Origin of the sequence: Ensifer sp. 22521, assembly GCF_052044795.1 — a bacterium.
Lineage (GTDB): Bacteria > Pseudomonadota > Alphaproteobacteria > Rhizobiales > Rhizobiaceae > Ensifer.
The window spans coordinates 40,341-98,011 of sequence record NZ_JBQENM010000004.1 but is presented as its reverse complement, the minus strand read 5'-3'; the positions used below and the strand labels follow the sequence as shown (position 1 = coordinate 98,011).

General features: G+C 61.3%; 42 protein-coding genes and 2 pseudogenes (1 of these 44 only partly in view). 26 read left to right on the top strand and 18 right to left on the bottom strand.

The annotated features are described in order from the left end of the window. From ACTJKE_RS06515 to ACTJKE_RS06495, 5 genes are all read left to right on the top strand, one after another. Nucleotides 1-3,165, top strand: partial view of a UvrD-helicase domain-containing protein gene (locus ACTJKE_RS06515; protein ID WP_440691480.1) — the 3' portion only. The gene continues 180 nt to the left of window position 1, outside the view; the window shows 3,165 of its 3,345 coding nt (coding positions 181-3,345); its start codon lies beyond the left edge, outside the window; its stop codon occupies nucleotides 3,163-3,165. Between the two features lie 87 nt (nucleotides 3,166-3,252). Next, nucleotides 3,253-3,945, top strand: coding sequence for a multiubiquitin domain-containing protein (locus tag ACTJKE_RS06510; protein ID WP_060521642.1), 693 nt, complete (start codon nucleotides 3,253-3,255; stop codon nucleotides 3,943-3,945). Nucleotides 3,946-3,947: 2 nt separating this feature from the next. Continuing rightward, entirely contained in the window at nucleotides 3,948-4,364 is a 417-nt protein-coding gene (locus ACTJKE_RS06505) for a hypothetical protein (protein ID WP_440691478.1), read from the top strand. Further along, nucleotides 4,361-5,797 carry a ThiF family adenylyltransferase gene (locus tag ACTJKE_RS06500; protein WP_440691476.1) on the top strand — a complete coding sequence of 479 codons (1,437 nt, stop codon included), beginning with the start codon at nucleotides 4,361-4,363 and terminating at the stop codon, nucleotides 5,795-5,797. Before ACTJKE_RS06505 ends, ACTJKE_RS06500 begins: the two co-directional genes overlap by 4 nt. 147 nt (nucleotides 5,798-5,944) lie before the next feature. Next, nucleotides 5,945-6,442, top strand: coding sequence for a hypothetical protein (locus ACTJKE_RS06495; RefSeq protein ID WP_440691474.1), 498 nt, complete (start codon nucleotides 5,945-5,947; stop codon nucleotides 6,440-6,442). Between the two features lie 414 nt (nucleotides 6,443-6,856). On the opposite strand, the gene istB is transcribed toward ACTJKE_RS06495, so the two are convergent. From istB to ACTJKE_RS06475, 4 genes and pseudogenes are all read right to left on the bottom strand, one after another. After that, entirely contained in the window at nucleotides 6,857-7,591 is a 735-nt protein-coding gene (istB, locus tag ACTJKE_RS06490) for an IS21-like element helper ATPase IstB (RefSeq protein WP_440691472.1), read from the bottom strand. Then, a pseudogene (gene istA, locus ACTJKE_RS06485) lies at nucleotides 7,533-9,090 on the bottom strand (IS21 family transposase). The gene istB and the pseudogene istA overlap by 59 nt, the downstream one beginning before the upstream one ends. Before the next feature lie 54 nt (nucleotides 9,091-9,144). Next, nucleotides 9,145-9,690 (bottom strand): hypothetical protein, encoded by a 546-nt coding sequence (locus ACTJKE_RS06480; protein ID WP_440691470.1) that lies wholly within the window; start codon nucleotides 9,688-9,690, stop codon nucleotides 9,145-9,147. A gap of 2,075 nt (nucleotides 9,691-11,765) precedes the next feature. Continuing rightward, nucleotides 11,766-12,491 carry a hypothetical protein gene (locus ACTJKE_RS06475; protein WP_440691468.1) on the bottom strand — a complete coding sequence of 242 codons (726 nt, stop codon included), beginning with the start codon at nucleotides 12,489-12,491 and terminating at the stop codon, nucleotides 11,766-11,768. A gap of 246 nt (nucleotides 12,492-12,737) precedes the next feature. Between ACTJKE_RS06475 and ACTJKE_RS06470 the strand changes: the two genes are divergently transcribed. The 12 genes from ACTJKE_RS06470 (at nucleotide 12,738) to hpaH (ending at nucleotide 32,187) form a co-directional block, all read left to right on the top strand. Continuing rightward, nucleotides 12,738-13,463: a hypothetical protein gene (locus tag ACTJKE_RS06470; protein WP_440691466.1), complete on the top strand. Its 726-nt coding sequence runs from the start codon at nucleotides 12,738-12,740 to the stop codon at nucleotides 13,461-13,463. A 1,595-nt stretch (nucleotides 13,464-15,058) separates the two neighbouring features. Further along, nucleotides 15,059-15,223, top strand: a complete 165-nt coding sequence (locus tag ACTJKE_RS06465; protein ID WP_440691464.1) for a hypothetical protein — start codon at nucleotides 15,059-15,061, stop codon at nucleotides 15,221-15,223. 857 nt (nucleotides 15,224-16,080) lie between these two features. Beyond that, complete coding sequence (locus ACTJKE_RS06460; protein ID WP_440691462.1) at nucleotides 16,081-16,905, top strand: hypothetical protein; 825 nt, start codon at nucleotides 16,081-16,083, stop codon at nucleotides 16,903-16,905. A 57-nt stretch (nucleotides 16,906-16,962) separates the two neighbouring features. Next, nucleotides 16,963-17,535: a hypothetical protein gene (locus ACTJKE_RS06455; protein ID WP_440691460.1), complete on the top strand. Its 573-nt coding sequence runs from the start codon at nucleotides 16,963-16,965 to the stop codon at nucleotides 17,533-17,535. Between the two features lie 41 nt (nucleotides 17,536-17,576). Next, nucleotides 17,577-19,784: a Mu transposase C-terminal domain-containing protein gene (locus ACTJKE_RS06450; protein WP_440691458.1), complete on the top strand. Its 2,208-nt coding sequence runs from the start codon at nucleotides 17,577-17,579 to the stop codon at nucleotides 19,782-19,784. A gap of 1 nt (nucleotide 19,785) precedes the next feature. Beyond that, nucleotides 19,786-20,883 carry an ATP-binding protein gene (locus tag ACTJKE_RS06445; protein WP_440691456.1) on the top strand — a complete coding sequence of 366 codons (1,098 nt, stop codon included), beginning with the start codon at nucleotides 19,786-19,788 and terminating at the stop codon, nucleotides 20,881-20,883. Continuing rightward, entirely contained in the window at nucleotides 20,880-22,436 is a 1,557-nt protein-coding gene (locus ACTJKE_RS06440; protein WP_440691454.1) for a TniQ family protein, read from the top strand. The genes ACTJKE_RS06445 and ACTJKE_RS06440 overlap by 4 nt, the downstream gene beginning before the upstream one ends. Nucleotides 22,437-22,693: 257 nt before the next feature. Then, nucleotides 22,694-23,359: a GntR family transcriptional regulator gene (locus tag ACTJKE_RS06435; protein ID WP_058325998.1), complete on the top strand. Its 666-nt coding sequence runs from the start codon at nucleotides 22,694-22,696 to the stop codon at nucleotides 23,357-23,359. A 211-nt stretch (nucleotides 23,360-23,570) separates the two neighbouring features. Continuing rightward, nucleotides 23,571-29,027, top strand: a complete 5,457-nt coding sequence (locus tag ACTJKE_RS06430; RefSeq protein WP_440691452.1) for an MG2 domain-containing protein — start codon at nucleotides 23,571-23,573, stop codon at nucleotides 29,025-29,027. Between the two features lie 8 nt (nucleotides 29,028-29,035). Further along, nucleotides 29,036-31,117 carry a penicillin-binding protein 1C gene (pbpC, locus tag ACTJKE_RS06425; protein WP_440691450.1) on the top strand — a complete coding sequence of 694 codons (2,082 nt, stop codon included), beginning with the start codon at nucleotides 29,036-29,038 and terminating at the stop codon, nucleotides 31,115-31,117. Between the two features lie 53 nt (nucleotides 31,118-31,170). Continuing rightward, nucleotides 31,171-31,308: a hypothetical protein gene (locus ACTJKE_RS06420; RefSeq protein ID WP_244495562.1), complete on the top strand. Its 138-nt coding sequence runs from the start codon at nucleotides 31,171-31,173 to the stop codon at nucleotides 31,306-31,308. 75 nt (nucleotides 31,309-31,383) lie between these two features. After that, nucleotides 31,384-32,187: a 2-oxo-hept-4-ene-1,7-dioate hydratase gene (hpaH, locus tag ACTJKE_RS06415; protein ID WP_057249209.1), complete on the top strand. Its 804-nt coding sequence runs from the start codon at nucleotides 31,384-31,386 to the stop codon at nucleotides 32,185-32,187. A gap of 32 nt (nucleotides 32,188-32,219) precedes the next feature. Here hpaH and ACTJKE_RS06410 read toward each other — a convergent pair whose 3' ends face one another. The 4 genes from ACTJKE_RS06410 to gcl all read right to left on the bottom strand — a co-directional run bounded on the left by ACTJKE_RS06410 (nucleotide 32,220) and on the right by gcl (nucleotide 37,276). Continuing rightward, nucleotides 32,220-33,488 (bottom strand): glycerate kinase type-2 family protein, encoded by a 1,269-nt coding sequence (locus ACTJKE_RS06410; RefSeq protein WP_058325995.1) that lies wholly within the window; start codon nucleotides 33,486-33,488, stop codon nucleotides 32,220-32,222. Nucleotides 33,489-33,717: 229 nt separating this feature from the next. Continuing rightward, complete coding sequence (glxR, locus tag ACTJKE_RS06405; protein ID WP_058322531.1) at nucleotides 33,718-34,602, bottom strand: 2-hydroxy-3-oxopropionate reductase; 885 nt, start codon at nucleotides 34,600-34,602, stop codon at nucleotides 33,718-33,720. A 5-nt stretch (nucleotides 34,603-34,607) separates the two neighbouring features. Further along, the gene (gene hyi / locus ACTJKE_RS06400; protein ID WP_440691448.1) at nucleotides 34,608-35,423 is read right to left on the bottom strand and encodes a hydroxypyruvate isomerase; all 816 of its coding nucleotides are present in this window, start codon (nucleotides 35,421-35,423) and stop codon (nucleotides 34,608-34,610) included. Nucleotides 35,424-35,488: 65 nt separating this feature from the next. Continuing rightward, the gene (gene gcl / locus ACTJKE_RS06395; protein ID WP_058325993.1) at nucleotides 35,489-37,276 is read right to left on the bottom strand and encodes a glyoxylate carboligase; all 1,788 of its coding nucleotides are present in this window, start codon (nucleotides 37,274-37,276) and stop codon (nucleotides 35,489-35,491) included. A gap of 170 nt (nucleotides 37,277-37,446) precedes the next feature. Here gcl and ACTJKE_RS06390 point away from each other — a divergent pair, with 170 nt between their 5' ends. After that, the gene (locus ACTJKE_RS06390; RefSeq protein WP_058322583.1) at nucleotides 37,447-38,268 is read left to right on the top strand and encodes an IclR family transcriptional regulator; all 822 of its coding nucleotides are present in this window, start codon (nucleotides 37,447-37,449) and stop codon (nucleotides 38,266-38,268) included. Nucleotides 38,269-38,381: 113 nt separating this feature from the next. On the opposite strand, the gene guaD is transcribed toward ACTJKE_RS06390, so the two are convergent. Both guaD and ACTJKE_RS06380 read right to left on the bottom strand, forming a co-directional pair. Beyond that, entirely contained in the window at nucleotides 38,382-39,734 is a 1,353-nt protein-coding gene (gene guaD, locus ACTJKE_RS06385; protein ID WP_440691446.1) for a guanine deaminase, read from the bottom strand. Further along, nucleotides 39,731-40,969: a urate hydroxylase PuuD gene (locus ACTJKE_RS06380; protein ID WP_440691444.1), complete on the bottom strand. Its 1,239-nt coding sequence runs from the start codon at nucleotides 40,967-40,969 to the stop codon at nucleotides 39,731-39,733. Before ACTJKE_RS06380 ends, guaD begins: the two co-directional genes overlap by 4 nt. A 147-nt stretch (nucleotides 40,970-41,116) precedes the next feature. On the opposite strand from ACTJKE_RS06380, the gene ACTJKE_RS06375 reads away from it, so the two are divergent. Further along, nucleotides 41,117-42,031, top strand: coding sequence for a LysR family transcriptional regulator (locus tag ACTJKE_RS06375; RefSeq protein WP_057249217.1), 915 nt, complete (start codon nucleotides 41,117-41,119; stop codon nucleotides 42,029-42,031). A 3-nt stretch (nucleotides 42,032-42,034) separates the two neighbouring features. Here ACTJKE_RS06375 and ACTJKE_RS06370 read toward each other — a convergent pair whose 3' ends face one another. Beyond that, on the bottom strand, nucleotides 42,035-42,961 hold the full coding sequence (locus ACTJKE_RS06370) for a LysR family transcriptional regulator (protein WP_058325989.1): 927 nt from the start codon (nucleotides 42,959-42,961) through the stop codon (nucleotides 42,035-42,037). Between the two features lie 94 nt (nucleotides 42,962-43,055). Here ACTJKE_RS06370 and ACTJKE_RS06365 point away from each other — a divergent pair, with 94 nt between their 5' ends. Next, on the top strand, nucleotides 43,056-43,862 hold the full coding sequence (locus ACTJKE_RS06365; protein ID WP_058326139.1) for an NAD(P)H-dependent oxidoreductase: 807 nt from the start codon (nucleotides 43,056-43,058) through the stop codon (nucleotides 43,860-43,862). A gap of 4 nt (nucleotides 43,863-43,866) precedes the next feature. Here the strand turns inward: ACTJKE_RS06365 and xdhC are convergent, their stop codons facing one another. Genes xdhC through uraH form a run of 4 tightly spaced genes read right to left on the bottom strand, consistent with a single transcriptional unit; the run spans nucleotide 43,867 to nucleotide 48,956 of the window. Beyond that, a complete protein-coding gene (gene xdhC / locus ACTJKE_RS06360; RefSeq protein ID WP_058326138.1) occupies nucleotides 43,867-44,733 on the bottom strand; it encodes a xanthine dehydrogenase accessory protein XdhC in 867 nt (288 codons plus the stop codon). Nucleotides 44,734-44,751: 18 nt separating this feature from the next. Then, on the bottom strand, nucleotides 44,752-47,091 hold the full coding sequence (gene xdhB, locus ACTJKE_RS06355; RefSeq protein ID WP_058325988.1) for a xanthine dehydrogenase molybdopterin binding subunit: 2,340 nt from the start codon (nucleotides 47,089-47,091) through the stop codon (nucleotides 44,752-44,754). 11 nt (nucleotides 47,092-47,102) lie between these two features. Beyond that, on the bottom strand, nucleotides 47,103-48,581 hold the full coding sequence (gene xdhA, locus ACTJKE_RS06350) for a xanthine dehydrogenase small subunit (protein WP_113511526.1): 1,479 nt from the start codon (nucleotides 48,579-48,581) through the stop codon (nucleotides 47,103-47,105). A gap of 3 nt (nucleotides 48,582-48,584) precedes the next feature. Further along, complete coding sequence (gene uraH / locus ACTJKE_RS06345; protein WP_440691442.1) at nucleotides 48,585-48,956, bottom strand: hydroxyisourate hydrolase; 372 nt, start codon at nucleotides 48,954-48,956, stop codon at nucleotides 48,585-48,587. A 172-nt stretch (nucleotides 48,957-49,128) separates the two neighbouring features. On the opposite strand from uraH, the gene puuE reads away from it, so the two are divergent. From puuE to ACTJKE_RS06330, 3 genes are all read left to right on the top strand, one after another. Beyond that, nucleotides 49,129-50,544 carry an allantoinase PuuE gene (gene puuE / locus ACTJKE_RS06340; protein ID WP_058325985.1) on the top strand — a complete coding sequence of 472 codons (1,416 nt, stop codon included), beginning with the start codon at nucleotides 49,129-49,131 and terminating at the stop codon, nucleotides 50,542-50,544. A 10-nt stretch (nucleotides 50,545-50,554) separates the two neighbouring features. Further along, nucleotides 50,555-51,577, top strand: coding sequence for an allantoicase (gene alc / locus ACTJKE_RS06335; RefSeq protein ID WP_058325984.1), 1,023 nt, complete (start codon nucleotides 50,555-50,557; stop codon nucleotides 51,575-51,577). A gap of 107 nt (nucleotides 51,578-51,684) precedes the next feature. After that, the gene (locus ACTJKE_RS06330; RefSeq protein WP_058325983.1) at nucleotides 51,685-52,170 is read left to right on the top strand and encodes an ureidoglycolate lyase; all 486 of its coding nucleotides are present in this window, start codon (nucleotides 51,685-51,687) and stop codon (nucleotides 52,168-52,170) included. A 98-nt stretch (nucleotides 52,171-52,268) separates the two neighbouring features. Here ACTJKE_RS06330 and ACTJKE_RS06325 read toward each other — a convergent pair whose 3' ends face one another. Beyond that, nucleotides 52,269-53,117 (bottom strand): helix-turn-helix transcriptional regulator, encoded by an 849-nt coding sequence (locus ACTJKE_RS06325; RefSeq protein ID WP_082663409.1) that lies wholly within the window; start codon nucleotides 53,115-53,117, stop codon nucleotides 52,269-52,271. Between the two features lie 112 nt (nucleotides 53,118-53,229). On the opposite strand from ACTJKE_RS06325, the gene ACTJKE_RS06320 reads away from it, so the two are divergent. Together ACTJKE_RS06320 and ACTJKE_RS06315 are read left to right on the top strand one after the other, a co-directional pair. Then, nucleotides 53,230-54,483, top strand: coding sequence for a cytochrome P450 (locus ACTJKE_RS06320; protein WP_058325982.1), 1,254 nt, complete (start codon nucleotides 53,230-53,232; stop codon nucleotides 54,481-54,483). Between the two features lie 39 nt (nucleotides 54,484-54,522). Then, complete coding sequence (locus ACTJKE_RS06315) at nucleotides 54,523-54,843, top strand: 2Fe-2S iron-sulfur cluster-binding protein (RefSeq protein ID WP_093232756.1); 321 nt, start codon at nucleotides 54,523-54,525, stop codon at nucleotides 54,841-54,843. Nucleotides 54,844-54,938: 95 nt separating this feature from the next. Here the strand turns inward: ACTJKE_RS06315 and ACTJKE_RS06310 are convergent, their stop codons facing one another. Then, on the bottom strand, nucleotides 54,939-56,231 hold the full coding sequence (locus ACTJKE_RS06310; protein WP_113511524.1) for an NCS2 family permease: 1,293 nt from the start codon (nucleotides 56,229-56,231) through the stop codon (nucleotides 54,939-54,941). Nucleotides 56,232-56,661: 430 nt separating this feature from the next. Here ACTJKE_RS06310 and ACTJKE_RS06305 point away from each other — a divergent pair, with 430 nt between their 5' ends. Further along, entirely contained in the window at nucleotides 56,662-56,859 is a 198-nt protein-coding gene (locus tag ACTJKE_RS06305; protein WP_058325980.1) for a heavy-metal-associated domain-containing protein, read from the top strand. A gap of 571 nt (nucleotides 56,860-57,430) precedes the next feature. Here the strand turns inward: ACTJKE_RS06305 and ACTJKE_RS06300 are convergent. Then, nucleotides 57,431-57,671 (bottom strand): annotated as a pseudogene (locus tag ACTJKE_RS06300) (LysR family transcriptional regulator); the annotation flags it as partial.

The window sequence follows — 57,671 nt, the reverse complement described above, 5'->3', positions numbered from 1 at the left end:
CGGAAATACCAGACGATTTTTGTCTCAAAGGCCCTCCCCACGGACGAAAAGGCGGAGGTAATTGCGCACGAGATCGCCCATTTCGTTATTCACCTCGAGAACGAGGTCCGGATTGAGCGCGCCTACGCTGCCCCCGGTGCGGGTGATCCTGTGCAGCGCGTTGAGGCTTATAGCAAACGGGAGCGCCGCGAAGCCCAGGCCAATACCTTCGCCCGGGAACTGCTGTTGCCGCGAAGACTCGCTCGCCGGCTCTTTCAGGAAGGCCTGCGCGCGGCGGAAATCGCAACTGCCTTAGGGCTGAAGCTCGAAACGGTCTACCAGCAATTAGCAGACTCCCTTCTGTTGCCGGAGCCGGCAGAACCAAAGCAAAAGGTGGCGCGAGCGCCCCAGGAGCTCGACGAGTCCCAACACATGGCGGCGATGCACATTGGCTCGCCTTTTCTGCTTGAGGCGGGCCCCGGAACGGGGAAGACCAAGACCATGGTCGAGCGCATCGTTTGGCTGCTCGGCGAAAAACATGCGACCGCTGACGAGGTCCTGGCGCTTACATTCTCAAACAAGGCCGCCGAAGAAATCGCCGACCGCGTTGAGCGCGCTGTCGGGCCGGAAGCGGTCAATATCTGGACGGGGACCTTCCACGCCTTTGGTCTGGAACTCCTCCGAAAGCATCACGAGCGGTTCAATCTCCCACCAGACCCGCGCCTCATCGACACGAGCGAGGCGATCAATCTCCTTGAAGACGCCTTACCCGCTCTCCCTATCGTCCACATGCAGAATTTGTTTGAGCCGGCGCTGGCTCTACGCGACATCCTGAGGACGATATCGAGGGCAAAAGACGAACTTGTAGGACCAGACGATTACTACGAACTGGCCGAGGAAATGATGCGAGTCACTGACCGCAACGACTCCGCCGCCTGGAAGGCTGCCGAAAAATGCAAAGAAGTGGCCCTCGTCTATAGGCATTACCAGAGAATTCTGGAGTCGATCCAAGCCGTGGACTATGGCGATTTGATCCGCCTGCCCGCGGTGAAAATGCAGTCCGACCCGTCCTTCCAGGCGCTGCTCGCCGCCAAATTCAAATGGGTTCATGTCGACGAATACCAGGACATCAACCGCGCTAGTGCCATGATGGTCAAAGGGGTCGTAGGGGAAGGAGAGCGGTTGTGGGTCGTGGGCGACGCACGGCAATCGATTTATCGCTTCAGAGGCGCCTCAAGTAGAAACATGGCCCGTTTCACCCGGGACTACCCCCAGGGCATCCGCGGGCAACTCAAGGTGAACTACCGCTCGACAGAGCCGATCGTCTCAACCTTCAAATCTTTCGGGGCGAGAATGCTGGTCTCGGCATATGCCCTGCCCCTCGACCTGAGAGCTTATCGCGGCGAGGCACCAAGCCGTCCGTCAACTTCGATTGGAGCGGATCCCGCTGGCGAAATCGACTTGCTCGCAGGGAACATCAGGGAACTGGAACGCGAAGGCGTCCCGTTGAGAGATCAAGCGGTCATCGCCCGCACGAATGGCACTCTGGCGACGTTAGGGGCTGAACTCGAGGCACGCGGTATCCCCGTCTTGTACATCGGGCCCCTCTTCGATCGGCCCGAAGTCCGTGATCTCCTGTCGCTGCTTTCCCTTATTGTGCATGACGGTTCCAGCGTGTTCCGGGTGGGAGGGTTTCCCGAATATGGCCTTCGTGCCCCGGAACTCGCGCGGGTGATCCAGGAAGCCAAGTCGCGGGAAATCACGGTGCGGGAGTTGCTTGATCGACAGATCGAAGTCACGGGGGTGGATCAGAAATCGTTAAGAAGTCTGGCAATCCTGTCGAGCCAAATCGCTGGCTACGGTCCGGGAAGTACTCCTTGGTTCGTGCTGATGGATTACCTATTCAATCGAAGCGACTATGTCGCAACGGTATTGAGCGGACAGATGCCATCCGACGACGTGCGCCGAGCCGCGGTTCGCCAATTGATCGAGGCCCTCAGAACCATGCCGTTGCGGGGCAGCAAGGCTCCGATCGTGCGCGGCCTCGAACGCATTCGCCATCTGGTCCTGCTCTCAGACGATCGTGAGCTTCGACGACTGCCCGACGAGATGCAAGATATCGATGGGGTGAATCTGATGACGATTCACGCCAGCAAAGGCCTTGAGTTCGACGCGGTCCACCTGCCGCAATTGACCCGGCGCGCGATCCCCGCCGCCAACAGACCGGACGCCTGCCCTCCGGTCGCGGGCATGATCGCGGAGAACGTAGAGGTCGACGCGCACGAAGCAGAAGAGGAATGCTTGTTTTTCGTCGCTCTATCCCGGGCAAAGTCGTATCTCAAGCTTTATCGCCCTTCTATGTCGGGCGGAAAGAACTCCAATCCGTCGAAGTTCCTTGATCGTCTGCCCATCTCTACTGCGCATGGCCCCGCCCCGCTGCGGAGGATCTTTCCGCAAAGTGGCCTCGAACCCATTTCAGACATGGACGTCCCGGCAACTCTGACAGCCGCCGACATAGAGGCTTTCGAACGATGTCCTCGACGCTTCTTCTACGATCGAGTGGCAGGACTCGGTGGCTCGATGGCGCGCTCTGCATACCTGCAGGCCCACGGATGCATCCTTGCCGTCGTTGACGCGGCGCGTGCAGCGGACGCACCACTAACCAGCGATGAGATGCGGCAAATCTTCGAGCGGGCCTGGAACGAGACAAAACTGCCGGGGCATCCCTTCGAGAAGCCATACCGAGACCTGGTAGAGAGGATGCTAGGAAATCTGACCCCGACGCTTCTGTCGGCGGCCAAGGCCAAGTCGTTCGTCGTTTCGGTACGCGGCCGCGACATCAACGTTGCTGCGGACTTTGTGCGTGGGCCCGCGGAAAGCCCGACCCTGACCGTTGTACGTTCCGGAAAGCGTTCTTCGTCTGAGGCCGACAGGATCTCGTATTCACTGCTACTGGAGGGTGCGCAGATGGAGTATGGCGCACGTTTCCGTCTTGAGACTTTCCACGTTATCGACGGCACCGCTGGTCCCGTCGATCAGACACCTGTGAAAAAAGGCAACCGCGTCACGGCGGCTAAAGATGCGGTCAAAGCCATGGAAGACGGGTTGTACCCAGCTATTCGAAGCGATTTTCAGTGCCCGCGCTGCAAACACTTCTTTATCTGCCCCGCTCCCCAAAAAAGTTAACGGACACCGTTCCGGAATCCACCACGCCCAACGATTGACTCTTTGAAAGCCCGGCATGGCGCTGCGCTTGCAAGAGGAAATTGCAAAATGACTGTGGTAGAAAAGCAAAGCCGCACCGACGCCCGCAAGGCATTCCGCTTCACTGTGGACGGCAACGAGTACGTATCGGACGATCGCCATATCGATACGCGCGAAATCCTTAATATATCCGGCAACCATCCGGCGGACGAGTATGTCCTCATCCGTATTGCCGATCGCCGCACCTTCGCGCTGGATCTCGAGCGTAAGACCGACCTCGGCGAAAAGGGCGAAGAAGTTTTTCGCGCCTTTCACGCGGACCGTGTCTACCGCTTGACGGTGGACGGACGTGGCTTCGACTGGGGCGAGGCCTCTATCGACGAGGCGGATCTCCGTAGGATTTGCGAAATCGGCGAAGACCAGGTCTTCAAGCTCGACCGCGAGGACAGACCCGACGCGTTCGTCGATGACGGCGGTGAAATCCAGCTTGGCGAGAGCGGTACCGAGCGTCTGCGCATCGTCGCTCGGCCCGTTGTGAAGGTCACCGTCAATGGCAACCCGATCAACCTGCCGCGCGGGTGGATGACCGGGCTGGAAATCAAGTCCGCCGCCATCGCCCAGGGGGTGAGGATCGAACTCGATTTCACCCTCGACGAGGAACCGGCGGGCGGGGGCGACACCCAGATCATCGGTGACGACGACCGTACCTTCATTGAAGGCTGCGAGCGCTTCGGCGCGGTCGACCACCATGAGGACAGCTAAAGATGACCGAACTCAAGGCTGGCGTCGCCTCGGCAATACAGGCGATCCGCGAACACTTTCGCCATTGCGACGTGAAGGTCCTGCCGAGCGCCGGCGGCGGGGCCAACGTTATCATCGAGGATGTTCCGCTTGGTCCCCCTTACAACCAAGCGAAAACGTGGGTGGGTTTTTATCTTTCGGATGCCTGTCCCTACGACGACACCTACCCGTTTTACGTCACGGGCAGTCTGTCCCGCATCGACGGCACGGCGTTGCTAAGCCCACTTTACATCAACCAGCGATTCCCCGCTGATGGCTCGTCTACAGAAACCCGGGACGCCGTGATGGTTTCAAGGCGGCAGCGAAATAGGGGATCGTTTGCCTACGAGTCACCGCTTCTCAAACTCAAGACTGTTTTGAAATGGATGGTACAACAATGACCCAATGCGAAATCCGCGTCTCTTCGGAAATGTACGCGAAGCTTCATGCGCATCTGTTTCCCGGTGACGGCGACGAACATGGCGCCGTGATGCATGCCGGCCTCATTCATACGCCCGGTGGCCCGGTACTGACCGTTCGCAAAGTCGTCTTGGCGGTCGAAGGCAGGGACTGGGTGCCGGGAACGCGCGGCTATCGCAAATTGATCGCACCATTTATTTCCAAGCAGGCACGGCGTTGTCGCGACGAGAAGCTAGTCTACATCGCCGTTCACAATCATGGCCCGGGAAACCGCGTTGCCTTCTCCGACGTTGACTTGGAATCCCATGAGCGGGGTTTTCCCGCGCTTCTCGACCTTGTCGAGGGTATGCCCGTCGGGTCTCTTGTATTCGCCGAGGAAGCTGTTGCCGGAGATATCTGGTTGCCAGGCGGTAAGCGCCTCGACGTCAGCCGGATGATCGTCGTCGGGCCTCGGCGGACTGAGCTTCTGCCAGCCCCGCGCGTCATCGATGCTGTCAGGCGAGAACGATATGACCGACAGGTTCGGATTTTCGGGGAACGTGGCCAAGAAATCCTCTCGCAGAGCCGCGTCGCCATTATCGGCCTCGGCGGTGTTGGCTCCCTCCTCGCTGAGCTACTGGGTAGGCTTGGTGTCGGTTCTTTTGTTCTCGTCGACCCTGATCGCGTACAAATCAGCAACGTCCCCAGGCTGGTCGATGCGACAGGATGGGATGCAAAGTCCTGGCTCACAGCCGAAGGACGTCCCGAGTGGCTGCGACGCCTGGGGTCGAGGCTGGCCACACGAAAGGTCGACCTTTCTCGCAGAGTTATCAAGCGCGCCAATCGGAGTGCCCATGTCGAGAGACATTTCACTTCGATGGAGACCCAAGCTGTCGTCGATGCACTCAAGACCTGCGACTACATTTTTTTGGCGGCCGACGGGCATCGCGCCCGACTGCTCTTCAATAGCCTGGTTCATCAGTACTTGGTGCCAGGGGTTCAGCTCGGAAGCCGGATACAAGTCGAAGAGATCACTGGCGATGTGGTGAACGTCCATACAGCCGCGCGGCTTGTTACGCCGGCTGGAGGTTGCCTCCTTTGCAATCAAGCCATCGACCCTCGCAAACTCAGAGAGGAAAGCACTTCGGCCGAAATGCGTGAAAGAGAGCGTTATGTTGACAGCGCCGATGCCTCTGCACCGAGTGTGATAACGCTAAATAGCCTTAGTGCCTCGCAGGCCGCGAATGACTTCCTATTCTACATGACGGGCCTGACCGCGGCGGAAGCATTCCAGGGAACCGTACAAGCTCGCCCGCTCGAACGGCGTCTTCGCTTTGTTACGCCTCGCCGAGACGACGACTGCATCGACTGCAGTAGCGGTCGCGAATCCCGGTTTGGCCGTGGTCAGAACTGGCCGCTACCCATTATCGACTAAAAGGAGTGCGTCAAGACTCGAAAGTCCCGGCACGCGAGCCCCCGTTAAAGCGCCCCGCTTGCCCGAGATGCAGTTTTATGTTTCTCTAATACACGTTGCACTTGCAAACGTGTACGGCCGGGAGAACCCCAAGAGGTGGAGGGCGAAATGATCACATTCACTTGGGCAAATGGTCAGAAATTCGAGCTTGATGGCACGAAAGTGCTACGGATTCGCAAAACAATAAAGGGCTTCGATGAAGACCTGGGCAACACGCTTCTCGATGTGAATAAATCCGAATACGTGCAAGAGCTTCCGCCCGAGGTCGTAACGGCGGTGCAGGCTGAGTTGTCAACCCTTTCCAGCTTGACTCAACCCGTCGGCGAGCGATTTTGGTTCAATGCCCAAGCAGCCAGCGGGCCGATGCCCGTTGGTCCGTCAAAGCGCAAAGACGGTATACTTTCCGCCTTCGACATTGGTGGCAAACGTCAGTACGTCCGGGAGCCACATGAGGAGGTCGCCGCGCTCATCAAGGCGGCAAAGGGCGATCTCCGACCCGTTCCCGACGACAGTATTTTCAAGAACAATCTGGAGCCCAATCAAGGCTTCGACACGGAAATCGAAGAATGGGATGCGGCTTTGAATCAAACGGCGCCGGACGTTTGACACAACCACAGGTCAGCGGGTGCCCCCGAGCGTGGGGAAGCCTGCGACCTCGCGCTGTGAGCCCACCCTAACTCGGCCTTCTGATATCGTTGCTCGGCTTAGCTTTTTGGAGGGCGCAAGATGGAAGAAATCCCGTTCTCCGCCGTGAGAGAGCGCAAAGGGCTTTGGCTCACGCTCAGTCACGCTGACACGCTGCTCACACTGAAAGAGTATCTTACTCGGCCATTCCCGCCTCTCGTGGCCGACGCACTTCGCGACGCCTATGCCGGCTCAGTGTCAATCAGCGTCCAAAATTCACCCCTTATCGGCATCCAATTTTGCCCCCCCTGGTGGTGTAGATCAGCGCTTGGCCGGCCCGGCGCTGGCCGGGGTTGCAGAGGGTAGGCCAAGTGCGGGTGATGGGTGTCTTCGGCTTTAGCTTTGAGAGCGGTTCTTGAAGCGCCAGGACTCGTTCCCGGTTTCGACGATCTCGCAGTGGTGGGTCAGGCGGTCGAGGAGCGCCGTCGTCATTTTGGCGTCGCCGAACACTGTCGGCCATTCGCCGAACGCCAGGTTCGTGGTGACGATGATCGACGTGCGCTCGTAGAGCCTGCTGATCAGGTGGAACAGCAGTTGGCCGCCCGCCTGGGCAAATGGCAGATAGCCGAGTTCATCGGGGATGATGAAGTCGAGACGGTTGAGATAGTCGGCCGTCCGCCCCTGCTTGCCGCTGCGCGTTTCCGTTTCCAGCCGATTGACCAGGTCGACGACATTGAAGAAGCGCCCGCGTGTTCCGTTGCGGATTAGTGCACGGGCAATTGCAATGGCGAGGTGGCTCTTTCCGGTTCCCGTGCCGCCGACGAGGACGACGTTGCGCTGATCGGCGACGAAGGTGCCGGTCGACAGCTCCCGCACCAGGGATTCATTGACCGGCGTATTGGTGAAGTCGAAGTCGTCGATGTCCTTGGCGAGCGGCAGCTTGGCGATGCTGAGCTGGTAGCGAATGGAGCGAGCCTGCTTCTCGGCGATCTCCGACTGCAGGAGATCGCCGACGATGCGGGGTGGTTCGTGCTGCCGCTTGATGCCGTTGCCCATGACCTCGTCGTAAGCGCTACGCATTCCAAAGAGCTTCAGCGTACTCATCAGTTCGAGAACCTGTGTGCGTTCCATCAGCTTGCCCTCCTGAGGCTGTCATAGCGGGCGCAGTCGGCGACCGGCTCATGGGTCAAACGCAGCGCATCCGGGGTTTGCAGGGTTGCGGTCGGAGCCGGATCACGGCTCCGGGCCAAAATGTTGAGGATCACCGGGGCCGAGCAGACGCCGTGCTCCAAAGCCTCCTGGCAGGCAGCATCGACGGCCGCCAGACCGTCGGTGGGAACGCAGCCGAGGATGGTGACCATTTGCCGATCACCGTCATGGACGCTCTTCAGCCGCCGGCGCACTTTCTCCATCGCTGCGGGCAAGACCCATGCCCGGAACGGTGCTCCGTTGCGCAAAGCTCCGGGTTTGCGAGCCAGAACAGGGACATAATGCCAGGGATCGTAGACCATCTCGCCACGGCCAAAGCAACGAGGATGTTCACCGACGTTCACGCCATCCTGCCGGATCAAAATTTTCTCGGCGTAGGCATGAACCTCGACAGGGCGGCCGACCGCCGTCGAGAGGACGGAGTATTTGTTGTTGTCGAAGCGGACGGTGCAGGTCTTCGACACCGAGGCCGGAACGCAGTGGAAACCGTCGAACGGCCCGACATAGTGCACCAGGCTGGCGCGCTCCGTCTCGAACATCTGCCAGATCATCCGCTCGGTCTGCTCGGGATGGCGGTGAGCCTTGGCGTAGGCGATGCATTTATCGAGCAGCCAGACGTTCAGCTCTTCCAGGCTTTTGACCCGCAGTCGCGGGGTGAAGAAGCGTTCACGCACGAGACCAACCTGGTTCTCGACCTGTCCCTTCTCCCACCCAGATGCGGGCGTGCAGGCGACCGGGTGAACCAGATAATGGCTGCACATCTGCAGAAAACGGCGATTGTATTGTCGTTCCTTTCCAACGAACACGGCTTCGACCGCCGTCTTCATGTTGTCGTAGATGCCGCGCGTGCAGGTGCCATGGAAGAAGGCGAATGCCTTGTCGTGTGCGTCGAACACCATCTCCTGGCTCTCGCGCATGTAGGCCCGGACGAACATCATCCGGCTGTGGCAGAGCCGGACATGCGCCACCTTCACGGTCGTCGTCACGCCGTTGATCAGAATGATCTCGTGGCTCCAGTCGAACTGGTAAGCCTCACCTGGCGCGTAGTAGAGCGGTACATAGGCTTCCGCCGTCACGGCTCCGCGGTTCTTCACCCAGGTCTTGGCATATCGCCGGATCGCGTCATAACTGCCATCGTAGCCGAGTGCCCGAACCTCCTCGTAAATCCGGATCAGCGTCAGCCGTTCACGCGACGGCTTGCCCTCATTGGCCGTCAGAAACCGCTCGATCTCGGCCTTCCAGGCTCCGATCCGCGGTAACGGTTGCCGTTCTCGTGCATAGGTAAAATCTGTCTCATCGGAACGCAGTATCTTGCGTACCGTGTTGCGCGACACGTGGAGTTCCCGGACGATCTTCTTCATCGACCAGCCCTGCACATGGAAGGCCCGTCGAACACGCGCAATCGTATCCACTCGCTTCAACTCCCGCTCCATCCGCCGCAAAAAGCCGGATGGTCAGATGAAATCTGAGGGGGGTCAAAATTGGACGCCGATTACCCCGCCAAGGGGGTCAAATTTGCACGCCGGAACACAGTATTCGGGACAAACAAGGTTCTTGCCAACCGTCAAGAATGCGAGAGCTTTGATGCGCGCAGAGTAATCTTCCTGAAGCAGATAGCTGGCCTCAAAATCTTCCAGGTCCCGATCGTCCTTCTCCCTTTCTTCGTCTGAGAGCGACCAGTAAATAGAATCCGACATCTCAAGCGCGTCCCACTTTATGGCGTCGAAGTAACAGTACAACGTTTCATTCTCAGGGACTGGTTTCTCAACCGAGTACCCGAGACGTTGGATTTCCGTTGCGAGAATTCTCCACGCGTAATCTGCTGCTTCAATCGCCTGAGGCAGGACGGCACCAAGCCGGCTATCTAGTTCGCGATCTAGCCGTCCGGCTCGCTCTATTTCCCGTGTGGTCAAATCTGTGCCCTGCATATGCAGCGTATCCTCGCCTCGGTTAGTTAATCGTGAGGCCACCGGCGGATTGGCGCAACGCACGTTATCGCCTTCTAACGATCGCTGGCGCATTGTTTTCTTCGAGACCTGGGAACGTTGACCTTTTTGACACTTCAGCCGTAGGCCCAAACAGCAACAAGAGCACTCACGCGCGGTGGCACTTCGTCAAGAGACAGCGGTCGAAGCGACTAACAAAACCGTTTTGCTCCAACGCTTTGACCGTCGTCTCGCATCGCTCAATCATGCGCCCGTCGCCGTGGCAGTTAGTCCGAAAGCAGCCGGGAGCACCCGCCTCGCTCGTCAACGATCCAGTCGCTCCAATAGCGGCGTCCTACACCCGTGTTGAGCGACAGAATTACCGCTCCGTAGGCCCTTTCCACCTCACCGCCGAATAAGACGGGTGTGATTTTGCCGAGCTTTTCGCGCTTCCGTTTCTGCCTGTAAAATATCGGACCGCCAATAGTTTCAAGGCGCTCGGATAGCGTGGTGCGGTCTGGGAGGTTTTCGTAACGCTCTACGAGCGAATAGTCGGAAAGCCCGTATCGTGACCCTCGGAGTGCCCACTGGACGTTTTGCCTCCAGTTCACGTCCCAGCCCTCGAGCGCAATCTTATTGGCAGTCTCGATGAGTGCGAATAGAGCGCCCGTCAGATCTGCCAGATGCTGCGGACCCCGAGCCCTTCGCGCGATCCCGTCAAACGACTGTAGGCCGTCCACATACGCCTGGTGGGCATCAACGAAGGAAGCCTTTGGCCATGAACGCCTTCGAGACGCGGGCGCGGTCTAAACCTGATTTCAGCTGAAGGTACGTGCTCCTGGTTAAGCGTGTTTAGCGCACCAACCAGCAACTCCTCTGCCGCTTCCCTTGAGAGCCGAAACACCTCCGACTTATGAAAGCGTATTTCCTCGTCGCTGTACTCGCGCAGCGGAATAGTTCCCTTAATCATAAACACCTCATTGGCTTGTATACCCAATAACTACAATGGATATTACTATATAATATCTCCGCATATTAAAGATTATCAACAGAAATAAATTTAGATGCTACATAAAAATTGCAAAACTGAACGCAGATAGACACCAGAAAGACTTGGATATCACACATAAAAACTGACTGCGGCAAGCTCGATGGGAAAGCGTTCGTAGTCGACCGCAATGGTCTCCATCTCGCTACCGTTCCGGCTCGCGACTACTCGCGCAATGCGGTCGTGGTGCCATTGGCTCCCGGCCTCCCTGCCGCGAACGCAATCGGGGTAATCGGTATTCCCTCGAGTGCGAGGCACTTGAGTTCGCGTACTTCCTGGTCAAGGCCTACGGCGATACGCGTATGCCTTCTCGCCACATGCGTCAGGCCGAGCAGTCCGTACGTGATTTCGTGAAGTCGGCCCGGGCTTACGAGGGCGCCTTGCCCGAGGTTCACTGAACTAGCAAAACCCTGATGTCAGGCGGTTGACATCAGGGCTTTGACGTCAAACGGGGTCACAACTCGATGGCGGAACGAATATTGGCGGGCACCGGCAATTTCGCCGGCACCCTGGAGCGGCGCTGCCCTCTTCATGGGCATCTCACAGTGCCGCATTAATGCGAACGCTCTAGTTTGCCTCTACATACACGGCAGCGGAGATCATGTTCGCCCTAAACTTTGCTTCGGAGAGGTTATGGGCCTGAACTGCGTCGTACATGTGCTCAAGGTCTGTCCGCAAATCGCTTCGCTGAAAGACCGCCGCGACGGTTTCAGAAGTTGCCTTCGTTCCGTGAAGGCCAAGGTCGGCGCAGAATGCGCTTGACTTAACCCGGCCCGCACGTCTGCGAAACTTGATACCCGTGTCAGACACTTCGAGCATCTCAACCGCCTGGACTGGAAGCTCATTTACATGTTTGCAAAAGGCATCTACTGCCGCGCGTGCCTCGGGGCTAGAAACGGGCAACGGAAGCGGAGGCGGAGGCGGAGCAAACCGAAGCGTATATCCGCCAAGACGAATGTTACGAGACTTTTTCACGACGAGAATTCCATCAACGGTCTATGACCATTATCGTCCTTCGGGATTTCGTCGGCCGCAAGCCAAGTTCTAGTGGTTGTCGGAAATATAACACTAATTGATATCCGCGCGACGCGCAGTAACCGCCTCTGACACCGCGAATATCCGCCTAAAGAGGCTCTTGAAGGAACAACCTGATCTGTTCGGCGAGGCCACGGATGATCCGCTGCTGCGGGTCAAGTGGCAAGTTCTTTGACCGCTCAAGCTCGAAGTTCAGCATCCGATGGAGCTGGCCGGCGGCGGCGATGCTTTCGTCCCACGTCCCCGTTTTGTAGTTACGCTTGTCCAAATAGATGGTTGCGACGTCGGCGATCCACTGCAGGCTTGGCAATGGGATGTTCCACAAACCTTCGTCCTCGTGCGCAGTGAGATATTGGTCCACTGTTTCCAGCCCTGCGGTCAATGCGAACGCAACATTCTCCGGCGATACTTCGAACGCAAGCTCACCGACGCTCAACGCGCTTAGCGCGGAGTCGTATAGGCTGCGCTGGAATTTGAGATGCTGGGGTGTCTTCGCCGACATCAACTCATCTCCGTATGAGCCTGGCTCTCGATACACTTCGAACTGTTCGATGACCGGAGCCGTGTCTGAAAACGTCACGCTGTCGAATTCATTGTCTGCAGCCCAGGAGAGCACTGTAAAGAGATCCGACGGCAAATAACCGCCGTTTCGATTCGTCGACTTATAGAAGAAGCCGGATTTGCCAATCGGCCCTCCTCCATATGGCCAGTCGTACGGATCCGTTGCCCGGAGAAGCGAGATGGTTCGTTCGGAAATGTGGCGGGTGCTCGTCACGAGCATTTTTTTGCAGGTAGCGTTGTCTGTGTGTGTCATGAATTCAGAGAGCCTAAGTGCGGTTGTCTACATTTATGGTTCTCCGGAAATGAGACGTAGGCAACTGAAAAGTTGCCCCTGGCAACTCCTTTTTTGGTCAATCGAAGCAAACTTCCATGAAGACGGGCTAATATGCTTAGTGCCGCAAATTTTTCAAGGTACCCTCCTAAGTTATATTGACACCGCCTCACAATGACAGAACAATTTTTATTAACACGAACGCCAGAAAAGCTGTGAGGGGACCCGATGCTCACGAATATATTGGAAGCAAGCTTGTTTCATCTATCCGCAGACGGTGTCAGCGTCCTTCATCGATACGATAGGCATCGTCATGGGCTTGGAGTGACTTCGTACGGTACGGGCTTCCTGTTTCAGGCCAGTACCGCACGGGATATATCGTCCGCCCCGCGCGACCTTCTCCCTCCTGAACAGTTGAAACTTTGGACGCAAGCTGTCGAGGGCGGATACCGCCATCTTTGGTTTCACGACAAGGGCCCTGTCCTGGAAGCGCCGACCTGTGCCGAAGCCGAAGTGGTCGACGCGTTCCTCTCCCCGCAATTCTGTCCGCTGATCGACGATAGCGAAGAAGCGCGCGAGGCGTTGGAAGAACTGGCGGAAGAAGACGCGACCTTCGAGTGTACACCCATGTATTTCGAGCGGACGGCGGAGTGTAAGCTGCGTGAACTCCGTGCGGCGACTTCCAGGTTTGACTACCGTACGCTGAAGTCGGTTGAAGAGATCCGGCTGCTGGCATGCGCGGTCGAATGGGCGAAGCACGGCAGCCACAATCACTGGAGCCGGTGCGACAAGGTCTTCGCGGAGATCAGAGACTGCCTGTTGGGGATGATAGAGTTCAGAATTGCCCAGAGGGAACCGGACATCATGAGCATCGAGGAGGATTTGTTCACGACCAAAACGAGGATCGAGCGAAGCTTGAGGATGACCAGCCAATGGCGGCATGAAGCTGCGTAGCGACCGATTACCGCGAATGGCGGACGAAATTGTCACACGAGCCGCAAGCTGTTTTAGAGTCGTCCGAACTTGATAGCGCCGCCTGCTTTCCAGCCTTCGGGCAAATGGGTCAGCCTACGGCCCCACCCCACGTCGCCTACAATGCGGAGCAGTTCTGATCATGCTGCGCGAGGTCCTTCCCTTTTTAGGAGACCTCGATCTGTGCACTGCCGAACTTCAAAGTCACCCTTATCTTAGGTGGGTATCGCCGTTTTTTGCCTTTCTTCTGCCTTATTTGAGCTCTCGTTTTCGATCAACGACGCCTGTTTTCACGCCCCGAGCGAGTGCGTCTTGAACTTTTTTTGAGCGAATTTTTCCTCAAATCGACCCGCATTTTTCGTTGCGCGAAACGCTTTTCAGTTACCCGGATATTAAGGCGCCTTCGCCGGTCCCGACGGCGTGACGGACGATGCAAAGGCCGGGCCGCGGATAGCGGCGAACCCCTTCGGAGCATCGAACGTGCTCAACGTAAGGGTGTCGGCCACCGGCGGCATAGGACAAACGGCCCGCAGATAACGTGTGGGTGAAAAAAGCAAGATACCGATTACAACGTCCAATGACACGCCCCGCCCATAGCCCGCGCGGCCGCGCCCGAAGAAATTGAAAGACTCCAACCCTTTTTCCCGGTGAGCAGGTAATCACGCGTGACGCGCAATCGAAGCCCGGAATCTGCGGGGAACCGTCACGCCGCCGCGATGAAGAATGAAAGACATCATCGCGGCAACACCTCGGACGCCGTCCTCTGCGCGAACCGAGCGTCAGTGGAGATCAGATGCAAGACATCGATGCCGCCGGCCGAATCCAGACGTGAATAACGAAATCAAGACTTCGACAAGCGATCAGAAAAAGCTGCGGTTTTTCCGACGCGGGACCGCTGCTTCGGCAGGGGAATTCGTCATAGTTGAGCTACGATCGCGGGCCGGACCATTTTTTGCGGCAAAATCGGCAAGACAAAATGGACGCCCGTGCCTGCCTATTATGTCCTCTGCTCGGGGTAAAGATAGGCGTCGTTTTTCGCTCCGTGAACGATGCACCGAGCAGTCAAAGGAGGCGCTGTTGACGCCAACCCTCTTCTATATCCGCTGAAAATATTCTAAATCTGTTGGATCGGGCGGCGGGTTCGCAAGAGGAAGCCGGCTCCGAATAAGCAAAAGGGCCACTTTTGGCGAGTGACCCTTTTTAGAGAGGCTGGATAGTTTAGAACGACGTCCGCCTTCCGAAACACGACCACCCCGGCTATCTGTCGGGATGACTAATCGCACACCCAAACCGAGGTTTCTGTGTGCCCATCAGACACTCGAACCGGAAAGGCACTAAGCACCTTCTCGAGTCCAAGGCTCGCGCGTCAATCCGTATATATTGCGTCGCACGGGAAAAATCAACCGGAAAACGGTCAGTAAGCGCGCGCCGGCATTTCCGGCGGACCCGCGGCCGCCGAAGTGCGCCCTTGGGGTGCCTACCGCTGGTTGTCTTCAAGGGCTCATACTATCGCAACAAGGCTTCGCAGCAAGCCTGCGAACGAACTCGGCATCCAGCCGATGGAGATAGATATGCAAATGAAGAAGCAAACCTTGATACTTCATCTCGCCGATATCGACGTCTACTCCGAAGAGCAGACTTTCGATGATCTTGCAGAACAGTTTCCGGAAGACCCGTTCTTCTTCTCGGAACACTTCGGAAAACCTGGCGGCCCTATCCCTACCTTATCTAGGACCAAGTAACCAACGGTCCACGGGACGTGATTAACTTTCGGTTTACCTGCATATGCCTATTGTTGCGTGAGTGACATCCGCCACGATAGACGGTGGACGACCGGAAGGCATCACGATGAAAAGCATAACCTGCATAGGCTACGCTAACCTTTGAATGGCCGCACCTTGGCTGGTGCATCGGACATCGGATCATCGACGGCCCATATCCGGAGCAAGAGTATGTGTCACTTCCTCAACGATCGCAGACCAGTTTTATCCGGCGACCTTCGCGCGAGGCTGCGAATACGCAGCCGTCAGCGTGATCGTGCAGCTATGGCTCGGTAGCCCGCTGCTCGCCGATCGCGCGGATCGCGATCGCTCTCGTTCAAAGAAGTAACGGCCCAAGCTCACCTCTGACCACGCGCATCCATGCGCTGGATCGGATATCCGCGCCCGACTGCCTTCGAGCACGCTTCCGATCGGGGCTAGCCGTCCACCCTCCTTCGAACGCTTGCGCTCGCGCGACTGTTGCTCAGACGCAACGTTTCGGCCCGCCTTCGGAATGCGGGATGGCGAAGCTATGCGCAAATTCGAGGAACACCACAGTGCTTTACACACACAGAAACGCGGATGCGAAACCGGGTCCTCCCAGTCTTCCTTCCATGCCCGACAGTCGGCGCGCGCGCTTCGACCTCGGGCACAGGGCTCGGCCTGAGCACGGCCGTTCACGTGGGTGCCCACCAGAGAACGTTGAGCGTTCTCGCAGCGCCTCACTGGACCGCCAATCACCTGCCGTTCTCGCACCCAAACCCAAACGGCGGCCCGAGCGAGCCGTCCAGGAGCATCGGCTCCCCGTCCTCAATCTCCTTTTAGCAAAGGCCACGACCATGAACGCCAAGCAAATCCTCCGCTTCATGAAAGACCGTGAAGCCGGCATCGATCGTGACAACATCAAAACTGCCCGCGAGCATCTCGTCGCTGACGAGATTTCCTCCGGACGAGACGTAATCGTCGAGGGTGTAGACGAGGACGGGCAGCCACTTGTCTACAAGAAGTGGGTACCCACGAAGAAATCCACGGGAACCCGCAAGCCCGCGGAACGTACCAAAGGACATTCCCGTGGCTACATTGTCGATCCGGTTAGCAAGCGCGCGATCGGCTTCGAAAGCACGCACGAGATGCGCTGCGCGATGATGCTCCTGGCAAACAAGGACGTCGTGCACCTGGAGGACCAGCCTCCGGCTGTCCATTACCCTGATGCCGAAGGCGTCTGCCGCAAGCACACGTTCGATTATCGCGCGACATTGGCGGACGGACGTCGCGTGGCCATCGCCGTGAAGCCGAGCCATCTCCTCGCGAAGAGCGAAATCCGCGAGATCATCGCGCGGGTGAAGCCGAACCTGCATGGGTTTGCCGATCAGGCGCTCATTCTCACCGAACGAAACCTCACGATCGCTCGCGGCGACAACGCCGAGCACATCGTGCATGCCCGCCGCCATCGCAACGAGGCCGATTGCAAAGAGCTGCGAACGTTCCTGGAAGACGTTCCCGGGATTTTCCGCATCTACGAGGTCGTAAACCGCTTTCCCGACTTCGCCGCAGCCATGAATGCGATGTGGTGCCTGATCTACGACGGCTTTCTCAAGCTCACTTACCCCGACCGGACCCTCCGCGACGCGCCTTACGCGTACGTCGTGCATCTCCGGAACTGACCCACGTCATCGAACCAGTTCTGCCGACAACTACTCCAGAACCGCAAAGGAGTTCCCATGCGCACGCCTACGAAAACCTTCGAAGCACTCCGTCGCCTCAAGCTCGACGTGTGTTATCAGTTCCACAACAGCGGCCACACGCCCAACGCCACGAACTACGACATCCTCCAAGAGGCCTTCCGGGTTGCCCTGCTCTGGCAGGGGTGCTCGCTAGAGGACGCGTGGGAGGGGGCTTTGGAGCTTGTACGTGCCACGCCACCCGTCGTCGTTCGTGAGTGGCTTGCGGCCTATCAGGACCAGCACGGTCTCGAGGCACGGCAGCAGCGCTGGATCGACGCCATCTTCCAGCCCAATCGCCCTACCGCCGTGCATGCTTTCCGCGGCTTGAAAAACGACTGCGAATGTCCGTCCCGCGTAATCACGCTTTCGGTGAGGACGTTCCAGCGCCGGGTACGCCTTGAGCGCTCGCTGGCCCGTTCCATGCAGCGCATTCGGGACCGCCAAACCAAACGCATGCGATCTCTCGAAAAGGACCGTGCTCGCATGCCGCAAGCATCGGACTTCATCGCCCGCATCCTGGAGATCGCGGAGGCTGAAGGCTTCCGCGTAGTCCGCCATGGTCGTTCCTAAAGCCAGTTCAATCCCATTCCCAAACTCCCAAGGAGACTAACATGACGCTTTCCATCTTTGAACCGAACAAGCCCATCGTTCCGATCTTCGTCTTCAATGACGGCGACGGCTTCACCCGCTTCGGCCACGAATTCAAGTTCGTTTCCGCGGAGCCCGGTGGACACCTGTTGCTGAACCTGACCAACGACATCCACGTTGGTTTCACGGACGAGCAGATGAAGGAGATGTTCGACGATCCCATCAATCCGTTGGTCTACTATCCGGGCCGCTACCTCCCCAAAGGAGCACGGGCGGCGATGCATCCGCAGACATTCGTTGGCGACCTCGACGACGTCAACGACCAGGAAGAAGTACTGTTCAAGACTCAGTTCGCGGAAACTTTCGTTCGCTGGCAAGCGGAAAACCCCAAAGTCACGCGCTCGGACAACAGCATGAGCATCTACGTGCCCAAGATCTTCAAGGAGATCCAGAGCGGCAAGACGTGGAAGAACAAGCACGCTACTCCCAGCTGGCGCACTCTTCGCAACTGGATCCGGACCTATGAGCGCGATCCGAACCCGCACTCGCTCGTCTGCCGCCGTGGCCGCTGCCAGAAGAACACCTACTTCGACCCTGAAGTGGAAGGGCTCCTGCGTGAGTACACGTTGCAGTACGCAACAGACGCGCGCCTTCCGATGTATCGCCTTCACGGCAAGATGAAGGACGCCATCGACCTTCTCAACGCCAAGCGACCGGCGGACAAGCAGCTCAAGGTTCCGTCGCTCAAGACGTTCCAGAATCGGGTCAATGACCTGCCTCCCGCGTTCATCGAACTTGGGCGCAACGGTGAGGAGGCGGCAAGCCGGAAGTTCAACGCCATCCACCGGGGGCAGGAAGTCGTTCGCCTCGGGCAGCGCACGGAAATGGACGAATGGCGCATCGACCTTCGCACTTTGCTGTCGTTGTCCCCTTTCTGGAAAACGCTGACCCCAGAACAGAAGGAGCGAGTGCCTAAGATCACGCTCTGGATGACGGCGATCATCGACTTGGCTTCGCGTTGTTTGCTGGGGTTCCGGGTGCATCGCAAGGCGCCCTCCCGCACGACTGCGATCGGCACGCTCGAAATGGCGACGATCGACAAGACCGCGATCGCCAAAGCCTACGGCTGCATCGATCCTTGGGAATTCGCTCTCACGCCTTCGTCGATCGCGGTGGACTCCGCGACTTGGTACACGGCGACGGCGTTCCGCGTAACGGTCGCTGACCTTGGTGCGACGTTGTTCCTGCCGCCGGCTGGAAAGGCTTCCGCGCGCGGTACGATCGAGCGCTTCTTCCGCACCTGCTCGACCCAGGCGCTCGAGGAGCTCACCGGCCGCACCTGGGGCTCGATCGAAGCCAAGGGTGACCGCAATCCCGACGAAGAGGCCAGCGTGACCTTCGACGAGATTGCGCCTCACCTGACCCGGTTCTTCGTGGACGTCTATCACAACACACCCCACGCGGGCCTGAATGGCGAGACGCCCCGCAATGCCTGGAAGCGCCTCCGCAAGCTCGGCATCACTCCGCCGCCGACGGGGGAGCGTCGTCGCCACATCTTCGGCATCAACGTGATGCGAATGATCGCGGCAAACGGCATTCGCTATCTCGGCATCCACTACCAGTCGCGGGAGCTGCAGCACATCCGTCGTCGCCGCCGTAACCCGGAGGTGTTGGTCCGCATCGACCGGCAGAACCTCGGAGCAGTATCCGTCTGGGACGGCGACGGCTGGGTGTCGATCCCGGCGGTCCACGAGGAGTTCCAGGGCATGAGCTACTGGGCCTGGTCGGCCGCGTGCAGCGAGTTGCGCAAGAAGAACCTCGAGGCGGCGGAACTTTCCCGTCCCACGCTGCGCAAGGCCAAGGCGGATCTGGCCGCCCATGGGGAAATGATGAAGATCGAAGCCGGTCTCTCCCACGAGGGCCTTACCGAGGACGTCTACTTGGCCTGGGAGAAGAAGATCAACTTCCCCATCAAGATCACCAACAAGGCAAGCTCGCTGCCCGAGGACTTCGTGCAGGAAATGGTGCTGTCCGACGAATTCTACGAGGCGGTCGGGATCACCGGGCTGCCTGCGCTCAAGGACCTGCGCAAGGAAAAGCAGACCGCGGAAAAAGACGAAGCCGATGGCTGGCTCGACCCGCGCGAGCTTCCTTCCGATGATGATCCGGTTACTTCCGAGGGCATCGGCGGCCTTACACTCGACAACTCCTACGACAGCACGGGAGAGTGATATGGATTGGTCGGAAAATTTCGCTGAAGCCATCGTGCAACTTCGTTCCACGTTGTCTCCCGAGGAACTCGAGATGGCGGATCGCGTGCACAAGTTCCACATTCCTTACCTCGGCCTTGGGCGCGATCCGGCGGTGGCACTCGCCTTGAAACGGTTGGTGCTGAACATTGCCGGACAGCGCCCCGGTGGCCGCAAACACCCCAACAAGAGGCGCATTCTTGCTGTTTGCGGGGATTCCGGTTCAGGGAAGACGCGTGCGCTGCTGGAGCATACGGGAAAAATTCCCGCCATGCGTCCGTACCTGCTCCAGGGAACCATGTACTCGCCCTTCCTCGGGTACGAAGCACCCTCCCCATGCACCCCCAACCTGCTGGCTCAGGAAGGGCTAAGGGCATTGGGCGTGGACGTGAAATCGACAATCAAGGAGAACGCGGCCTGGGACCTCTTTCGAAACGAGCTCAAGGCCCACAGGGTACTCTTCGTGCTGATCGACGAAGCGCAACATGCGGTCAATACGGCAAACCGTATTGAGGCCCAAAAGATCGCGGACGCGTTCAAGAACTTGGTGCAGATGCCTGACTGGCCTGTGCGGCTCATCCTTGCGGGCGTGCCGCCACTCGACGAATTCTTGTCGACCGAAAAACAGCTGTTCAATCGGAGGACTCTCATCAGGTTCGAGAAGCTCCACGGCAAACGTGGGCTCGAGAGCATCCGCGAAGTCCTTGGAAAGGTCATCCAAGAACACGCGGGGCTTCAATTGGGGGAAGACCTCGACGGCGATTTCGCTGCTCGCCTCAGTCATGCGAGCGATGGCGACTTTGGGTCCGTCATCCAGATGATCCGAGACGCAGCGGAAATCGTGATCGCAACAGGTCGCGCGGTCGTGGAGAAATCTGACTTCGCTGCAACTTACGACTCTTTCACCGGATGCACACCGGACAACAACGTCTTCCGTCTCAAGGGCGACGCATGGGTCAGTCTCAAACCGCTTCGCGCGTATGCCAGACCGGAAGACCATGACTGGCGCAGTTCGTTCAGCGAGGCCGCCGCAATGCCAAGGTCCAAAAAGAAGACCGTCGCCTTCGGAGACCGGCCATGAGACACCTGACCCTCACGTTGCCCCGCGGTCACGACGAATCCCTGGCGAGTCACTTCTCGCGGGTCGCCGCCCTGCACGGTCAGCCTACCGCGTCCGCGTTTGCGAGCGTGTTCGGTCTTCGCTTTCGCAAGGTGGCAGCGGGAGCGAGTCCAGATGTGTATGAGGCGGCGGCAGCGCTGGGCGATACTCCCGAGAGCGTCGAGGCGACCCTGACGCGTTACGAAAAGAGGCGTCTCACTATTCGAGGCCATCAGTTCACCCGGGATTTCGCGTGCGCGAGCCAGAAGCGCTTCTGCCCATCGTGCCTGATCGAAGACGAAGAGCAAGGAACGGGTCGACCTGGCCTTCGAGCTTACGGCAGGATCATCTGGCTTCCACGCTTGATCCAGGGATGCCCCGTGCATGAAACGACATTCATCGAGTTCGACGCGCTCAGGTGGCAACTGGGTCCCGACTTCGCGCTATATCTGCGGTCGAACCAAACGTCGCTGGCCGAGTGTCAAAAACGGACGGAGCCCGCCGTGAACACGGACTTCCAGCAATTCGTGCTCGCCCGTCTCGCTGGCGCGGCCTCAGGTCTCTGGCTCGACACTATCCCGCTGCAAGCAGTGGGCCACCTGGCAACCGTCGTAGGGATGGTCACAAGGGGCGAGACTGCTGTTTCACCACGCGCAGACGAAAAGGTAATCCGCGACTGCGCGCCTGACGGTTTCGCCATCCTCGCGTCCGGGGAGAACGCCTTTCGTGAGTTTCTCGCGTCCGTCATCACCCGCAACTACACGCCAAGAAGAAAGATCTCCGCCTTGATCATCTATCGCGAGCTGGCCGCGGAGATGTTGTTCCATCAGGATGTGCCTGGTTATCGTGACCTGTTGACGATCCTGCAAAGCGTCGCTCGAGACATGCTTCCGCTGAGTCCAAATGAAGGCTTCCTGGAACCGGTCACCCGACGCAAACTTCACTCGATCCACAGCGCTTCCAAGGAATATGAGATCCCTTTCACAATCCTCTGGGCAGCCCTGGAAGAAGAAAGGTTGGTGCCGTTGGGCCTCAGCCCCTGGGCTGTCGCCAGAATGACTTTCGAAGCCGAGGCGGTTACCGACGTCGCCCGCGCCCTGCTTGAAAGCGGCTTTGCCGGCTCGGAGGCCCACAAGCGCTTTTCCCTGTCGGCCCGTTTGGCCGCAGCGGTCGACAAAAACAACTTCGTGCCGGCCGAATGGCTGACCATCGCGCATGCAACCGCGAAGCTCGGCACCACGAATGAAGATCTCACGGCTGCCTTGATTGACGATGGCTATCTGACAGAAATCGATGCTCCTACCAAGCAGTCGCCGCTGCGAATACGAAGAGCCGACATAGAGGAGTTCCGCCGACAATACGTACTTGGGCCGTCCTTCCATAAATGGGTTTCCCGGAAGACCCGCCTTGAGCCAAATGGCTGGCTCAACTCTTTGGACATCGCTCCGGTGATATCCGAGCACCGAATAGGAATGAACATCTATCCAATGGATTGCTACGCGAAAGCATCACTCGCCATGTCGGCGATGTCCTGAAAAAAGCGAGCCGGGATGCCCGGCTTCTTTTTTTGGCGATTTTCCGTGGGAAACTTGAGAGTTCCTTTTGGGAATCGAGGTTTACTCTTGGCGATTTCCGGTCCAATGATATCAATAGGTTGCACAGGGGTTGGGCAACTTGTGCTTACTTTCAACAGTTGCCCGGCGTCCGGATTGGACCTATGACCATTGACCAACAACGCTAAAACGCTTCCGGATCCGCCAAGCCCGACGCTTGGCCAGTAGGTTTGAACACGATGAAACTCGATGCCGTCGATGTCAGGCAAGCCGCCTCAGCCGCCGATATCGTCTATGAAGCCTTGCGCAAGGCGATCATCGAAGGTGACCTCGCCGAGGGCGAGAACCTGCGCCAGGACCACATCGCCCAGATGTTCAACACCAGCCGCATTCCGGTGCGCGAGGCGCTTTCACGTCTTGAGCAGCATGGCCTGATCACCACGGAGCGCTACAAGGGCGCGGTCGTCGCCGGGCTTTCGATCGAAGAAATCGAAGAGATTTTCGAGTTCCGCGCGCTCATCGAGGCCGAAGTCATTCGTCTGGCCGTGCCCAATCTCGACCGTCGCACACTCGAGCTTGCACGCCAGCATTGCGAGGAGTTCGAACGCGAGGAGAATGCGGATCGCTGGGGCGAGATCAACCGCAACTTCCACTACAGTCTCTACGAGGCGGCGCGGCGGCCCTATTACCTCCAGATCGTCCGCGCCTCGCTCGACCGTATCGATCGCTACCTTCGTGCGCAGTTGACGCTCACGTCAGGCGTTGCCCGGGCGCGTCGCGAGCACAAGGCGATCCTGGATGCCTGTATGGCACGCGACGCCGAGCGGGCTTGTGCGTTGACGCGCGACCATATCCTTGATGCCGGTCGCTCGTTGACCATCTTCCTCAGAGAACAAAGAGGCTAGCGGCGCAGCTTTCCCGCCACTCTGGCCAACCGTCATAATAGTTTGATTTACATATCGTTTTATCTTGTTTCATTCCGGATCGATTCTTGACTCTTCACACTAGGACTCCCGCTGAAATTGCACCGGAGCTTGATCTCTCCTCGGTTGACAAGCGACGCGGAAGCCTGAAAAGTGAAGCCTCTATCGAGACCGGCAGCGTTGGGAGGACTTGATGTCTGTGCGCGCGTTTTTCGGCCTTTCCACCCTACTTTTGTCTCTTTTGACCATCGGAAGTCCCGCCGCTGCGCAGGAGACCGGTCGCCAAGTCGAGATAACGCAGGATGGCGACTACTTCGGTTTCGATCTCAGGACCGAGCAAAACGTCTCGCTCGACGAGTGCCAGCAGACCTGTATCGCCGATCAGTCCTGCCGCGCCTTCACCTACAATCCCAAGGTGAAGTGGTGCTTCCTCAAGTCTGATTACAATCAGCTGAATTCCTTCCCGGGCGCGATCGCCGGCAAGATCGTCCAGCCGCAGGCCGCCGAAGCCGATATTGGTGCGCCGCCGCGGCTGAAATTCCTGTCGGACCAGATCCTGCAGGACGCCCGCAACACCAAGGCCAATCTCGCCCTTGCCGACGACCAGCAGGGAATGGGCATCAATACGCTCCTCGACATGGCGCGTGGCCAGGCCGGCATGGGCAATATCGAGAACGCCCTGAAGGCCTTCCAGGGTGCGCTAGCGATCACGCCCGACGACGCCGAGCTTTGGCTTGAGACAGCCCGCACGGCCAACCGCATCACCAACAATTCGGCCGTGTCGATGCAAGCGGCGATCGCCGCGATCAACGGCTACGAGTTGACCCGCACGACCGAGAGCCGGGCGCATGCGCTCGCCGTCATGGCGAAATCGCTCGAAGGCGCTGAAAATTACCGCGCCGCACTGGACGCCTACAAGGCGAGCCTGGAGCTGGTGAAGGCGAAATCCGTCGAGGCGGCCTATCTCGATCTCAAGCAGCGCAAGGGCTTCCGCGTGGTCGAGCATACGATCGACTCGGACGCAGCAACGCCCCGCGCCTGCGTGCAGTTCTCCGAACAGCTTCTGAAGAGCGGCGCCGACTATGCCTCCTTCGTCACCGTCAACGGTGCGGCGCCAAAAGCGCTTGAAGCCAAGGGCGACCAGATCTGCGTCGAAGGACTTTCGCATGGCGAGCGTTACAAACTGACGCTCAGGACCGGCCTGCCATCCACGGTCGACGAGGTGCTGGAAGCGCCTGTCACCCTCGACATCTATGTCGCGGACCGCGGTCAGATGGTGCGCTTCACCGGCGACAGCTTCGTGCTGCCCTCGACCGCACGCCGCGGCATCCCCCTCGTATCAGTCAATACCGACAGCGCCAAACTCAAGCTCTACCGCGTCGGCGACCGCAGCATCGCCCAGGTGCTGCAGAGCTCGCAGTTCCTGACCCAGCTCGACGGCTACAGCGCCCAGCGGATCGAGGACGAAAGCGGCGAACTCGTCTGGCAGGGCACGATCGACATCGCGCGTGACGTCAACAAGGAGGTCGTTACCAGCTTCCCGGTCGACGAGGCGCTGCCTGAGCGCAAGCCCGGCGTCTACGTTCTAACCGCAGCCCCGACCACCGGCGTCAGCCAGGAATGGGATGCGCGCGCGACGCAATGGTTCGTCGTTTCCGATATCGGCGTTTCCACCTATGCCGGCACCGACGGGCTGAACGTCTTCGTTCGCTCGCTCGCCTCGGCGGAACCGATCGAAGGCGTTAAACTGCAGCTCGTCGCCAAGAACAACGAGATTCTTGGCACGGCGACCAGCGATAGCGATGGCCGCGTCACATTCACGGCGGGTCTGATCCGCGGCACGGCCGGACTGACCCCTGCGGTCATCACCGCCAAGAAGGGCGAAGACGATTACGTCTTCCTCGACATGAGCCGCGCCGGCTTCGACCTCTCCGACCGCGGTGTCACCGGCCGCGCCGCGCCCGGCGCCATCGACATACTCGCCTGGACCGAGCGCGGCATCTATCGTGCCGGCGAAACGGTGCATGCGGCGGCGCTTGCGCGCGACGTCGACGGCATGGCGATCGAGAACCTGCCGCTGACCTTCGTCTTCCTGCGCCCGGACGGCGTCGAGTATCGCCGCATGACCAGCCCCGGCGGTAAGCTCGGCGGCCATACGCTCGATCTCGACACCCAGGCCAACACAATGCGCGGCACCTGGACGATGCAGATCTTCACCGATCCGAAATCCCCGGCGATCGGCGAAAAGCAATTCCTGGTCGACGACTTCGTGCCCGATCGTACCGAATTCGACCTGACGAGCGACGCCAAGGAAATCGCTGTCGGCGAGACGGCAAGCGTCGCTGTCGACGGGCGCTATCTCTACGGCGCGCCCGCGGCCGGCCTCGAGCTCGAAGGCGAAGTGACGATCAAGCCGACGCGCGAAAGTGCCGCCTTCAAGGGCTATTCCTTCGGCCTCGCCGACGAAGAGGCGAGCGAAGACACGCGCCTGCCGCTTGAGGAACTTTCACCGCTCGACGAGGAAGGTAAATCCAGCTTCGACATCCTCATCGATGAAGTGCCCTCGACCACGCAACTGCTCGACGCGACCGTCACCGTCCGCATGCGCGAGGCCGGCGGCCGCGCCGTCGAACGTTCGCTGAAACTGCCCGTGCGCGCCGAGGGCCCGATGCTCGGGATCAAGCCGGAATTCGAAGGCGAACTCGCCGAAAATTCCGTCGGCAAGTTCCGTGTCATCGCCGTCGATCCGAGCGGCAGCAAGATCGCCATGCCCGGGGCCTTGTGGAAACTCATAAGCGTCGAGCGCAATTATCACTGGTACCGTGACGGCAGCGCCTGGAAATACGAGCCTGTCGTCACCACCAAGCAGGTGGCAAACGGCAGCGTCGACCTGACGGAAGACGGCGGCGAAATCGCCGTGCCGGTTGGTTGGGGGCGCTATCGCCTGGAGGTCGAGACAGCCTCGATCGACGGTCCGACGTCGAGCGTCGAGTTCGACGCCGGCTGGTATGTCGCTGCCACCTCCACCGAAACGCCCGACGGCCTGGAGATCGCGCTCGACAAGGAGAAATACGCGGTCGGAGACACGGCCAAGCTCAAGGTCTCGCCGCGCTTTGCCGGTGAACTGCTGGTCACTGTCGGCACGGAGAACCTGATCACCACCCAGACCGCATCGATTGCCGCGGAAGGCGGCGAAGTCGAGCTGCCGGTTACCGAAGCCTGGGGCGCCGGCGCCTATGTGACGGCGACGCTCTACCGGCCGGGCGATGCGCAGGAAAGCCGCATGCCGATGCGCTCGATCGGCATCAAATGGCTCTCGGTCGATCCGGCCGAGCGCAAGCTCGCGGTCACACTCGATGCACCGGAAAAGATGGAACCGCGCAAGGCACTCGACATCAGCCTTCAGGTTGCCGGTGCCGGTGCCAACGAGGAAGCCTATGTGACGATCGCCGCGGTCGACGTCGGCATCCTCAATCTCACGCGTTACGAGGCGCCAGATCCGGAAGCCTGGTACTTCGGCCAGCGGCAGCTCGGCCTCGAGATCCGCGACCTCTACGGCCGCCTGATCGACGGCTCGCTTGGCGCCACCGGGCGGTTGCGCACCGGCGGTGACGGCGGACAGGTCGCTCTTCAGGGCAGCCCGCCCACGGAAAAGCTGGTCGCCTTCTTCGAAGGGCCGGTACAGCTCGACAGCGACGGCAAGGCGACCGTCAGCTTCGACATCCCGCAGTTCAACGGCACAGCGCGGCTGATGGCCGTTGCCTGGACGAAATCCGGCGTCGGCCACGCCATGCGCGACGTGGTGATCCGCGATCCGGTCGTCGTCACCGCCAGCCTGCCGCGGTTCCTGGCGCCGGGAGACCGGTCGGAACTGAGGCTCGACATCGCTAACACCGATGCACCGGCCGGCGACTACCAGATCCATGTCACGACCAGTGGTCCTGCCACAGTCGAACAACCGGGCACCGGCAACACGGTGACCCTGGACCAGGGCGGCCGTTCCTCCATCACCTTGCCGGTGGTCGGGCAATACCCCGGCAACGGCGTCGTTACGGTGGCGCTGACCGGTGCCAACGGACTTTCACTGGAACAATCGCTCGATCTGCTTGTGCGTCCGGCAACCCTGCCGGTGACCCAGCGGCAGGTCGTCGCAATCGCGCCCGGAAGCAGCCTGACGGTCGACGGGCAGTTGCTCGCCGACAGCATTCTGCAGGGCGCCTCGGTCAACCTCAGCGTCACGCGTTCGGCCGCCTTCGATATGCCGGCGCTGCTGATGACGCTCGATCGCTACCCCTATGGCTGCGCCGAACAGACGACGAGCCGCGCGCTGCCGCTGCTCTACCTCAGCGATCTCGCCAAGCAGTCCGGTCTCACCGACGACGAAGGCGTGATGAAACGGGTGCAGGAGGCGATCTATCGCGTACTTTCCTATCAATCGTCGTCGGGCAGTTTCGGCCTCTGGGGCCCGGGTTATGGCGATCTCTGGCTCGACGCCTATGTCACCGATTTCCTCACCCGCGCCCGCGAACAGAAGTACGACGTGCCGGAGGCCGCGATGGTCCAGGCGCTTGAAAACCTGCAGAACGGCGTCAGCTACGACACCAATGCCAAGGACCGCGGCAACGAGATCGCCTATGCGCTCTACGTGCTCGCCCGCAATCGCAAGGCGGCGATCAACGACCTGCGCTACTACGCCAACACGCTGATCGACGACTTCCCCACGCCGCTCGCCAAGGCGCATATCGCCGCGGCGCTGGCACTCTATGGCGACGCCCAGGGGTCGCAGGATACCTTTGCCAAGGCGGCGAACATGTCGACCGGCCTCATCAATGTCAGCCTGTCGCGCTCCGATTACGGCTCGTCGCTGCGTGACAACGCGGCGGTGCTGGCGCTCGCCGCCGAAAGCCGCCCGGTTCCGCCGATCGTTCCCGAGTTGTCGAAGATCGTCGCGCGCGAATGGGAGCAGAAGACTTACACCAGCACCCAGGAACAGGCCTGGATGCTGCTTGCCGCCCGCGCCATCCAGAACGGCGATGAGGACATGGCACTGGAGGTCAATGGCGCATCGAAGACCGGCAGCTACGCCGCCCAGATGACCGGCGACGCGCTTACGACCCATCCGATCGTGATCCGCAACCAGGGCGCCGATCCGGTCTCGGCCGTCGTCACCACGGTTGCCGCACCCGCCCAACCGCTTTCGGCCGGCGGCGACGGTTTCACCATCGAGCGCACCTACTACACGCTCGACGGCGCCGAGGCGAACGTCATGGAAGCCCGACAGAACGAGCGCTATGTCGTCGTACTGAAAGTGACGGAAGCCAACGACTGGCCGTCGCGCGTGCTCGTCACCGACCTGTTGCCGGCCGGCTTCCAGATCGACAATCCGAGCCTCGTCGACAGCGCCCAGCTCGGCAACTTCGAGTGGCTCGGCGAGATCACTGCGACGCATACGGAGTTCCGCAACGACCGCTTCGTCGCGGCGCTGGACCGCAGCATCGGGGCCGGGCGCGAAGTCACGCTCGCCTATGTGGTGCGTGCCGTGACCCCGGGCGTTTACGACCATCCGGCTGCCTCCGTCGAGGATATGTACCGGCCGCAGCTTTCGGCCCGCACTGCCACCGGGCGCATGGAGGTTCAGGCGGCACAATAGGCACGACCATGTCGATTGGGCGCAAACTGCTGATCGCCTTGCCCGTCTGCCTGCTGCTGACGGGGCTGACGGGCTTTGCGATCGAGAAGGCCGACGAGGCCTTCCCGCCCCCACTTGCGGAGGCTGCCGTCGTCTCACGTGAGGTGGACGACGCCAGCGGTCAATTGTTGCGCGCCTTCGCAACACCGGAAGGTCTCTGGCGGTTGAAGACGACGGTCGACGATGTTGATCCGCAGTTCCTCAAGATGCTGATCGCCTATGAGGACCAGCGCTTCCAGGAGCATTCGGGCGTCGATTTCCTCGCGCTCGGCCGCGCTGCTCTGCAATTCGTCAGCAACGGCCGGATCGTCTCAGGCGCCTCGACACTCTCGATGCAAGTCGCACGCCTGATCGAGCCGCGCGCGCAGCGCTCCGTCACCGCCAAGCTCCTGCAGATCGCCCGCGCTATCCAGATCGAAAGGCGCCTATCGAAGGACCAGATCCTCAACCTCTACCTCACCCACGCGCCCTATGGCGGAAACATCGAGGGTGTGCGCGCCGCAAGTCTCGCCTGGCTCGGCAAGGAGCCGAAGCGGCTGACGGCCGGTGAGGCAGCGCTGCTCGTCGCCCTGCCGCAATTGCCGGAAAAGCGCCGGCCGGATCGCAATCATGCCGCGGCAGTCGCTGCCCGCGAGCGGGTGCTGACCCGTCTCGCCGTCGCTGACGTCATCGGGGACGGCGAAGCCGAGCGCGCAATCGCGACATCTGTCCCCTCGCGCCGCCTACAGCTGCCGTCCTATGCCGCCCATCTCGCCGAGCGCGCGTTGCGCAAGGACGCGCACGCGGCCCAGCATCGGACGACCTTGCGCCTCGCCGTCCAGCGTAACCTCGAGGCCGTGGCAAAGGAGGGCGCTGCCAAGCTGGGGCCGAAGGTTTCGGTCGCCATGATGATGGCCGATGCCAAAACCGGCGAGATCGTCGCTTCGGTCGGATCTGCCGACTATTTTGATGCGAGCCGCTCCGGTTGGATCGACATGACCCGTATCACGCGCTCGCCGGGTTCCACCCTCAAGCCGTTCATCTACGGCCTCGCCTTCGAAGAGGGGCTCGTCAGCCAGGAAACGATCATCGAGGATCGGCCGGCGGACTTCTTCGGCTATCGGCCGCGCAACTTCGACATGAGCTATCAGGGCGATGTCAGCGTGCGCGAGGCGCTGCAACTCTCCTTGAACGTGCCGGCGATCCGCCTTCTCGATGCGGTCGGCCCGGCTGAGCTGATGATGCGCTTCCGCCGCGCCGAGGTGAAACCGGGGCTGCCGGCAGGCGAAGCGCCCGGACTTGCCATTGGCCTTGGCGGCGTCGGACTTTCGCTGCGCGATCTCGTCCAGCTTTATGCAGCACTTGCCAATCGCGGCTTCCCCCTTCGTCTTGGCGACGGCATCGATGGCAAGGCCGGCCTGATCGAGGCCGAACCCTTACTTTCCCCCGTCGCCGTCTGGAATGTTTCCGATGCGCTCTCGGGCGTGTTGCCGCCGACGGGCAGCCGCCAGCGCGGCATCGCCTACAAGACCGGCACCAGCTACGGCTACCGCGACGCCTGGTCGGTCGGCTATGACGGCCGCCACGTGCTCGGTGTCTGGGTCGGCCGTCCCGACAACGGTGCCGTACCAGGCCTCACCGGCTATGGCAGTGCCGCCCCCATTCTCTTCGAAGGCTTCGCCAAGTCAGGCTTCGGCATAACGCCGCTACCGGATGCTCCTGCCGGCGCGATCCGCATTTCGCAAGCGGAACTGCCGATCAGCCAGCGCCGCTTCTCGCTGACCGCTAGCGGCCTCGTCAACGCTTCAGCGCGCGAACCGGCGCCGCAGATCGTCTTCCCGCCCGAAGGCTCGCGCGTCGAACTTGGGATGGATCATCAGGCAATTTCGCCGCTGACGCTCAAGCTGCAAGGCGGACGAGCGCCATTCCGCTGGCTCGCCAATGGCCGGCCTCTCCCTGAGCTGACCCGGCGCCGCGTGACACAATGGCAGCCGGATGGCGTCGGCTATTCGACACTCACCGTCATCGACGCGGTCGGCCGCGCCGCCAGCGTGCGCGTCTTTATCGAGTAGCGGCGCTCCGTTCACGCACGCCATCCTGGGGATTTGCAGCCAGTACTGCCGCGGTGGCCGATGTCGCCGCCGTGTTCCTCGCTTCCTTCACGCTCGGGCGGCTGGCTGGTGGCGCCGGCCACCTGGTGCCCCGCGCTTGCGGCTCGATCCTCATCGGCCTTGGCCTGATGCTGGCGAGCCAGCCGATCTGACTATCACAAGACGACCGGTGCCCGCGTGGCTACCTTGGTGTATCGTGAGACACGCTGGAGTGGAGGGGCCGGACCATGCTGAATGCAACCGAGATCGCCAAGGCTGCCGAAAGCCTGCATCAGGCAGAGCAGGATCGAAAACAGATCGGGCTTCTGTCGCTCAAACATCCCGACATGACTGTCGACGACGCCTATGCGATCCAGGCGGCCTTGGTCAGGCGCAAGCGCGACGACGGCCACCGCATCATCGGCTGGAAAATCGGCCTGACGTCCAATGCCATGCAGCAGGCACTCGGCATCGACACGCCGGATTCCGGCGTACTCTTCGACAACATGCTGTTCGATGATGGCGCAAGCATTCCGGCCGACCGCTTCATTCAGCCACGGGTCGAAGCCGAGATCGCCTTCGTGATGAAGGCCGGGCTGAAGGGTCCGCGCGTCAATATCGTCCAGGTGCTGAACGCCACGGACTATGTGATGCCGGCGCTGGAAATCCTCGACAGCCGCATCGTCCGCACGGATCCGAAAAGCAAGAAGGCGCGAACCCTCGTCGATGCGATCTCTGACAATGCCGCCAATGGCGGCCTCATCCTCGGCGGTCGCGCCGTACGTCCGGATAGGGTCGACATGCGCTGGATGGGCGCTATCGTCTCGCGCAATGCGGTGATCGAGGAGACGGGGCTTGCGGCCGGCGTCCTCAACCATCCGGCCCGCGGCATCGCCTGGCTTGCCAACCGGCTTGCGCAATGCGGCGATGCAATCGAGCCCGGTCAGATCGTCCTCTCAGGCTCCTTCATCCGCACGCTCGAGGCCAAGAGCGGCGACACGATCGTCGCCGATTTCGGTGCCTATGGCTCGGTGAGCTGCCACTTCGCGTAGCGCGAACGTGGCTGGCTACGCACACGCCCGTTTCACTGCACCAGGATGGCGCGGAAATCATTCACATTGGTGCCGGTCGGCCCCGGCTTGAAGAGATCGCCGAGCGCATCGAACGCCGTCCAACTGTCGTTCTTCTGCAGCAGCGCTGCCGCATCGAGCCGTTGGGCGACGAGCCGGGCGATGGTCGTATCATCGGCAAAGGCGCCGGCATTGTCCTCCGACCCGTCGATGCCATCGGTGTCGGCGGCAAGCGCCGAGACACCCTTGGCGCCATCGATGCCGAGCGCCAACGCCAGCAGGAATTCGCTGTTGCGTCCTCCCTTGCCCTTCCCGCGGATCGTCACCGTCGTCTCTCCACCCGAGAGTACCACGACAGGCTTGGCGAACGGCCGGCCGCGGCCGGCGACCTCACGGGCGATCGCCGCGTGCACGCCGCCAACATCGCGCGCCTCGCCCTCGATTGCATCGGAAAGAATGATGGCTTCAATGCCTGCGGCACGCGCCTCGGTAGCCGCAGCCTCGAGCGAGACGGACGCGGACGCGATGAGCCGGACTTCGTTTCGGGCAAAGCGCAGATCGTCAGGCGACGGCGCGGCGCTATTCGGGCTTTTTATCCAAGCCATGACATTGGCCGGCAAATCCAGGCTGTAGCGCTCGATGAGCGTCAGCGCATCCTCGCGAGTACTCGCATCGGCAAGCGTGGGGCCGGAAGCGACCAGCGCCGGATCGTCGCCTGGAATATCGGAGACGATCAGCGAGACGACCTTTGCCGGATAGGCGGCGGCGGCAAGCCTGCCGCCCTTGATCATCGAGACGTGCTTGCGCACGGCGTTCATGGCGCTGATCGGTGCACCGGAGGCAAGCAGTGCCCGGTTGACGGCAATCTCGTCTTCCAGCGCCAGGCCGGGCGGAGGCGAAGGCAGAAGCGCCGAGCCACCGCCGCAGACGAGCGCCACGACGAGGTCGTCCTCCGTCAGCCCGCTGACTTCGGTGAGCAAACGCTTCGAGGCAAGTAGACCGTTCTCATCGGGGAGTGGATGCGATGCTTCAAGCACCTCGATCTTCTCGCAAGGGGCAGCGTAGCCATAGCGGGTGACGACCACGCCAGAAAGCGGGCCATCCCAATGGCGCTCGAAGGCGGCCGCCATCTGCGCCGCGCCCTTGCCGGCGCCGACGACCACCGTGCGCCCCTTCGGCCGCTCCGGCAGATTGGCCGCAATCACCTTTTCCGGGTCAGCCGCGGCAACGGCCGAGGTGAACAGCGTTTCCAGGAAGCGGCGTGGGTCGGTGATGGCTGGCATTTGTCTCCCCTTAGAGCACTTACGCAATTTCCGGGCGGAAAACCGCTTCACACTTTTCCTGGAACTGCTTGATGATGTCTCGGGCGGCGGTTCCTCCAACCGCCGCCCGGACACATGACCGGCCCGGCACAATGGGACGCCAGACGGATCATGTGCATTTCATGCCTTGCGCTCTTGAAGCGGCGCAATTCCGAACGGAAAACCGCTTCACACTTTTCCGGGAATTGCGCTAGGCGACCTGGTGGTTCGCCATGCGCTCCAGCGCGCGCACGAGACCCGAGTGATCGAGACCGCTGTCGCCGTTGGCGGCGCAGTTGTTGAAGAGCTCCTGCGTTGCTGCGGTGTTTGGCAGCGAAATGCCGAGCGACTTTGCGCCCTGGAGAGCCAGGTTCAGGTCCTTCTGGTGCAGCGAGATGCGGAAGCCCGGGTCGAAGGTGCGCTTGATCATGCGCTCGCCGTGTACCTCGAGAATACGCGAGGAAGCAAAACCGCCCATCAGCGCCTCGCGAACACGTGCCGGGTCGGCGCCGGCCTTGGACGCGAAGACGAGCGCTTCCGAAACCGCTTCGATCGTCAGCGCGACGATGATCTGGTTGGCAACCTTGGTGACCTGGCCGTCGCCGCAGTCACCAACGAGGGTGATGTTCTTGCCCATCAGCTGCAGGAGCGGCAGGGCGCGGTCGAAGCTTTCCTGGGCGCCGCCGGCCATGATCGAGAGCGAGGCGTTCTTGGCGCCGACTTCACCGCCGGAGACCGGAGCGTCGATATATTCGGCGCCGGTTTCGCGAACCTTCTTGGCAAATTCCTTCGTCTCGATCGGCGAGATCGAGCTCATGTCGATGACGAGCTTGCCCTTGGAAAGGCCGTAAGCAACGCCGTTTTCGCCGAAGAGGACGTCCTTGACCTCAGGGGTGTCCGGCAGCATCAGGATGATCGTGTCGACGGTCTCGGCGAGCGCCTTCGGCGTGTCGACGAACTTGAGGCCGTTGTCGAGCAGTTCCTGGCGCGGCGGAATGACGAACTTCGAGGTGACGATGGTGTGGCCGGCATCCTGCAGGTGGCGCGCCATCGGCGTGCCCATGATACCCAGTCCAATGAAACCGATTGTTGCCATGGTGCTTAGCTCCTGATCTTGATGATGCCTGCGGATTGGGTGCGCTGGCGCTCGGTGCCGAGCCAGCCAAGGCCATCGGCCGTGGTGGTGCGCGGCTTGTATTCGCAACCGATCCAGCCGTCATAGCCGGCCTCTTCCAGCGCGTCGAAAACGAAGGGATAGTTGATCTCGCCGGTGCCCGGCTCGTTCCGGCCGGGATTATCGGCAAGCTGAACATGGGCGATGCGGTTGGCAAAGCGCTTGTAGGTGCCGACCAGTTCACCCTCGGTGCGCTGCTGGTGGTAGAGGTCGTACTGGATGAAGAGGTTGTCGCTGCCGACTTCCTCGATGATCGAAGCGGCCTGGCCCACCGTGTTCAGGTAGAAGCCCGGAATGTCGAAGCGGTTGATCGGCTCGATCAGCAGGCGAATGCCATGCTTGCCGAGTTCAGCCGCGGCGAGCTTCAGGTTCGCGACGAGCGTCGTGCGCAGGATGCTGTCGGACACGCCATCCGGTGCGATACCGACCAGGCAGTTGACCTGCTTGCAGTCGAGCGCCGTCGCGTAGTCGATGGCGCTTGCGACACCCTTGCGGAATTCGTCAACCCGGTCGGGCAGGATGGCGATGCCGCGTTCGCCGCGGGCCCAATCGCCAGCCGGCAGGTTGTGCAGAACCTGGGTCAGGCCGTGGCGCTGAAGCTCGGCGCGCAGGCTCACCTTCTCGAATTCGTAGGGAAACAGATATTCCACGCCTTCGAAGCCGGCCTTGGCAGCAAGGGCGAAACGATCGAGGAACGGCACCTCGTTGAACAGCATTGTCAGGTTCGCAGCGAACTTCGCCATGCGATGTCTCCTCCTTGTGTTTGTCTTTGGAGCGGAATGCGGGCGGAAAACCGCCCGCATTTTGCTCAGTCGAGCAGGGCGGCCGTGATCGCGGTCGGCACGTCTTCGCCGCGGATCGCCAATTCCTCGAACTCGACGACGGCATTGATGTCTGCGCCCATGGAGATGTTGGTGACGCGCTCGAGGATGAACTCGATGACGACGGGAACCTGGTGCTCGTCCATCAGCGCCCGTGCCCGATCAAAGGCCTCCTGGAACTCGTTCGGGCTGCGCACCCGGATCGCCTTGCAGCCGAGGCCCTCGGCAACCGCGACGTGGTCGACGCCGTAGCCCTTCTCCGCATCGCCCGAGGCATTGATGTTGTCGAAGGCAAGGCTGACCTCGAAGTCCATGTTGAAGCCGCGCTGCGCCTGGCGGATGAGGCCGAGATAGGAATTGTTCACGACCACATGCAGGTAAGGCAGCTTGTGCTGGGCGCCGACGGCCAGTTCCTCGATCAGGAACTGGAAGTCGTAGTCGCCGGAAAGCGCAACGATCGGCCGGTCCGGATCAGCGGCGCGAACGCCGAGAGCCGCTGGCAAAGTCCAGCCGAGCGGGCCGGCCTGGCCGCAGTTGATCCAGTTACGCGGCTTGTAGACGTGCAGGAACTGCGCGCCGGCGATCTGGCTGAGACCGATGGTCGAGACGTAGCAGGTGTCGCGACCGAAGGCCTTGTTCATCTCCTCGTAAACGCGCTGGGGCTTGAGCGGCGTTTGGTCGAAATGGGTCTTGCGCAGCATGGTGCGCTTGCGCTCGCGGCACTCTTCCGCCCAGGCGGACCAATCGCGCAGCTTGCCGGCCGTCTTCCACTCCGTCGCGACGTCGAGGAAGAGTTTCAGCGCAGCGCCGGCATCCGAGACGATACCGAAATCAGGCGCGAAGACACGACCGATCTGGGTCGGCTCGATATCGACGTGAACGAACTTGCGGCCTTCCGTATAGGTCGGAACGTTGCCGGTGTGGCGGTTGGCCCAACGGTTGCCGACACCGAGAACGAAGTCGGAAGCGAGCATGTTGGCGTTGCCGTAGCGGTGCGAGGTCTGCAGGCCGCACATGCCGGCCATCAGCGGATGGTCGTCCGGGATGGTGCCCCAGCCCATCAACGTCGGGATGACCGGAATGCCGGTGATCTCGGCGAATTCGGTCAAGAGGTCCGAAGCGTCGGCGTTGATGATGCCGCCCCCGGCGACGATCAGCGGACGCTCCGCCTCGTTCAGCATCGCGATCGCCTTTTCGGCCTGGGCACGCGTCGCCTTCGGCTTATAGGGCTCAAGCGGCTGATAGGTGTCCGGATCGAACTCGATCTCGGCGAGCTGGACGTCGACCGGCAGGTCGATCAGCACCGGGCCGGGACGGCCGGAGCGCATGATGTGGAAAGCCTTCTGGAAGACGAAGGGAACCAGCGCCGGCTCCATGACGGTAACCGCCCACTTGGTGACGGGTGCGGCGATCTTCGCAATATCGACCGCCTGGAAGTCTTCCTTGTCGAGACGGGCGCGCGGCGCCTGGCCGGTGATGCAGAGGATCGGGATCGAATCCGCAGAAGCCGAATAGAGGCCGGTGATCATGTCGGTGCCAGCCGGGCCCGACGTGCCGATGCAGACGCCGATATTGCCATGCTTGGCGCGGGTATAACCTTCGGCCATATGCGAGGCACCCTCGACGTGGCGGGCGAGAATGTGGCGGACGGAACCGCGAGCCTTCAGAGCCGAATAGAACGGGTTGATGGCGGCGCCAGGTACGCCGAAGGCACAGTCGATGCCTTCCTTCTCCAGAACATAAACAGCCGCGTCAACGGCACGCATCTTAGCCATGGGAACTCCTCCTATTTCCTGAAAACATAATCCATAATTTTCGATACGCAACACATAAATGGAAATCATTTCCATCATGTGGAAATAAAGATTTTCAACAATTCGGAGAAAATCCCTCCGTGGCCTGATAGAGGATGATGGCGAGAGACGTGATTTGCAGAGAGGCTTCGATGGACGGCAACGGCAGGGGAAAACGCGGACGCAAGGCGGGCGAGAATGCAGCACCGTCATCCGTACAGGTGCTCGATCGCAGCCTTGCTCTTCTGACGGTCGTCGCCCAGGAGGACGGCTCGACCTTGACCCAGCTTGCCGACCAGACCGGCATGGCGCCATCCACAGTGCATCGTCTGCTGACGACGCTGGCCGGCCACGGCATGGTGATGAACGACCCGGACACCGGCGCCTGGACCGTCGGCCTCAAGGCATTCGAGATCGGCAACGCCTATCTGCGGTTCCGCAAGCTCGGAACGATCAGCCGCCCCTTCCTCAAGGGCCTCATGGAGGAAAGCGGCGAGACGGCGAATATCGGCATCGAGGAAGGCGGCGACGTCGTCTTCATCTCGCAGGTCGAAAGCCACGCGCCGATGCGCGCCTTCTTCCGCCCCGGCCGCCGCGGTCCGGTTCATGCCTCCGGCATCGGCAAGGCGATCCTTTCGACCTGGTCGGACAAGGAGATCGCCCAGCTGCTCGGTGGCCGCGAACTCGCGCATTTCACCGACAAGACCCGCGACACGCTGCCGGCGCTCTTGAAGGACATCCAGGAAATCCGTCACCGCGGCTGGTCCGTCGACGACGAGGAGCACACGCTCGGCATGCGCTGTGTCGCAGCACCAATCTTCAACGAATATGGCGAAACCATCGCCGGCATTTCGATCTCCGGCCCGTCCGTCCGCGTCAGCGACCAGAAGCTTTCGACCTTCGGCCCCATCGTGCGCGAACGCGCCGACGCCCTGACGAGGGCAATGGGTGGCAAACGACCGGAAGACCTGTAACGGCCCAGACGAAAGCGCCGCGCATCGATCAAGACGCGCGGCGCTGGGAGATTCTGCTTTGAGCACCAATCGGTGTCCGGCCGACGGCGAATGAGGCGCAGTCGGCGTCCGCCCTATGCGGTCTCGAAGCTTCTCGTCACCGCGTTCGCGGTATCCTTGGTCGCGGTCGCAACACCCTTCATCGGCTTGCCCCCAACATAGGTTTCGGCCACCGACCGGTCGTCGCCCATCGTCTGCAGGATGAAGAGCTCTTCCGCCAGCGAACCGGCGACCCGCATGCGCAGTTCCATCGATGGTTTGGCGCGACTGTCGAGCACGACGATATCGGCATCGGCGCCGACATGCAGCGAGCCGATGCGATCATCCAGCTCAAGCGCCCGGGCATTGCCGAGCGTCATGCGGTAGAAGGAGTTGAACGGCGTCAGCCGCTGGCCCTGCAGGTGCAACACCTTATAGGCCTCGTCCATCGTCTCCAGCATCGAGAAGCTGGTACCAGCACCGACGTCGGTCGCGACCGACCAGCGCGCGCCGAGCTTGTCGAAGCGATCCCTGTCAAAGAGACCGGAGCCGAGGAACAGGTTCGAGGTCGGGCAGAAGGTGCCGACCGCGCCTGTCTCGGCGAGAACCGAGATCTCGCGATCGCTCAAATAAATGCAGTGGCCGAGCAAGGTCTTGCGTGTCAGAAGGTCGTAGCGCGCGTAGATATCGGTGTAGTCCTTGGCCTCCGGATAGAGCGAGGTCGCGAAAGCGATCTCATCCTTGTTCTCGGAAAGATGCGTCTGGACGTAGCACTCCGGGTGCTCGGCGACGAGCGTGCGGCTCGCCTCCATCTGCTCCGGCGTGGAAGTGATGGCAAAGCGCGGGCTGATGGCGTAATGCGCACGGCCGCGGCCGTGCCACTTGGCGATCAGCGCCTTGGTCTCGTCATAGCCCAGTTGCGGCGTATCGCGCAGCGCGTCGGGCGCATTGCGGTCCATCATCACCTTGCCGCCGATCATCAGCATGCCGCGGGCTTCCGCGGCGCTGAAATAGGCGTCGACGCTTTCCGGATGCACCGAGCAATAGGCAACGGCCGTCGTCGTACCGTTGGACAGGAGTTCATCCATGAAGCGGCCGGCAATGTAGTCGGCATGTTCCGGCTTCCGGAACTTCTGCTCCTCGACAAAGATGTAGGTGTTCAGCCATTCGAGAAGCTGCGCGCCGTAGGAGGAGATCGCCTGCGTCTGCGGGAAGTGCAGGTGCGTGTCGATCAGGCCTGGCAGCACGAGATTGGGGCGATGGTCGGCCACCTTGACGCCGGGGCCGGCGCGACGAGCGACCTCGGCATGCTCGCCGATATCGGCAACCTTGCCGCCCCGCACCAGTACGGCGCCGTCCTCGAAATAGCGATAGGAAGCCGTGTCGTCGATGCCCCTGGGCTCCTCGACGAAAGTCAGCACGCGGCCGCGGATCAGCAAATCGGTCATTGGGTCTTTCCTCCATTCACGACGGACTCGTACCAGGCGACGAGCAGCTGCCGCTCTTCGTCCGATACGCCGGTGACGTTGGCCGGCGGCATCGCGTGCGAACGGCCGGCCTGCAGATAGATTTCACGCGCGTGGTTGGCGATCTCGGTGTCGGTCTCGAGCGTCACGCCCTTCGGCGGTACGACCAAGCCTTCCCAGCCCGGCTCCTTGGCATGGCACATGGAACAGCGGCCAAGCACCGTGTCGCGCACCTTCGGAAAGGCTTCCGCCGTCACGAAGGGCTGCTGCGCGGCGGAGATCTTTTCCTCCTCGCCGCCGGCCAGGATCTTCGGCACGGTCGACAGCCACATGATCGCGACGAAGAGCAGCGCGGTGACGAGCCAGGTCCAGGTCGGGTTGCCCTTGTCGGCGTGGCGGGTGTTGAAATAGTGACGAATGGTCACGCCCATCAGGAAGACCAGCGAGGCGATGATCCAGTTGAACTGGGTGCCGAACGCCAGCGGGTAGTGGTTCGACAGCATCAGGAACAGAACCGGCAGCGTCAGGTAGTTGTTGTGGGTCGAGCGCTGCTTGGCGATCACGCCGTACTTCGGATCCGGCGTGCGACCGGCGATCAGATCGCCGACGACAACCTTCTGGTTCGGAATGATGATGAAGAACACGTTGGCCGACATGATCGTCGCGGTGAAGGCGCCGAGATGCAGGAAGGCAGCGCGGCCGGTGAAGAGCTGCGTGTAACCCCAGGCCATGCCGACAAGGATGAAGTACAGAAGCACCATCAGCCTGGTGTTGTCGCGGCCGAAGGGCGACTTGCAGATCGTGTCATAGGCGAGCCAGCCGAAGGCGATCGAGCCCAGCGAGATGGCGATCGCCACCGGCTTCGAAACGTCGAGCACATTCGGATCGATCAGGTAGAGGTCGGCACCGGCATAGTAGACCATGCACAGCATGCCGAAACCGGAAAGCCAGGTGACGTAGGATTCCCATTTGAACCAGATCAGGTGCTCCGGCATGTTGGCCGGCGCCACCAGATACTTCTGGATGTGGTAAAAGCCGCCACCGTGCACCTGCCACTCTTCGCCATAGGCACCGACCGGAAGGTCCGGTCGCTTCTTCAGGCCAAGGTCAAGCGCAACGAAATAAAATGACGAACCGATCCACGCGATACCCGTGATGACGTGCAGCCATCTCATGGCAAAGGTGAGCCAATCCCAGGCTATGGCATACTCGTACATGCAATTCTCCCATTTCTCCTCGGGCCATTATGTGTCATTGCTGGAGGTCGCGGGAACGTCGCTGCTTCACCAACACTTTCAAAAAAATCTATAAAATAGCGACGCAATGGATAGGCTAGAGAGAAGCCGGAGGAGTGGGACGGAGGCATGTCTTATCTGGACAATGTGCGCGTCTTCGTGCGCGTCGTAGAGCTTGGAACCCTGTCGGCGGCCGGTCGCGACCAGCGCGTGACGCCGGCGGTTGCCAGCAATAGAATCAAAGAGTTGGAACGCCATATGGGTGTTCGCCTGTTCAATCGGACGACGCGCAAGCTGACCCCGACGGAGCATGGTCGCGTCTTCTACGACGGCGCGGTGAAGATCCTCGAAGCGGTCAACGAGGCCGAAAACGCGATCGCCGATCTCTCGCGAAATCCGAAGGGGGCGCTGAAGATTACCGCTCCCTTGGGGATAGGTCGGCGCCTGATTGCGTCGGGCATTCCCGAATTCCATGACAAGTATCCCGACATCGAGGTGCGGCTTCGTCTGTCGGACCACAATGTCGACATCCTCTCCGAAGGCGTCGACGTCGCGTTCAAGCTCGGCATCCTTGAAGATTCGAACCTGCGCATGCGAGGCATCATGAACTGCGAGCGCGTGGTCTGCGGGTCGCCCGACTATTTCGAGAAGCGCGGCGTGCCCCAAACCCCTGACGCGTTGATCGCCGACAAGCACGACTGTCTGCTGCTGCGCTATCCTGGTTCGAAGGAGTATTTCTGGACGCTCCAGACCATGGAAGGCATGCGCAAACTCGAGGTGACCGGCCCTTACGATTCGGACGACGGCGACGTGCTCACCCAATGGGCGCTCGACGGCCGCGGCATCATCAACAAGCCTCTCTTCGAAGTGAAGAGCCACATCAATTCCGGCGCGCTCGTGCCGATTCTGGTCGACACGCCGCCGCTCAGCGTGCAGCTGGCGGCGATCTATCCACACAAGCGCTTCCAGGATCCGAAAGTCAGGCTGATGATCGACTACATGGCCGAGCGTTGTCAGCGCTTGATCGGCAAGGCGCTGGAGTAGCGTCTAGCCTCTCGTCTTCTCAATACCGGCAATACCGCTGACCTGCTCGACGAGAAAGTCGACCAGCAGGCGGACCCGGGCGATGCCTGCGCGCTCGGGCACGATCAGCAGGCTGAGCGGAACCGAAGACAACCTGTAGCCCGGCAGGATCGGCACGAGCCGACCACTCGCCAGGAGATCGTCGACGAGCCATTGGTGTGTCGGTGCGATGCCGCGCCCGGCGACAAGCGCCTCGCGGGCGGCAAGCCCGTGGTCGACGAGGAAACGCCCGCCAAAGGGTACCGCGTGGCTGCGGCCGTCTGCTCCTTCCAGCGAGATCAGGTCACTGCCTGCGACGTTCGACATGCGGATTCCCTCATGGGCTGTGAGGTCGCGCGGGGTGTTTGGGCGTCCACGCACCTCCAGGTAGGAGGGGGCAGCGACGAACAACCGACGGCTTTCGCCAAGCACCCGGAGCTTCATGGAGCTGTCAGTGAGCGGCCCGAGACGCAGCGCGAGATCGACCCCTTCCCGCACCAGGTCGATGCGCTCATCGGTCAGGCTGAGATCGACCTCGATATCAGGATAACGATCCTGAAAGGCGAAGATCAGGCGGGTTGCGTGCAGGACACCGAAGGCGGCGGTGCAGGACACCCGGATGATCCCGGCCGAGGCGCCGCGGGTGCTGCGCGCCTCGTCGCCTGCCTGGTCGACTAGGCGTAGGATCTGGATGCTGTTGGCATAGTAACGACTGCCTTCGTCGGTCAATGTGACGCGCCGGGTGGTGCGGCTGAGCAGCGGCACGCCGACGGCTTCCTCCAGCTCCCGCAGATGCCGCGTAACGCTCGACTGGCCGATGCCGAGTTCGCGCGCGACGGCCGACAGGCTGCCGCGCTCGGCGACGCGCACGAAGCTCCGCATGCGTTCCAGCGTCACATCCGATTTATCCATTTTTCGGCACAATCATATCCATATTGGATATCTACCGCATGAACAAACGGCGGTCTACCTAAAGTCTCAGTTCACGACTGAAGGATTGCCGACCATGAAAGTTCTGCTTGTCTATGCCCATCCCGAACCGCGTTCGCTGAACGGGACGCTGCGCGATGTCGCCGTCAAGGCGTTGGAAGCCGAGGGACACGAGGTGCGCGTCACCGACCTCTATGCCGAGGGATGGAAATCCGAGATCGACCGCGCCGACTTCCCCGCGCTCATTCCGGATGCCCGGTTCAAGCCAAGCCGTGCCTCGAAGGAAGCCTTCGCGACCAATACCCTGACCGCTGATGTCAGGGCCGAGCAGGAAAAGCTGCTATGGGCCGATACCCTTATCCTGCAGTTTCCGCTGTGGTGGTACTCGATGCCGGCGATCCTGAAAGGCTGGGTCGATCGCGTCTATGCCTACGGCTTCGCCTATGGGGTCGGCGAACACAGCGACAAATACTGGGGCAAGCGGTTTGGCGAGGGAACGCTCGCAGGAAAACGCGCCATGCTGGTGGTGACAACAGGTGGCTGGGAAGAACACTACTCACCGCGCGGGGTCAACGGACCGATCGACGACCTCCTGTTCCCGATCAATCACGGCGTTCTCTATTATCCCGGCTACGACGTGCTTCCGCCTTTTGTCGCCTACCGCGTCGACGGTCTTGACGAAGCCGATTTCGAAGCGACGGCCGAACGGCTGAGGCAAAGGATGCGCACGCTAACAACCACTACGCCTATTCCCTATCGCCGGCAGAATGGCGGCGACTACCTGATCCCGACCCTTGAACTGCGTCCAGATATCGAAGCCGCAGACGCGCGCGGCTTTGCGCTTCACCTGAACGGTGCGATACACCAGGGCAATAGCGCCTGAGCCTTTAGCGTGCAAACTTCGCGACAGCCGGACGACGCGGGCTATCGGGTTGGGCCGGCTGCCGGAAATTCAGCGCCGCCGCCATGACTTCCGCGGCGGCGAGCGCGGCGATGACGGCCGGCCGCTTGTCCTTAACCGTCGTGCCGCCAATCGGGCAGACGAGCCGGTCGAAAAGATCCGGGCGGCCGATCTCACGCGACAGCCAGTTCTTGAAGGTCCCGCGTTTCGTCTTCGAGCCGATCATGCCGACATAGGATGCGTCGTCGCGGCGAAGCGCCTCGGCGGCGATCAGGAAGTCGAGCGCGTGGTCGTGCGTCAGGATCACGAAGGCGCTGCCGGGAGGCGCGTCGCGCACGACCGCCTCCGGCATGGCCGTCAAGCAAGTCTCGATGCCGGGATTGTCGGCGACAGCCGAAAGCTCGTTCTCGCGGGTATCGACGAGCACGGTGCGGACCGGAACCAGGGACAGCGCCATGGCCAGCGCATCGCCGACATGGCCGGCGCCGAAGACATAGACATGCGGCCGGCTGGCGATTTCCAGGTCGCTGCGTTCAATCAGCATGGCGGCTTTCTCCCGATCGATGCGTGTGAAGGCGAGTGCCACGCGCCCGCCGCAACACTGGCCGATCTCCGGACCAAGCGGGATGGTCATCGCCTCCGGCGCGTCGCCGCGCTTTAGCGCCCGCCGGCCATGGTCGATCGCCATGTATTCGAGCTGGCCGCCGCCGATCGTGCCGAAGAGGCTATCGGTGGCGACGAGCATCCAGGCATCGGTGTCGCGCGGCGTCGAGCCGGCCGCACCCGTCACTTCCACGAGCACGCAATCCGGCTCGCGTCGGAGAAAGTCCCTGATATCCTCGCGGCTCGCCACCATGACAATCAGCCCCTGTTACCCCTTCTGCCTCGCGGCCGCCCGCAGCCGCTCGATCGCCATCAGTACCCGTTCCGGCGTCGCCGGCGCATCAAGGCGCGGTGCTATACGATACTCCGCAACACTGGCCGCCGCCATCGACAAGGCCTCCAGAACGGAAATGCCGAGCATGAACGGCGGTTCCCCGACCGCCTTCGACCGACGGATGGTTTCCTCACGGTTGACCGACCATTCGGCAAGCCGCGTGTTGAAGACGCGCGGGCGATCCGATGCGAGCGGGATCTTGTAGGTCGAAGGCGCATGCGTGCGCAGCCGACCCTTGGCATCCCACCAGAGTTCTTCCGTCGTCAACCAGCCCATGCCCTGAACGAAGGCGCCCTCCACCTGACCGAGGTCGAGCGCCGGGTTCAGCGACCGGCCGACATCGTGCAGGATATCCGTGCGGTCCACCTGGTATTCGCCGGTCAACGTATCGACGCTGACCTCCGAGCAAGAGGCGCCATAGGCATAGTAGAAGAACGGCCGGCCCCGGCCTTCCGCGCGGTTCCAGTGGATCTTCGGCGTCTTGTAGAAACCGGCAGCCGAAAGCTGGATGCGGGCGCCATAGGCGATCTTGATGAACTCGTTGAAACCAAGGCGTTCGGCGCCGATGCGAACCGTGTTCGGCTCGAAAGCGACGTCGGCCTCAGCAACGTTCCAGCGCTCAGCGGCAAAGCGCACGAGCCTCTCCTTGATCTGCTGGGCGGCGTTGGCGGCCGCCATGCCGTTGAGATCGGAGCCCGACGAAGCAGCCGTCGCCGACGTGTTCGGCACTTTGCCGGTCGTCGTCGCCGTCACCTTGATCCGGTCGAGATTGACCTGGAACTCATCGGCAACCACCTGGGCGACCTTGGTGTAGAGCCCCTGCCCCATCTCGGTGCCGCCGTGGTTCAGATGGATCGAGCCATCCGTATAGACGTGCACCAGCGCGCCGGCCTGGTTGTATTCGGTCTTGGTGAAGGAGATGCCGAACTTCACCGGTGTCAGCGCGATGCCGCGCTTGACCACATGGTTTTCGCGGTTGAAGGCGAGCACCGCCTCACGACGCTTGGCATAGTCGGCCGAGGTTTCCAGTTCCTCGATGATCCGGCCGATGATGTTGTCTTCCACGGTCTGGTGATAGGGCGTGAGGTTTCGCCCCTCGCCGCCGTAGAAATTCAGCTTGCGGATTTCGAGCGGATCCTTGCCGACGGCATAGGCGATCTCCTCGATCATGCGTTCGCCGCCGACCATGCCCTGCGGACCGCCGAAACCGCGGAATGCAGTGTTGGAAACGGTATTGGTCTTCAGCGGCCGCGAGCGCAAGCGCACGTTCGGATAGAAGTAGCAATTGTCGGCGTGGAACAGGGCGCGGTCGGTGACCGGACCGGAGAGATCGGCCGAATAGCCGCAGCGCGCCGAAAAGACCGCGTCCACCGCCTCGATACGACCTTCGTCATCGAAACCGAGCTTGTAGTCCACATGGAAGTCGTGACGCTTGCCGGTCGCGCTCATGTCGTCGTCGCGATCGGGCCTGACCTTGACCGGGCAGCGGTATTTCTTGGCAGCAACCGCTGCAACGGCGGCGAAAATGTTGGCCTGGGTTTCCTTGCCGCCGAAGCCACCGCCCATGCGGCGCACGTTGACGGTGACCGCATTCGATGGCACGCCGAGCACGGTCGCGACCATGTGCTGCGTCTCAGCCGGATGCTGCGTTGAGGAGTAGACGAGAACTTCGTCGTCCTCGCCGGGGATGGCGAAAGAGATCTGCCCTTCCAGATAGAAGTGATCCTGGCCACCGATACGCATCTCGCCTTCGAGGATGTTCTTCGCCTTGGCGAAGCCGGCTTCGATGTCGCCCCGCTCGAGCTTGAGCGGATCGATGACCAGCGGATAGTTGGCGGCCGCCGCTTCCAGCACGTCGGTCACATGCGGCAGGTCGCGGTACTCGATCTTGACCTTGGCCGCCGCGCGGCGGGCCGCCTCACGGGAGGTGGCGATGACGGCAAAGATCGGCTGGCCGTGGAACTCCACCTTGTCGGTGACGAAGATCGGCTCATCGTGCGTGTGGGCCGGGCTGATGTCGTTTTCGCCGGGAATGTCGGCCGCCGTCAGCACCCCGATCACGCCTTCGCTGCTATTTATCGCTTCGAAGTCGATCGAGAGGATATCAGCATGCGCGCGCTGCGACAGGCCAAGATAGCCGTGCAGCGTGCCCTGGGGTTCCGGGATGTCGTCGATATATTCGGCCGTACCCGACACATGCTTGTGGCCGGATTCGTGCCGTTCCTTTTCGTGCACGCCGCCGCGGATGCGGTCGATGGGCTGCATCACGTTCATAGCTTCCTCCCTTAAACCGCGACAGCAATGGTGCGATCGAGGCGGATCTGGCCGCTCGACTGCGTTTCGAGATAGAAGCGGCGAAGCAGGTTCTTCGCCACCAGCTGGCGGTACTCGGCCGAGGCACGCCAGTCGGTGAGCGGCGTGAAATCCTCGTCAAACGCCGCTACCGCGCGCTCGATCGTGTCCTCGTTCCACTCCGCGCCCTTGAGTGCGGCCTCGACATTGGAGGCTCGCTTCGGCGTCCCGGCCATGCCGCCGAAGGCAATGATCGCGTCGGTAACCCGACCGGTGTCGAATGCGATGTTGAAGCCGCCGCAAACGGCAGTGATGTCCTCGTCCAGACGCTTCGTCACTTTGTAGACGGCGACACGGGCATTTTCGGAAACAAACGGGATGCGCACGCTTTCGACGAACTCGCCGGGCTCGCGGTCCTGCTTGCCATAGGCGATGAAGAAATCTTCAAGCGCGACGGTGCGACGGCGCGCGCCCTTGCGCAGCGTGATCGACGCGCCGAGCGCGATCAGCGCCGGCGGCGTATCACCGATCGGCGAGCCGTTTGCGATGTTGCCGCCGACGGTGCCCATGTTGCGCACCTGTTGGCCGCCGATACGGTCCCACAGCTCCGTCAACTGCGGGAAATGCTCGACGATGACAGGATAGGCCTCGGCATAGCTCACACCGGCGCCAAGGGTGACGCCATCCGCATCGACTGTGATGCGGCGCAACTCTTCAAGGTGGGTCAGGTGAATGACCGGCGAGATGTCGCGCATGAACTTCGTCACCCAGAGCCCGACATCGGTCGAACCGGCGACGATCGTCGCCTTGGGGTTGGCTTCGAACACGGCGGCGAAATCATCGACCGAACCCGGCAGGATGAAGCGCTCCAACTCAGTTCCGATCTCGACGCGGCGGCCATCCTGCAGGGCAGCCAATTCTTTGGCGATCCGATCGCGTTCGGCGACCAGCGGATCCTTGCCGACGTCGCCGACCGTCGAGATCGCTTCGGCGGCGCGGATAATCGCGGCATAGCCGGTGCAGCGACAAAGATTGCCCTGAAGCGCCTTTTCGATTTCGGCGATGGACGGCTTCGGGTTTTCCATCCAAAGGCCATAGAGCGACATCACGAAGCCCGGCGTGCAGAAGCCGCACTGCGAGGCATGGGTATCAACCATCGCCTGCTGCACCGGGTGCAGCGGACCGACTGGCTGTGCCAAAGAATCCACCGTGACGATATGACAGCCATCGAGCGAGCCGACGAAGCGGATGCAGGCATTGACCGACTCGTATTTGAGCTTGCCGTCGAGCAGGCGGCCGACGAGCACCGTGCAGGCGCCGCAGTCGCCCTCGGCGCAGCCTTCCTTGGTGCCCTTCAGATTGCGGTCGATGCGCAGGAAATCTAACAGGGTCTCGACCGGTGAGACGTCCGCTAGCTCAACCAGGCGGTGGTTCAAGAGGAAACGAATGGTGTTGCGGATCTGGATCGTCATCACTCAGCTCCCGCGGTAGGTGGAGTAGCCATAGGGCGAAAGCAGCAGCGGCACGTGGTAGTGCGCACCCTGGTTATCGATGCCGAAGCGGATCGGGATCACGTCGAGGAACGAGTTCTCGCCGCGCTTGCTCTGACCGCCGAGATAGTCGCCGGCGTGGAAATGCAGCTCGTAGGTGCCCGTCTCCATGCGCTCGCCGCTGAGCAGCGGCTCGTCGCAGCGGCCGTCGTCGTTGGTCTTGACCGATTTGATGTGCGTCTGGCGATCGCCATCGACCCGGTAGAGCTCGATGCGCAGCCCCTCGGCCGGCTTGCCGCTTGCCGTATCCAACACGTGCGTCGTCAGGCGACCGGCGTTTCCACCATGAGATTGCATTCTTTTCGCTCCTCCCGAAGTCAGCTTTCCACCTCGCAGTATTCCGGCATTCCGGCCCGCTTGGTAGCGAGCGGATCATTCGAGACTTTCAAAATTTTTGGGGGGAATGGCTCGAAACAAATGCGGCTAGAAATTTGCTGCAGAGACGAAAATGTCTGGAGGAGCTGCTTTGATGAGATACCCCCGCGATCTTCACGGCCACGGCCCGAACTTCAAGATCACATGGCCCGACGGCGCGCGCATAGCCCTACAATTCGTCATCAACTACGAGGAAGGCGGAGAGAACTGCGTGCTGCATGGCGACGCGGCCTCCGAAGCATTCCTGTCGGAAATCGTCGGCGCGCAGGCCTGGCAGGGCCAGCGCCACTGGAACATGGAATCGATCTACGAATATGGCGCGCGGGCCGGATTCTGGCGGCTGCACCGCATGTTCACCGAACGCGGCGTGCCGGCGACCGTTTATGGCGTCGCCACCGCGCTGAAGCGCTCGCCGGAACAGGTCGCCGCCATGCAGGATGCCGGCTGGGAAATCGCCTCGCACGGCCTCAAGTGGATCGAGCACAAGGATTTTTCGCCGGAGCGCGAGCGCCAGGAGATCGCCGAGGCGATCCGGCTGCACACGATCGTTACCGGCGAGCGACCGCGCGGCTGGTACACCGGCCGCTGCTCCGACAACACGCTCGATCTCGTCACCGAAGCTGGTGGCTTCGACTATGTTTCCGACGCCTATGCGGACGATCTGCCCTACTGGCATGAGCATGCCGGGCGCCATCAGCTCGTCATCCCCTATACGCTCGACAGCAACGATATGCGTTTTGCCACGCCACAAGGCTTCAACAGCGGCGACCAGTTCTTCAGCTACCTCAAGGATAGCTTCGACGTGCTCTATGCCGAAGGCACCGCCGGTGCGCCGAAGATGCTGAGCATCGGGCTGCACTGCCGCCTCGTCGGCCGTCCCGGCCGCGCCGCAGCACTGGCCCGTTTCCTCGACTATGTGCAGAGCCATGAAAAGGTCTGGCTTGCAAAGCGCGTCGACATCGCTCGCTACTGGACAGAGACCTATCCGTTCAAGGCCTGGGACGATCGCCCGTCGCGGCTTAGCGAAGAGGCCTTTGTCACCAAATTCGGCGGCGTCTTCGAACATTCGAAGTGGATCGCTAAGCGCGCCGTCCAGGGCGAGCTTTCACCCGCCAACGACACGGCGCTCGGTCTTACAGCCGCACTCTCCGCCGTCTTCCGCGAAGCCTCCGCCGAGGAGCGGCTTGCCGTTCTGATCGCCCATCCGGATCTCGCCGGCAAGCTGGCGCAGGCGAAACGCCTCACCGAAAGCTCGACCAACGAGCAGGCTTCCGCCGGACTCGATGCGCTGACCGACGCGGAGCGCGAGCGCTTCACCACGCTCAACACAGCCTATGTCGAGAAGTTCGGCTTCCCGTTCATCCTGGCGGTCAAGGGACGCACCAAGGGCGAAATCCTTGCTGCCTTCGAAAGCCGGGTTGAAAACGATCGCGAGACGGAGTTCGAGACGGCGTGCCGGCAGGTGGAGCGGATCGCCTATCTGCGCCTCAAGGACATGTTGCCGAGCTGAGGGCCTCGCGATGACGACCGACGGCGTGAGCCCGCCCGAATTCGCGCTGAACGCGATCAACCTCGCCTCCGCCGCTCTCGGCGCGCGGCCGGTCTTCGCAACCGACGAGTTCTTCGCGCCGCTCGAGCGCATGCTTCAGGACGCGCCGCCGGTCTATCATCCCGGTGTCTATGACGAGAACGGTAAGTGGATGGACGGCTGGGAGACGCGGCGTCGCCGCGGCCCCGGCAACGATCATGCCATCATCGCGCTTGCCGCAAACGGTCGTATCCGCGGCTTCGAGGTCGATACGGCGCATTTCACCGGCAACTATCCGAGCGCCTGCGCCATCGACGCCTGTCTGGCGCCCGATGGACCGGATGAGCACACGGCCTGGACGGAACTTGTCTGCGCGCGGCCGCTCGGGCCGAGTGCGCTTCATCATTTCGAGGCCAGGTCGGAAGCGGTCTGGAGCCATGTCCGCCTGCGCATCTATCCCGATGGCGGCATCGCCCGCCTCAAGGTTTACGGCACGCCCGCCCTGGACCGGGCGGCGATCGGCGACACGGCAGTCGATCTCGCCTCGTCGCTGCTCGGCGGCCGCATCATCGCGTATTCGAACGGGCACTACGGCCACCAGCGGCTGCTTGCGCCCGGACGCGGCATCAACATGGGCGATGGCTGGGAGACGCGCCGCCGGCGCGAGCCCGGCAACGACTGGATCGTGGTGAAACTTGCCGCGCGCGGTGCGGTCGAGCGGATCGTGGTCGACACCGCCCACTTCAAGGGAAACTACCCGGATGCCTGCTCGCTGCAGGCAGCCGACCTCAGCGCAGCCACGTGCGAGCTGGCTGCCTCGATCACCGCATCGTCGATGTTCTGGCGCGAGGTTCTGCCGCAGCAGAAGCTCTCGGCCGACAGCCTGCACACCTACGGAGCAAACGAGTTCAAAGCGCCGGGCCCTGTAACCCATGTGCGTTTCAACATCTTCCCCGATGGCGGCATCAGCCGGCTGCGTGTCTTCGGGCGTATTGCGAAAGCCGGCAGCCCCTAGATCGTTTCGCAGAGGAAACGAAATGATCGGACCTGAACCGCAAGTTCCAGGGAAGCGCTTTCCCCGGAATTGCTGCCATCGATCAACATTGCACGGAGGAGCGTCGCATGAAGGAGATCGTCATACAGCCACTGACCCGGGAGGCCTTTGCGCCCTACGGCGACGTAATCGAAACGGAGAACGCCCACAATTTCCCCATCAACGGCGGCAAATGCACCCGCTATCACGATCTCGCCAAGATCGAAACGACGGGCGAGAAGGCCCGGCCGATGATCAGCCTGGTGCGCAGCGAACCCTATCCGCTGCCGCTCAAGCTCACCATGGTCGAGCGACATCCGCTCGGCAGCCAGGCTTTCATTCCCTTGAGCGACAATCCGTTCCTCGTCGTCGTCTCCCGGGAAACTGACGAAGGCCCGAGTGAACCGATCGCCTTCAAGACCACACCGGGCCAAGGCGTGAACATCGCCCGCAATGTCTGGCACGGCATCCTGACACCACTCGAAGATGTCTCGGATTTCGCGGTTGTCGACCGCGGCGGCGAAGGCGTCAATCTGGAGGAACACTTCTTCAAGGAGCCGTTCCTGATTGTATGAATGAACGAATGGCCCGGTCAACTGACCGGGTCATCGGTGCGTGGGTCACGGGGCGTACCGTAGGGCTCAACTGTTTTCCTGATGCCCATCAATCGACATCAGTAGCCGCCGTCCCGACGGAACTTCGTCGGCGTGTATCCCGTCACCCGGCGGAAATCGCGCGAGAAATGATAGGGATCGGGATAGCCGCATATCGCCGCCACCGCGGAAACCTTCACATCGCGGCCGACCAGCAGGCGCTTCGCCTGGTTGATACGCTCGTGGCGCAGCCAGTCCATCGGCGTCGTGCCCACCATATCGCGAAAGCGGCGAAAGAGTTGCGACTGGCTAAGCCGCGCTAGGACCGCGAGATCATCGATCGCCCAGGCGCGGGCGAGATCGTCACGCATCGCTGAAAGAACAGCCAACAAACGATCCTCGCCCGATGCATCCTCGCCCGGCTCACTGCCGGTCAGACGCGGACCGATCATGTCCACGATCAGCCCGGAGATAGCCGCACTCGCCAAGGCATCGGTCGCAGGCGAGCGTTCCGCAAGAAACCCGCTCACGGCCTCAAAGGCAGCGCGTGCCGTCTGCGTATCCCTCGGCGCGAACAATGGCGACTGCTGGACACCCAGGAACTGGTAGAGCGCATCGAGACCGTGCCCCTCGATCCCCATCCAGAGATAGCGCCAGTTTTCGCTGTCGGGCGCGCAGCTGTGCGCATAGGCCTGCGCAGTATCGAGCCAGGCGACATTGCCCGTTTCGGCCAGGAACCGTTGACCGCGCACCTCTATCAGCCCGCGGCCGCCGGTGGTGTAGACAAAGACATGCTGGTGGAACCGCTTGCGGATCGGCGCTTCCTCAGGACGGGCAGTCCGGCTTCCGGCCACCAGCGCCAGATAGGGAAACGCATCGGCAAATTTGGCCGGCGTATGGAAATGGATCTCTTCGTTTTCAGACAGCATCCGCGTTTTTTGTCAGTCAATGCGAGTTTTGTCCATCATCTTGCGACAGCGTACCATTCCCAATGAGACCGTGGCGACGCTATCATGCAGCTTGATGCACGGAGTATTGCCCATGACCGAAGCCACGCCGCACGGCGAAGCCGCAAAGCTGACCTTCGCGCCGCTGTCCCCGGATTTCGCCCACGATCCCTATCCGACCTACCGCGCCCTGCGTGAGAAGGAAGGGCTGCATTTCTTCGCGGATTTCGACATCTGGCTGGCCTCACGCTTCGAGGACGTTTCGGCGATCGTCATGGACAAGCGCATGGTGCGCTCGCTCGAGGACATTGCGACCACCGAGGAGCTTGCGAAACTACAGCGCGCCGCCAATTGGCACGACATGCCGCACCATGCGCGCTTCGTGCAGTTCAGCCTGCTCGACAGCGACGGTGCCGTGCACGACCGGCTGCGCAAGCAGGTGTTCAAGCTGTTCACGCCTGCCATGATCGCCAAGCTGCGCGACCAGATCCAGGCCTATGTCGACCGCCTGATCGACAGCCTTGCCGATCGCGGCGAGATCGATTTCGTCGACGACCTCGCCGCCCACGTGCCCGGTCATATCATCGGCCGCCTGCTCGGCGTCCCGGACGAGGACTGTCCGCAGCTGCGCATCTGGTCGGAAAACATCGTGCAGTTCTTCGACGTCGATCGCTCCGACGCACGCAAGCAGATCGCCGAAGACAACACTATCGAGTTCTACGAGTATCTGACGGCGCTGAAGGCCGAGCGCGAGCGCGCGCCGAAAGATGATCTCATATCGGTGCTGATCGAGGCTGAGCGCTCCGGCGCAATGAACTTCGACGAATTCATCTCGACCTGCATGCTGATCCTCATGGCGGGCCACGGCTCGACGATCGACGTGCTCGGCAGCGGCATGCATGCGCTCTTGCGCTTTCCCGAGCAGATGGCGCGGCTGAGGAACGAACCCGGCCTGATCCAGACCGGTGTCCAGGAGATGTTCCGGTACGAATCCCCGCTTCCCTTCTTCCACCGCCATTGCGTCGAGGACGTCGAGATCTGCGGCCGGCGCTTCGAGCGCGGCACCAAGTTCGGCCTGCTCTACGGTGCGGCCAACCGCGACCCCAAGCAATTCGAGAACGCCGACACCTTCGACATCGGACGCACGCCCAACCGGCACCTCGCCTTCGGCGGCGGCGTGCACTTCTGTCTCGGCAACCACCTCGCGCGGCTCGACATGGATATCATCTTCAGCACCCTGCTTCGCCGCTTCCCGACCATCGAACTCGTGGACCGGGAACCGGAATACAAGCGCGGCCTTTCGGTGCGCGGCCCCAAGGGGCTGAAGATTGCCATCCGGCAAGCCTGACCCGCACTGAAACCGACTTCTAAGAACCGGAGAATACCCATGCCCAAGATCGTCTTCATCGACGCGGACGGCACGACCAAAGAAGTGCAGGCGGAGGTCGGCCAATCGCTGATGTCCGCGGCGGTGCAGAACGGCATCGACGCGATTGCCGCCGAATGCGGCGGCTCCTGCGCCTGCGGCACCTGTCACTGTTACATCGACGGCGAATGGGCCGAGCGATTGCCGGCGCCCGATTTTCAAGAACAGGACATGATCGAGTGCGTGGTCAATCCCAACGAGCGCAGCCGCCTGAGCTGTCAGATCACCGTCTCGGCCGATCTGGATGGCCTGGTGGTGCATCTGCCGGCCGGACAATACTGAGATCAGAAAGGCCGGGGCAACATTTTCGTTGCTCCGGCCAGCACTTACGGGGAAGTTCTCATTGGCCGAGGCGACGATGCCCTGGCCAAATTTCGCTACTCGGCGAAGAACGCGAAGCGCACGATGAACAATGCGGCGACGATCTGGGTGGCCGGGTGGATGACGTTCCACTTGCCGGTGCAGACCTTCAAGACGACATAGCTCACGAAGCCGAAGGCGAGGCCGTTGGCGATCGAGTAGGTGAAGGGCATGGCGAGCGCCGTGAGCGCAGCGGGTGCCGCTTCCGTCAGGTCGTCCCAGTCGACTTCGGTCAGTTCGCGCATCATCAGGCCGGCGACATAGAGCAGAGCCGGAGCCGTCGCATAGGACGGAACGGCAGCTGCAAGCGGCGAGAAGAACAGCGCTGCCAGGAAGAGCACGCAGATGGTGAGTGCGGTCAGACCGGTGCGGCCGCCGGCCTGAACGCCCGAGGCGCTTTCGACATAGGCGGTGGTGCTGCTGGTGCCGATCAGCGAGCCGGCGACGATCGCGGTGCTATCAGCCAAAAGCGCGCGGCCGAGACGGTTCGGCTTGCCCTCTTCGACTAGCTTGGCGCGCTTGGCAACACCGATCAGGGTGCCGGTTGCGTCGAACACTTCGACGAGCACGAAGACGAGGATGACATGCAGCAGGCCGCCATGCAGAGCGCCCATGATGTCGAGCTGCAGGAAGGTCGGCGCGATGCTCGGCGGTGCCGAGACGATCCCCTTGAACTCGCTGACGCCGAGGATCATCGATAGCACGGTGACGACGAGAATGCCGATCAGGATCGAGCCGCGAACCTTCAGCGCATCGAGCACGGCGATCACGAAGAAGCCGAGGATGGCGAGCAGCGGTCCGGTCTGCTTGAGATCGCCGAGGCCCACGAGCGTTGCCGGATTGTCAACGACGATGCCGGCGTTCTTCAAGGCGATGATGCCGAGGAAGAGGCCGATACCGGTGGCAATCGCGCTTCTCAGTGAATGCGGAATGCCGGCGATCAGCCAGCTTCGCACACCGGTCACGGTGAGAATCAGGAAGATCACGCCCGAAATGAAGACCGCACCAAGCGCCTGTTGCCAGGTGAAGCCGAGGGCCGCGACGACGGTGAAGGCGAAAAAGGCGTTGAGGCCCATGCCGGGCGCCATGCCGATCGGCCAGTTGGCTACGAGCGCCATGACGGCGGAGCCGAGTGCGGCGGCAATACAGGTTGCGACGAAGACGGCATCCCTATCCATGCCCGTGCTCGACAGGATGTCGGGGTTGACGAAGATGATGTAGGACATCGTCAGGAATGTCGTGATACCGGCGATCACCTCGGTGCGCGCCGTCGTCTGATGCTCTTTCAGCTTGAATAGTCGTTCAAACATCTTTCCTCCCTTGGCGGCGTCACCACGACGCAGCCGAACGACAGTGACCGGGAAACCGTCTCCTCCAGTTCCCGACCAGTGCATTTCGAACGCCCGGAGGTTCCGGGACGATCGCTTCACGAAACCGATTTAGGGCTCCGCGCCGGCTGGCGATCGTCCGCCCTCTTTCGGACGACGCGAATGCCTCTTGCACAGCCTTGGGATTGTGCGACTTCCGAAGCCGGACCGCTAGCCGTCCATTCCCGGGATCGATGAGGAAAGACTTTCAAAATTTTCGGAGCATTTGTCGGCGCCGAAACGGCGCCTTTCGCGTGTTCGCCACCATACAAAGGGCCCGGAATCCCTCGAAAAAATATGTTGAAAGGCCCTCTTGACCTTCCAACGCTGGGAACCGCCATGTTTCTCTCACACCGAAACGAAGGAGACAAGCATGCAGACCTACAAGATCGACAACATGACCTGCGGCCACTGCGCCGGTGCCGTCCAGAAAGCGATCCTGAGCGTCGACCCGCAGGCGACGATCAAGGTCGATCTCGGCAACAGGGAAGTCAGCGTCGAGACCGTTGCCGGCGCGGGCCCGATCGCCGACGCCTTGAGGGCCGCCGGCTACGAAAGCCGCGCACTCTAGACGATGGGCCGCGCAGGAAACGACCTTCCTGCAGGCATCAGTCATGGGCCGGGGACCATCCACGGCCCCAACCGGGTGGATCCATGTCGCGCAAGCCGGACTCGGCCGCCTCGGAGGGAGCATTTTCTGGATCGTCGGGCCCACGAAGCTGGGCGTTCGGGTCCACCGCCGTCGTCGTCTCCATTGCGCTCGCCGCGCCATCGGAACTGATGTCAGTTTCTGAAACACCGTCTTGAACAAAACTGGCCGCCGAGACTTTCGCCCGAGGAGCAAATGGTGCCCGCGTGATGTCGGAGACGCCTACAGGAAAAAACGGTCACGTACCGATCACGTGCTTGCGCGGCAGAAATGGAGAAAGCGATGATTTCTGCCGTATCGGACTTGCCGGGAATCTCTTTCTTGAACTCCTAAGCGGTTTCACGACGCCCGCGGCGTCAAGCGGATACCGACCTGCATTCGATCCACGGATTGAACTTGAATTCGCTCGAACGAACCTACGCCGTCCTCGCAATCGAGGTCGTCCCGTCACAGATCCGCAATGCGGTTGCCGGTTCGCATGGGCGCAATCCGGCTAAACACCCCAAACCACGGCCTGTTCATGTCGATGGATGAGATGCTGAAGCTGGTCGAAGCTGTGGCGGATATGTTCCGAGAATTTTTCGATGGCCGGGGTATGCGCCGAGGTCGCACGTCTCAGAAGCCCAAGGGCACGTTCCGGGTGTGGGACGGAAACCGGAAGTGCTGTGATCGATTTTTCGTTGCGTAGCGCGAAGACGACGCTGTGCGGAAGCACAGTCAAGGCGTCGATACCC

Bases quoted from the DNA above. Each gene is read 5' to 3' on its own strand.
- istB (WP_440691472.1), bottom strand. From the start codon at position 7,591: ATGGAACGCACACAGGTTCTCGAACTGATGAGTACGCTGAAGCTCTTT.
- ACTJKE_RS06320 (WP_058325982.1), top strand. From the start codon at position 53,230: ATGACCGAAGCCACGCCGCACGGCGAAGCCGCAAAGCTGACCTTCGCG.
- ACTJKE_RS06460 (WP_440691462.1), top strand. From the start codon at position 16,081: ATGAACGCCAAGCAAATCCTCCGCTTCATGAAAGACCGTGAAGCCGGC.
- pbpC (WP_440691450.1), top strand. From the start codon at position 29,036: ATGTCGATTGGGCGCAAACTGCTGATCGCCTTGCCCGTCTGCCTGCTG.
- ACTJKE_RS06435 (WP_058325998.1), top strand. From the start codon at position 22,694: ATGAAACTCGATGCCGTCGATGTCAGGCAAGCCGCCTCAGCCGCCGAT.
- ACTJKE_RS06505 (WP_440691478.1), top strand. From the start codon at position 3,948: ATGACCGAACTCAAGGCTGGCGTCGCCTCGGCAATACAGGCGATCCGC.
- ACTJKE_RS06370 (WP_058325989.1), bottom strand. From the start codon at position 42,961: ATGGATAAATCGGATGTGACGCTGGAACGCATGCGGAGCTTCGTGCGC.
- ACTJKE_RS06440 (WP_440691454.1), top strand. From the start codon at position 20,880: ATGAGACACCTGACCCTCACGTTGCCCCGCGGTCACGACGAATCCCTG.
- xdhB (WP_058325988.1), bottom strand. From the start codon at position 47,091: ATGAACGTGATGCAGCCCATCGACCGCATCCGCGGCGGCGTGCACGAA.
- ACTJKE_RS06500 (WP_440691476.1), top strand. From the start codon at position 4,361: ATGACCCAATGCGAAATCCGCGTCTCTTCGGAAATGTACGCGAAGCTT.
- ACTJKE_RS06455 (WP_440691460.1), top strand. From the start codon at position 16,963: ATGCGCACGCCTACGAAAACCTTCGAAGCACTCCGTCGCCTCAAGCTC.
- ACTJKE_RS06495 (WP_440691474.1), top strand. From the start codon at position 5,945: ATGATCACATTCACTTGGGCAAATGGTCAGAAATTCGAGCTTGATGGC.
- ACTJKE_RS06325 (WP_082663409.1), bottom strand. From the start codon at position 53,117: ATGCTGTCTGAAAACGAAGAGATCCATTTCCATACGCCGGCCAAATTT.
- puuE (WP_058325985.1), top strand. From the start codon at position 49,129: ATGAGATACCCCCGCGATCTTCACGGCCACGGCCCGAACTTCAAGATC.
- ACTJKE_RS06315 (WP_093232756.1), top strand. From the start codon at position 54,523: ATGCCCAAGATCGTCTTCATCGACGCGGACGGCACGACCAAAGAAGTG.
- guaD (WP_440691446.1), bottom strand. From the start codon at position 39,734: ATGACCGATTTGCTGATCCGCGGCCGCGTGCTGACTTTCGTCGAGGAG.
- glxR (WP_058322531.1), bottom strand. From the start codon at position 34,602: ATGGCAACAATCGGTTTCATTGGACTGGGTATCATGGGCACGCCGATG.
- xdhA (WP_113511526.1), bottom strand. From the start codon at position 48,581: ATGACGATCCAGATCCGCAACACCATTCGTTTCCTCTTGAACCACCGC.
- ACTJKE_RS06330 (WP_058325983.1), top strand. From the start codon at position 51,685: ATGAAGGAGATCGTCATACAGCCACTGACCCGGGAGGCCTTTGCGCCC.
- ACTJKE_RS06375 (WP_057249217.1), top strand. From the start codon at position 41,117: ATGTCTTATCTGGACAATGTGCGCGTCTTCGTGCGCGTCGTAGAGCTT.
- ACTJKE_RS06430 (WP_440691452.1), top strand. From the start codon at position 23,571: ATGTCTGTGCGCGCGTTTTTCGGCCTTTCCACCCTACTTTTGTCTCTT.
- ACTJKE_RS06390 (WP_058322583.1), top strand. From the start codon at position 37,447: ATGGACGGCAACGGCAGGGGAAAACGCGGACGCAAGGCGGGCGAGAAT.
- alc (WP_058325984.1), top strand. From the start codon at position 50,555: ATGACGACCGACGGCGTGAGCCCGCCCGAATTCGCGCTGAACGCGATC.
- ACTJKE_RS06305 (WP_058325980.1), top strand. From the start codon at position 56,662: ATGCAGACCTACAAGATCGACAACATGACCTGCGGCCACTGCGCCGGT.
- ACTJKE_RS06365 (WP_058326139.1), top strand. From the start codon at position 43,056: ATGAAAGTTCTGCTTGTCTATGCCCATCCCGAACCGCGTTCGCTGAAC.
- ACTJKE_RS06470 (WP_440691466.1), top strand. From the start codon at position 12,738: ATGCTCACGAATATATTGGAAGCAAGCTTGTTTCATCTATCCGCAGAC.
- ACTJKE_RS06410 (WP_058325995.1), bottom strand. From the start codon at position 33,488: ATGCCAGCCATCACCGACCCACGCCGCTTCCTGGAAACGCTGTTCACC.
- ACTJKE_RS06450 (WP_440691458.1), top strand. From the start codon at position 17,577: ATGACGCTTTCCATCTTTGAACCGAACAAGCCCATCGTTCCGATCTTC.
- ACTJKE_RS06480 (WP_440691470.1), bottom strand. From the start codon at position 9,690: ATGCGCCAGCGATCGTTAGAAGGCGATAACGTGCGTTGCGCCAATCCG.
- ACTJKE_RS06465 (WP_440691464.1), top strand. From the start codon at position 15,059: ATGAAGAAGCAAACCTTGATACTTCATCTCGCCGATATCGACGTCTAC.
- ACTJKE_RS06510 (WP_060521642.1), top strand. From the start codon at position 3,253: ATGACTGTGGTAGAAAAGCAAAGCCGCACCGACGCCCGCAAGGCATTC.
- ACTJKE_RS06380 (WP_440691444.1), bottom strand. From the start codon at position 40,969: ATGTACGAGTATGCCATAGCCTGGGATTGGCTCACCTTTGCCATGAGA.
- uraH (WP_440691442.1), bottom strand. From the start codon at position 48,956: ATGCAATCTCATGGTGGAAACGCCGGTCGCCTGACGACGCACGTGTTG.
- hpaH (WP_057249209.1), top strand. From the start codon at position 31,384: ATGCTGAATGCAACCGAGATCGCCAAGGCTGCCGAAAGCCTGCATCAG.
- gcl (WP_058325993.1), bottom strand. From the start codon at position 37,276: ATGGCTAAGATGCGTGCCGTTGACGCGGCTGTTTATGTTCTGGAGAAG.
- hyi (WP_440691448.1), bottom strand. From the start codon at position 35,423: ATGGCGAAGTTCGCTGCGAACCTGACAATGCTGTTCAACGAGGTGCCG.
- ACTJKE_RS06475 (WP_440691468.1), bottom strand. From the start codon at position 12,491: ATGACACACACAGACAACGCTACCTGCAAAAAAATGCTCGTGACGAGC.
- ACTJKE_RS06445 (WP_440691456.1), top strand. From the start codon at position 19,786: ATGGATTGGTCGGAAAATTTCGCTGAAGCCATCGTGCAACTTCGTTCC.
- ACTJKE_RS06310 (WP_113511524.1), bottom strand. From the start codon at position 56,231: ATGTTTGAACGACTATTCAAGCTGAAAGAGCATCAGACGACGGCGCGC.